General features: G+C 48.5%; 47 protein-coding genes and 2 tRNA genes (1 of these 49 running past the window's edge). 15 read left to right on the top strand and 34 right to left on the bottom strand.

Annotated elements, in window-relative coordinates:
* From MJZ25_07780 to pyrR, 9 genes are all read right to left on the bottom strand, one after another.
* On the bottom strand, positions 1–1,399 hold the 5' portion of the coding sequence (locus tag MJZ25_07780; protein ID MCQ2124069.1) for a type IV pilus secretin PilQ. 209 nt of this gene lie to the left of the window's left edge; only the first 1,399 of its 1,608 coding nucleotides appear in the window; the start codon lies at positions 1,397–1,399; the stop codon falls past the left edge of the window.
* On the bottom strand, positions 1,396–3,246 hold the full coding sequence (locus MJZ25_07775) for a pilus assembly protein PilP (protein ID MCQ2124068.1): 1,851 nt from the start codon (positions 3,244–3,246) through the stop codon (positions 1,396–1,398). Before MJZ25_07775 ends, MJZ25_07780 begins: the two co-directional genes overlap by 4 nt.
* Entirely contained in the window at positions 3,243–3,845 is a 603-nt protein-coding gene (locus MJZ25_07770) for a type 4a pilus biogenesis protein PilO (protein ID MCQ2124067.1), read from the bottom strand. The genes MJZ25_07775 and MJZ25_07770 overlap by 4 nt, the downstream gene beginning before the upstream one ends.
* Before the next feature lies 1 nt (position 3,846).
* The gene (locus tag MJZ25_07765; GenBank protein ID MCQ2124066.1) at positions 3,847–4,458 is read right to left on the bottom strand and encodes a PilN domain-containing protein; all 612 of its coding nucleotides are present in this window, start codon (positions 4,456–4,458) and stop codon (positions 3,847–3,849) included.
* Positions 4,458–5,603, bottom strand: coding sequence for a pilus assembly protein PilM (gene pilM / locus MJZ25_07760; protein ID MCQ2124065.1), 1,146 nt, complete (start codon positions 5,601–5,603; stop codon positions 4,458–4,460). The genes MJZ25_07765 and pilM overlap by 1 nt, the downstream gene beginning before the upstream one ends.
* A gap of 110 nt (positions 5,604–5,713) precedes the next feature.
* Complete coding sequence (locus MJZ25_07755) at positions 5,714–6,721, bottom strand: PilZ domain-containing protein (protein MCQ2124064.1); 1,008 nt, start codon at positions 6,719–6,721, stop codon at positions 5,714–5,716.
* Positions 6,722–6,734: 13 nt separating this feature from the next.
* On the bottom strand, positions 6,735–8,030 hold the full coding sequence (locus MJZ25_07750) for a dihydroorotase (protein ID MCQ2124063.1): 1,296 nt from the start codon (positions 8,028–8,030) through the stop codon (positions 6,735–6,737).
* On the bottom strand, positions 8,023–8,976 hold the full coding sequence (locus MJZ25_07745; GenBank protein ID MCQ2124062.1) for an aspartate carbamoyltransferase catalytic subunit: 954 nt from the start codon (positions 8,974–8,976) through the stop codon (positions 8,023–8,025). The genes MJZ25_07750 and MJZ25_07745 overlap by 8 nt, the downstream gene beginning before the upstream one ends.
* Position 8,977: 1 nt before the next feature.
* Positions 8,978–9,535 carry a bifunctional pyr operon transcriptional regulator/uracil phosphoribosyltransferase PyrR gene (gene pyrR / locus MJZ25_07740; GenBank protein MCQ2124061.1) on the bottom strand — a complete coding sequence of 186 codons (558 nt, stop codon included), beginning with the start codon at positions 9,533–9,535 and terminating at the stop codon, positions 8,978–8,980.
* A 337-nt stretch (positions 9,536–9,872) separates the two neighbouring features.
* Between pyrR and MJZ25_07735 the strand changes: the two genes are divergently transcribed.
* From MJZ25_07735 to MJZ25_07725, 3 genes are all read left to right on the top strand, one after another.
* Entirely contained in the window at positions 9,873–10,418 is a 546-nt protein-coding gene (locus MJZ25_07735; protein MCQ2124060.1) for a peptidylprolyl isomerase, read from the top strand.
* 236 nt (positions 10,419–10,654) lie between these two features.
* Positions 10,655–10,727 (top strand) — tRNA-Ala (locus MJZ25_07730).
* Between the two features lie 171 nt (positions 10,728–10,898).
* Positions 10,899–12,887 (top strand): M23 family metallopeptidase, encoded by a 1,989-nt coding sequence (locus MJZ25_07725; protein MCQ2124059.1) that lies wholly within the window; start codon positions 10,899–10,901, stop codon positions 12,885–12,887.
* Between the two features lie 115 nt (positions 12,888–13,002).
* Here MJZ25_07725 and htpG read toward each other — a convergent pair whose 3' ends face one another.
* Positions 13,003–14,886, bottom strand: a complete 1,884-nt coding sequence (gene htpG / locus MJZ25_07720) for a molecular chaperone HtpG (GenBank protein ID MCQ2124058.1) — start codon at positions 14,884–14,886, stop codon at positions 13,003–13,005.
* Between the two features lie 348 nt (positions 14,887–15,234).
* Here htpG and MJZ25_07715 point away from each other — a divergent pair, with 348 nt between their 5' ends.
* Complete coding sequence (locus MJZ25_07715; GenBank protein ID MCQ2124057.1) at positions 15,235–16,947, top strand: LTA synthase family protein; 1,713 nt, start codon at positions 15,235–15,237, stop codon at positions 16,945–16,947.
* Positions 16,948–16,981: 34 nt separating this feature from the next.
* Here MJZ25_07715 and MJZ25_07710 read toward each other — a convergent pair whose 3' ends face one another.
* From MJZ25_07710 to MJZ25_07700, 3 genes are all read right to left on the bottom strand, one after another.
* The gene (locus MJZ25_07710; GenBank protein ID MCQ2124056.1) at positions 16,982–18,454 is read right to left on the bottom strand and encodes a metallophosphoesterase; all 1,473 of its coding nucleotides are present in this window, start codon (positions 18,452–18,454) and stop codon (positions 16,982–16,984) included.
* A gap of 163 nt (positions 18,455–18,617) precedes the next feature.
* Positions 18,618–19,619 carry an acyltransferase gene (locus MJZ25_07705; GenBank protein ID MCQ2124055.1) on the bottom strand — a complete coding sequence of 334 codons (1,002 nt, stop codon included), beginning with the start codon at positions 19,617–19,619 and terminating at the stop codon, positions 18,618–18,620.
* Positions 19,620–19,655: 36 nt separating this feature from the next.
* Complete coding sequence (locus MJZ25_07700; GenBank protein ID MCQ2124054.1) at positions 19,656–20,507, bottom strand: undecaprenyl-diphosphate phosphatase; 852 nt, start codon at positions 20,505–20,507, stop codon at positions 19,656–19,658.
* Positions 20,508–20,587: 80 nt separating this feature from the next.
* On the opposite strand from MJZ25_07700, the gene MJZ25_07695 reads away from it, so the two are divergent.
* The gene (locus MJZ25_07695; protein MCQ2124053.1) at positions 20,588–21,322 is read left to right on the top strand and encodes a polysaccharide deacetylase family protein; all 735 of its coding nucleotides are present in this window, start codon (positions 20,588–20,590) and stop codon (positions 21,320–21,322) included.
* A 340-nt stretch (positions 21,323–21,662) separates the two neighbouring features.
* On the opposite strand, the gene MJZ25_07690 is transcribed toward MJZ25_07695, so the two are convergent.
* On the bottom strand, positions 21,663–22,526 hold the full coding sequence (locus MJZ25_07690; protein ID MCQ2124052.1) for a hypothetical protein: 864 nt from the start codon (positions 22,524–22,526) through the stop codon (positions 21,663–21,665).
* 57 nt (positions 22,527–22,583) lie between these two features.
* Positions 22,584–22,883 carry a type B 50S ribosomal protein L31 gene (locus MJZ25_07685; GenBank protein MCQ2124051.1) on the bottom strand — a complete coding sequence of 100 codons (300 nt, stop codon included), beginning with the start codon at positions 22,881–22,883 and terminating at the stop codon, positions 22,584–22,586.
* Between the two features lie 91 nt (positions 22,884–22,974).
* Between MJZ25_07685 and MJZ25_07680 the strand changes: the two genes are divergently transcribed.
* Positions 22,975–23,577, top strand: a complete 603-nt coding sequence (locus MJZ25_07680; protein MCQ2124050.1) for a hypothetical protein — start codon at positions 22,975–22,977, stop codon at positions 23,575–23,577.
* A 174-nt stretch (positions 23,578–23,751) separates the two neighbouring features.
* On the opposite strand, the gene hisB is transcribed toward MJZ25_07680, so the two are convergent.
* The 11 genes from hisB to MJZ25_07625 all read right to left on the bottom strand — a co-directional run bounded on the left by hisB (position 23,752) and on the right by MJZ25_07625 (position 36,447).
* Positions 23,752–24,336, bottom strand: coding sequence for an imidazoleglycerol-phosphate dehydratase HisB (gene hisB / locus MJZ25_07675; GenBank protein MCQ2124049.1), 585 nt, complete (start codon positions 24,334–24,336; stop codon positions 23,752–23,754).
* Between the two features lie 22 nt (positions 24,337–24,358).
* On the bottom strand, positions 24,359–25,333 hold the full coding sequence (locus MJZ25_07670) for a helix-turn-helix domain-containing protein (protein ID MCQ2124048.1): 975 nt from the start codon (positions 25,331–25,333) through the stop codon (positions 24,359–24,361).
* Between the two features lie 2 nt (positions 25,334–25,335).
* Positions 25,336–25,896: a Maf family protein gene (locus MJZ25_07665; protein ID MCQ2124047.1), complete on the bottom strand. Its 561-nt coding sequence runs from the start codon at positions 25,894–25,896 to the stop codon at positions 25,336–25,338.
* 26 nt (positions 25,897–25,922) lie between these two features.
* Entirely contained in the window at positions 25,923–28,400 is a 2,478-nt protein-coding gene (locus MJZ25_07660; protein MCQ2124046.1) for an LPS-assembly protein LptD, read from the bottom strand.
* 73 nt (positions 28,401–28,473) lie between these two features.
* Positions 28,474–29,355, bottom strand: a complete 882-nt coding sequence (locus tag MJZ25_07655) for a YicC family protein (GenBank protein MCQ2124045.1) — start codon at positions 29,353–29,355, stop codon at positions 28,474–28,476.
* Positions 29,356–29,369: 14 nt separating this feature from the next.
* Positions 29,370–31,166 carry a homoserine O-acetyltransferase gene (locus tag MJZ25_07650; protein MCQ2124044.1) on the bottom strand — a complete coding sequence of 599 codons (1,797 nt, stop codon included), beginning with the start codon at positions 31,164–31,166 and terminating at the stop codon, positions 29,370–29,372.
* A 60-nt stretch (positions 31,167–31,226) separates the two neighbouring features.
* Positions 31,227–32,099 carry an NAD(+)/NADH kinase gene (locus tag MJZ25_07645; GenBank protein MCQ2124043.1) on the bottom strand — a complete coding sequence of 291 codons (873 nt, stop codon included), beginning with the start codon at positions 32,097–32,099 and terminating at the stop codon, positions 31,227–31,229.
* 4 nt (positions 32,100–32,103) lie between these two features.
* Positions 32,104–33,468, bottom strand: a complete 1,365-nt coding sequence (locus tag MJZ25_07640; protein ID MCQ2124042.1) for a 3-phosphoshikimate 1-carboxyvinyltransferase — start codon at positions 33,466–33,468, stop codon at positions 32,104–32,106.
* A gap of 80 nt (positions 33,469–33,548) precedes the next feature.
* Positions 33,549–34,685 (bottom strand): prephenate dehydrogenase/arogenate dehydrogenase family protein, encoded by a 1,137-nt coding sequence (locus MJZ25_07635; protein ID MCQ2124041.1) that lies wholly within the window; start codon positions 34,683–34,685, stop codon positions 33,549–33,551.
* A 1-nt stretch (position 34,686) separates the two neighbouring features.
* A complete protein-coding gene (locus MJZ25_07630; GenBank protein MCQ2124040.1) occupies positions 34,687–34,941 on the bottom strand; it encodes a chorismate mutase in 255 nt (84 codons plus the stop codon).
* A 54-nt stretch (positions 34,942–34,995) separates the two neighbouring features.
* Entirely contained in the window at positions 34,996–36,447 is a 1,452-nt protein-coding gene (locus tag MJZ25_07625) for an arabinogalactan endo-1,4-beta-galactosidase (GenBank protein MCQ2124039.1), read from the bottom strand.
* Between the two features lie 96 nt (positions 36,448–36,543).
* On the opposite strand from MJZ25_07625, the gene MJZ25_07620 reads away from it, so the two are divergent.
* From MJZ25_07620 to MJZ25_07595, 6 genes are all read left to right on the top strand, one after another.
* Entirely contained in the window at positions 36,544–37,902 is a 1,359-nt protein-coding gene (locus tag MJZ25_07620; protein ID MCQ2124038.1) for a hypothetical protein, read from the top strand.
* Between the two features lie 31 nt (positions 37,903–37,933).
* Positions 37,934–38,458 (top strand): CAP domain-containing protein, encoded by a 525-nt coding sequence (locus MJZ25_07615; protein ID MCQ2124037.1) that lies wholly within the window; start codon positions 37,934–37,936, stop codon positions 38,456–38,458.
* A gap of 2 nt (positions 38,459–38,460) precedes the next feature.
* Positions 38,461–39,135 (top strand): uracil-DNA glycosylase, encoded by a 675-nt coding sequence (ung, locus tag MJZ25_07610; GenBank protein ID MCQ2124036.1) that lies wholly within the window; start codon positions 38,461–38,463, stop codon positions 39,133–39,135.
* Between the two features lie 139 nt (positions 39,136–39,274).
* The gene (locus MJZ25_07605) at positions 39,275–39,598 is read left to right on the top strand and encodes a DUF4321 domain-containing protein (GenBank protein ID MCQ2124035.1); all 324 of its coding nucleotides are present in this window, start codon (positions 39,275–39,277) and stop codon (positions 39,596–39,598) included.
* A gap of 3 nt (positions 39,599–39,601) precedes the next feature.
* A complete protein-coding gene (gene gatA / locus MJZ25_07600; protein MCQ2124034.1) occupies positions 39,602–41,020 on the top strand; it encodes an Asp-tRNA(Asn)/Glu-tRNA(Gln) amidotransferase subunit GatA in 1,419 nt (472 codons plus the stop codon).
* Positions 41,021–41,433: 413 nt separating this feature from the next.
* Positions 41,434–42,261: a hypothetical protein gene (locus tag MJZ25_07595; GenBank protein ID MCQ2124033.1), complete on the top strand. Its 828-nt coding sequence runs from the start codon at positions 41,434–41,436 to the stop codon at positions 42,259–42,261.
* A 56-nt stretch (positions 42,262–42,317) separates the two neighbouring features.
* On the opposite strand, the gene MJZ25_07590 is transcribed toward MJZ25_07595, so the two are convergent.
* Positions 42,318–42,983 carry a hypothetical protein gene (locus MJZ25_07590; GenBank protein MCQ2124032.1) on the bottom strand — a complete coding sequence of 222 codons (666 nt, stop codon included), beginning with the start codon at positions 42,981–42,983 and terminating at the stop codon, positions 42,318–42,320.
* 173 nt (positions 42,984–43,156) lie between these two features.
* Here MJZ25_07590 and MJZ25_07585 point away from each other — a divergent pair, with 173 nt between their 5' ends.
* Positions 43,157–43,594 carry a hypothetical protein gene (locus MJZ25_07585; protein MCQ2124031.1) on the top strand — a complete coding sequence of 146 codons (438 nt, stop codon included), beginning with the start codon at positions 43,157–43,159 and terminating at the stop codon, positions 43,592–43,594.
* 19 nt (positions 43,595–43,613) lie between these two features.
* Here MJZ25_07585 and MJZ25_07580 read toward each other — a convergent pair whose 3' ends face one another.
* Entirely contained in the window at positions 43,614–46,049 is a 2,436-nt protein-coding gene (locus MJZ25_07580) for a hypothetical protein (protein ID MCQ2124030.1), read from the bottom strand.
* Positions 46,050–46,378: 329 nt separating this feature from the next.
* Positions 46,379–47,836 carry an IMP dehydrogenase gene (guaB, locus tag MJZ25_07575; protein ID MCQ2124029.1) on the bottom strand — a complete coding sequence of 486 codons (1,458 nt, stop codon included), beginning with the start codon at positions 47,834–47,836 and terminating at the stop codon, positions 46,379–46,381.
* Positions 47,837–48,019: 183 nt separating this feature from the next.
* Between guaB and MJZ25_07570 the strand changes: the two genes are divergently transcribed.
* Positions 48,020–48,517, top strand: a complete 498-nt coding sequence (locus MJZ25_07570) for a DUF456 domain-containing protein (GenBank protein ID MCQ2124028.1) — start codon at positions 48,020–48,022, stop codon at positions 48,515–48,517.
* Between the two features lie 31 nt (positions 48,518–48,548).
* On the opposite strand, the gene pth is transcribed toward MJZ25_07570, so the two are convergent.
* The 5 genes from pth to MJZ25_07545 all read right to left on the bottom strand — a co-directional run bounded on the left by pth (position 48,549) and on the right by MJZ25_07545 (position 54,116).
* Positions 48,549–49,100: an aminoacyl-tRNA hydrolase gene (gene pth / locus MJZ25_07565; GenBank protein ID MCQ2124027.1), complete on the bottom strand. Its 552-nt coding sequence runs from the start codon at positions 49,098–49,100 to the stop codon at positions 48,549–48,551.
* 146 nt (positions 49,101–49,246) lie between these two features.
* Positions 49,247–49,825 (bottom strand): 50S ribosomal protein L25, encoded by a 579-nt coding sequence (locus MJZ25_07560; protein ID MCQ2124026.1) that lies wholly within the window; start codon positions 49,823–49,825, stop codon positions 49,247–49,249.
* Between the two features lie 38 nt (positions 49,826–49,863).
* Positions 49,864–49,935: transfer RNA gene (locus tag MJZ25_07555), tRNA-Gln, on the bottom strand.
* A 34-nt stretch (positions 49,936–49,969) separates the two neighbouring features.
* Positions 49,970–50,869, bottom strand: a complete 900-nt coding sequence (gene ispE / locus MJZ25_07550) for a 4-(cytidine 5'-diphospho)-2-C-methyl-D-erythritol kinase (GenBank protein ID MCQ2124025.1) — start codon at positions 50,867–50,869, stop codon at positions 49,970–49,972.
* Between the two features lie 169 nt (positions 50,870–51,038).
* Entirely contained in the window at positions 51,039–54,116 is a 3,078-nt protein-coding gene (locus tag MJZ25_07545) for a DNA translocase FtsK (GenBank protein MCQ2124024.1), read from the bottom strand.
* 86 nt (positions 54,117–54,202) lie between these two features.
* Here MJZ25_07545 and MJZ25_07540 point away from each other — a divergent pair, with 86 nt between their 5' ends.
* Positions 54,203–57,265: a CHASE2 domain-containing protein gene (locus MJZ25_07540; protein ID MCQ2124023.1), complete on the top strand. Its 3,063-nt coding sequence runs from the start codon at positions 54,203–54,205 to the stop codon at positions 57,263–57,265.
* Positions 57,266–57,671: the final 406 nt, after the last annotated feature.

The raw sequence follows: 57,671 nt of genomic DNA, 5'->3' as shown, positions 1-57,671 counted from the left end.
CAACCTTCTTGGCTTCAGGAGCGGACTTGCCTTCTTCCTTTTCATCCTTAGCGATGCGGATAGGAGCTTCGGAAATGTCAACGTTGCCAACGTAGTTGCGAATGATACGCGGAGTAACGAAGATAACCAGGTCCTTCTTCACAACAGACTTACGAGTGTACTTGAAGAGGTTACCGATAAGCGGAATGTCCTTCAAGAACGGAATACCGCTTTCAGATTCCTGGGTTTCGTTACGGGTAAGACCACCGATCACGATAGTTTCACCATCAGCCACAACGACCTTGGTCTTTGCTTCCTGCTTACTGATAACGATCTGACCCTTGGAGTCATAGTCGTAGGAGTTGTTCTGCGGATTCAAGTCAAGCAAGATGCGGTTGTCGCCAGAAACATGAGGAGTAACAGTCAGCTTGATACCAGTTTCAACCATCTGGTTGGAAGATTCACCACTATCGTCAATCACACGGATGGAGACCTGGTCACCCATGAAGACTTCTGCCTGAGTATTGTCGAGAGTAGAAACCTGGGGGCTAGCGAGAACTTCAGTAGAAGCGTCACCCATCAAGTTGCTGATAGCAATCTGAAGGTTGTTGTCCAAGAGGCTTGCGGTAATAGCAGTCGTTGCGCCTGCAACGGAAGGAGAAGCGCCACCATGGGGGAAAGACTGGATTGCAGCGCTGGTACGAGTATTTCCTGCAGCGGAACCAGTTCCTGCAACAGCGGTACCCGGAGTAAGAGCAACATTGCCAGCATTCATAGCCCAGTCAACACCAAGTTCACGAGCGCGTTCGCTGTTCACCACAACGAGCTTTGCGGTAATCATGATCTGCAAGGTTTCGATATCCAATTCAGTCATGGCATTTTCCATCTGCTCAATCTTAGCATCGGTATCGTAAACGATAATGGAATTGGTGCGTTCAACGGTGGTGATCTTACCACGGGGAGACTTCATGCTTTCGAGAACCTTCACGAGTTCGTCAGCCTTTGCATGATGCACCTGGAAGTTCTTACGAACCAGCGGAGCATTCTGTTCAGCCTGAGCTTCTTCGTCGGCAATCTTCTTCTGCTTTGCCTGGTAGGTGGCTTGGCGCTGGATGGTGATGTACTTATCCTGGATCACCCAAGTCAGGTCATTCAAGCTACAGAGAATGTCCAAAGTTTCCTGCCAGGTCTTCTTGGTGACGCGGAGGCTGGTTTTACCCTTGACATCGGGAGCCATAAGAATGTCAACGCCGGCAATCACAGAAATAGATCTGAAGACCGCTTCGTAATCCATATTCACGAAGTTAAAGTCATACAACTTTTTGTTCGGAGCAACGGTACCTGAGGCAGGAGCGGCCCAAGTCGTAGCGATGCCAGCGACCAAAAGAAGAACTGTTAAAATTTTCGTCAACTTTTTCACTTTTGACCTCCAAATTTATCAGGGAGACCCATGGAGTAGCGACGGCTCACACCAAATTCCTGGATAAGGAAGAGCACGTCAGTTTGTGTAATTTTCAAGACCTTTCCGTTGAGAATCTTATCGCCTTCCTTAACAGTGTAGGAAACAGACGGATTCTTGGTTTCAACCAAAATTGCCATGGGAACTTCAGATTCCCAAATAATACCGACAAGTTCAACCTGGTCAATGTTAATGCCTTCTTCGACAAGACCCTTAATTTCAACAAACGGATCACGGCGACCGAAAGAGCTATAGGTAACACGATCTTCATAAAGATCTTCAAGCTTGCTTGTGGGGCCTTCAATAGCATTCAGTTCTTCCCCACGTTCCTTATCCACCTGCTTCAAACGTTCTGCCTGAACAGAGGAAAGTTCATCACGGAAACTAACAGAGCGCTTGTTAACGTAACCAACGCGATTGCCAAACTGGACCTTACGATAAAGACCATTCAAGTCAATGCTGACAAGGCGGTCACCGAATACAAGACGATGCAAGACCTGAGCGTTTTCGTTAGGTGCTGCATAGAATTCAATTTCATCGGAAACCACAATCAGTTCACGAACAACCGGACGCAGGTGGAAAGTCTGAGAACCAGAAACAATCTTCTTGCTGTCCTTTTCAAATTTCTTCACAAACACATCAAAGCTCGGCTTTTCTTCAACAGCCTTCATCCAGTCTCTGATATAAATACCAGTGGGCTGAGCAGACCAGAAAACAAAGCCATCCTTCTTGACCTTGTTTTCTTGAATCTGAAGAATCAAAGCACCTTCCTGAACCATCATCACGGGATTCACACCAGTCTGGAGCTGAATCTTAAGACCATTAGCACCCCAGGTCACATACTTGATCATGGAGCCTGCACCAATCTTAAAGACCGGAGACTTCTGCGGACCAGACATACCAACAGTAATGATGGAAGCCTTATCCGGACCAGTAACGTTCTTGATTTCGATGGGAGAAGTAGCAACCAGTCGGAACTGTTCCATGCCGGAACCAATCAAGACGGTCATTTCCTTCAAGTTCGGGAGAAGGGCAGAAATAGCACCACCTTCCTTGATGGCCTTTTCCAACTGTTTCTGTTCTTCAGCGATACGTTTTTCTTCTTCCTTGGCAGCCTTTTCTGCAGCCTTCTTGTCAAGGAGAGCCTGCTTTTCAGCAGCCTTCTTTTCTGCAGCAAGGCGCTTCTTTTCTTCAAGAGCAGCCTTTTCTGCAGCCTTCTTTTCTGCAGCTAAGCGGAGCTTTTCTTCCTTGGCAGCCTTTTCTGCAGCTTTCTTTTCTGCAGCAAGACGAAGCTTTTCTTCCTTGGCGGCCTTGGCTGCAGCCTTCTTGTCAAGAACGGTCTGCTTTGCAGCTTCTGCTTCGGCAGCTTTCTTGCGGCTTGCGTACATCTTGGACAAAGTCCAATCCTTGCCGCCCTTGCCCTTGAATTTCACAAGGAAGTTAGCCTTATCCAAAGAAATTTCGTTCTTGTCAGAAGAAACGGCTTCACCAACTTCCATTTCAATCTTCAGGAAGTTTGTTCCGCGGAAGGTTTCCTTAAAGACCTTCATGCTCTTCACGAACTTGGACTTGCCATCCACATTGAAAGAGCCTTCGCCAAGAGCAAAGCTGGTTTCAGAGAAGCCCACAGTGAACTTCTTTGTAGCAGCATCATACTTCTGGAAGAATGTCGGCAAGTCCTTGTCAGATGCAAAGGAGAACACCAAACGGCAGCCCTTGTCGCAGACAAAGCGGACATCGTTGATCTGTGCCGCATAGGATGCGACAGCTGCCAACATGAACAAAATAAGGAACTTACATTTCATCATTGGCCCACCTTCTTGGATGTATAGGTGGTCAGATTGAAGGACACAGACATGGTAATCGGAGTCCAACCGTGAGTTTCAGCCTTCTGGATTTCAGCAGCAATGCCAGAATAGCGAGAAAGTCTAAGATTCGTGATTGCCGTGGGATAATTGAAGTTTGCAATTTCAGCAAACAGATAACCCAACATATGATAACCGGAATTCACAGCAATGGAGTAACGGTTTTCAATGTAGTGTTCACGAGCAACACCGCGACCTTCAGGATTAAACTTCTGAATCTGGACACCGGAGCTGCGAAGCACTGAATAGAGGTCCTGCAGGCGCAGAGGAACCTTTTCTTCTTCCGGGAACATTTCCTTCAGTTTTTCGAAATCCTTCTCGGCCTGGACAAGCTGCAATTCCAATTCAGCAACACGATGCTTCTTGGCATTGATCTTGTCAAGTTCACCCTGGGCGGACTGGAGTTCATTTTCCAGGCGTTCACGTTCCATCACAAACGGATTCCACATGTAGTCGTACACGTAGTATGCCGCACCCAGAATCAGGAGGATGATTGCAATGGCGTATATGTTCTTTTTGTCTTTAAAGTCAATATTACCCATATTAGCCCTCCTGTCCGATATCCTTATTCAGGACAACCTTGATGGTAAAGCTATAGGCTTCTTCTCCATCCACTTTTATGGTAGAGATTGTCACCAAAGACACGTTCTGTACACTAGGCTGTTTTTCCAGCTTGACCATGTATTCGGCAACTTCCGAGAAGTCAAAAGTAGTGCCCTTCATTTCCAGGTCATATTCACCCATCTGGTTGATGCTAGTCAACCACATGTTCGGCGGCAACACGGAAGAGATGTTTTCGAACAAAACAACCCAACGCTTCTTGCTCACCTGAATGGACTTCAGTGCATTAATTTTTGTATTCACGATACCCTGTTTCTGTTCAAGATCGCTGATCTTGGAAAGAAGGGGACGTTCACGTTCAACCTCGGCCTTGACGCGAGTCAATTCTTCGTTCAATGCACTGGTCGTTTCAGTCATAAAGGTGCTCAGCATGTAAATGCAAACTGCAGCTACGATAAGAGCAACGGTAGGCCAAATAGTGCGACGGTCGGTGGCCCAAGAGAAGTCTTTCTGCTTCTTTCGGAATTCCACCGGCATGAGGTTGATGGAAATGGCTAGAGCATTCCTAGGAGATTCTTTTTTCTTCGCTGCCATTAGAATTTCCTCATAGCCAGGCCCAAAGCCGGGGCGTAAATGTTGGACAGAGCAACGGAGATACCGCCTTCACCAAAGACCTTGGCATCGCATTCTGCAAGGCGGAACGGATTAACTGTATCCGTTTCAACACCAGTACGTTCAGCAATGTATTCCTTAAGGCCAGGAATTGCGGCGCCACCGCCTCCCAGCAGGATCTTGTTGAGGGTTTTGGAATCTTCGGAAGACGAGAAGTAGCGGATACCGAAATCGATCTGTGCCATCAAGTCTTCGTATGCAATCTTAAGAGCGGCTTCCACTTCTGCTTCAGAGAATCCATCAACGATGGACATGTCACCCTTGTCAAAAATTTCGTGACATTTTTCGGCATCAATGCCAAGATTCATGCAGGTCTTGTTGACCACCATATCCAGCGAACCACCAGTCATGGCACGCATGGAATGGAACTTGCCATCCTGCAAGAAAGCCACACTCATCTTCTTTTCGCCAATGTTGAAAACGGCTGTTGTATTTTCGAGTTCCTTGGAGTCTGCCGTTGCTACATAAGCATTGAGAAGACCAAAAATATCCACATCCATGGCAGAAATGCGAACATCGCGACGAGTAAAGAACTTGGCCCAGGAGTCGAGCAAGGCGTTCTTTGCGGCGACGACGTTCACCTTAAGTTCGTCGCCTTCGCGAGAATAAACTTCATAGTCGATGACGTTATCCTGGTCATCAAAGGGCGGACGGGACTGGGCGGTCTGAAGAATAATAGCCGCTTCGTTACCGTTCTTAGGCACCTTCACAGAGAGCTTATCCACGAGGATACCACCGGCACCAGCACCGCAATTTACAGAGACGACAACGTCGCTGGATTCATCCAAAGGATGACGCAGCAACAACTTAGCGAGAGCTTCGCCCAGCAGATCGCTGCCATCTTTTTCGCGCGGACCATCACCCTCGGTCGAGGCTTCACTATCACGCACCTGAATTTCACCGTTGACGATGGCTCCATCAGGAACGCGCTCTAAGTCCGCATCCACAACGATACGATCCCCGTTGGCGTTATGCAAAACCTTGACGTACTTGATGCTGTAATGACCAACATCAATACCGACCGTTTCGCGCACACCACGAATTTTCGCAATTAATCCTAAAGCCAAAATAAAACTCCAAGAGGAAACAATACAATGTAAATTCTACCTTTATAAACGACGAATGTCAAGCGAATTTTCCGCTAAGTCGTTGAAAATGAACAAGTTATGACCATTTTCTACGCCTTAACCCCCTGTTTTTTGTTCTTATTCACCTCAAAAATGTACTGAAGCACCCTTTCCTGAGTCCAACCGAACTCACCAGTGAAGGAGGCGGTCAGACAGAAGTAATCGGGGTAATTACTGTTTTTATGGCCAAGATTACGCAGAATTTCAATTTCCACGTTCTCTTCACCGAAACTCGGCAACTCAAATTCGATATGGAGATGCTGGCCGGAATGGCATTCCACAGGCAAACCGATCATAATACCGCCTGCGGAAAGGTCCAGCAAAGAGCCACTGCAGGACGATCCATCCGGGAATGTAGCCACCACCGGGAACGAAACAAGTTCACGAACCCAACGACGCAACTGTTTCTTATCAAGAATTGCCGTATGAGGAAGAATCAATTGCCCCGGCAAACAGGATCGAACTTGCAAACGTGCGGAATACACAGCGTCGTCAGGACGCGTCCAACGGACAAGAACAGTCTTGCCAACAAACGACAACGCAGGTCCATAGCTTTCATCGTAGGCAATGAACCATTCCTTCTCGGAGCGATGGATAATTTCCGAATGCTTAAAAACCTTCCCGTCGTCAAGGAACAAGTCTATGCGGTCTCCCACGCAGAACTGACGCGTAGAGCAAACCTGCGTCAAAGGATTCGCCGCAGTGAATCCCATCTTTTCGCGGATGCTCTCAACGGCATCAACGGTTTCGTCACGAATCGTGAAAACGTTACGATAGTCATAAAAATTTGTTACGGCCTGTTCGAACAAACCAGAAGAATTGATGACCGCATCCTTGTTTTCAAAGGACGACGTACGGACCATCTTCTCCAGAGTTCGTTTTTCCTTGGCAGTAAACGCAAAGTCCTTGACCTTTTCGTCAAAGGCTTCCGAGCCAAACATCTCCTCGTTGTCGCGACGGTAGTTGATTCGATGGATTTCCAACAAAATCAACAACAGCAAGAACAAGAAGATGATGAACGCGATCCAGACTAATTGTAACGGTTCAACAACGATCAACGACAACCTCTAGCTATGCGTTAGTCCAGACACCACCGATGTAGGAGCCAACGATTGTCGTAGAAAGTTCTGTACCCACCAGCGGAGAGTTGCAGACATGACCTGCAAAGTCAGATTCAGCAACAGTGTGAGGTTTGTCGGCAAGAACAACAATGTTCATGAGCTTTTCATCTGCTGTCACACCAGCAATCTTTGCCGGTGCGGTAGAGAGAAGTTCAATTGTCTTGGCTTCGCCGAAGCGTTCGCTGAGCAACTTCCAAAGAGCAGGCAAAGCAACTTCCAGGGAAACTGCACCTGGTACGGAATCTTCGAAATTAACTTGTTTGTCCTGACGGAGCACCGGAGTATGGTTCACGCTAATAGCGTTGATGGTTCCGTCTTCAAGGCCCTTCAACAAGGCTTCACGGTCTGCCGCGGCACGGAGGGGCGGAAGCAGATGGAATGCGGAATCCGTTGAGGTAAGGACGGAGTCGTCAAACAGCAAGTGGTACATGTCCACGTCGCAAGTGACGTCGATGCCCTTCTTGCGGGCGTCGCGGATCAAGTCCAGAGTTTCACCGCAGGTCACCTGCTTGAAGTGAACCGGCACCTGCAGGAAGCGAGCGTTTTCAAGAACGGTGTATGCCGCAATTGTTTCTGCAATACGTGGAATACCCTTCATACCCATCATGTCGGAGTAGGCACCTTCGTGAACGCAACCGCTCTTGCGGAGTGTCTTGTCCATGGGCTGGAAGAAGAAACGCTTGCCGGTCATCTTGCCGTATTCCATGGCAAGGCGGATGAAGCGGTTGTGCGGAATACTTGCATTGCCATCACCGAAGCCAGCAACACCCTTCACGTCCAGGTCTTCGTTGCCTTCTGCGAGTTCAAGCATTTCAGCCAAGCGGTCGCTACCGAATTCAACGCTGTAGGCGCCAAGTACGGCGAACTTCATGTTCTGGCCAGCCAAGCGATTTTCAAGAGCGGCAAGCTTTTCGCTGTCGTCCACCGGATTTGCAGAACTTTCGTAGAGAGCGCCGTAGAAGCCACCCTTACGCATAGCCTTGATACCATCCTTTGCTGTGTAGATATCGTCGCGAAGCGGTTCACGGAAATCAACACCAAGGGCGAATAGCGCAGGCATCACCATGGCGCCAGCGCAGTCAACTTCCCCATCCAGTTCGGCAGGATTCTTGGTGAAGTAGTCCGGTTCAACTTCATAACCGTTAGCAATTGCAATAGCGTCCTTCTGGACAAACTTTGCACCGTCCCAAACGCGGACGTTCTTCAAAACAACATTTTCAATTTTCTTTTCGCATGCCTTAGTCATTTGCACGACCTCCAGCCAAAAGGTAAAGCACAGCCATACGTACAGCCACGCCGTTGGTCACCTGGTCAAGGATTACAGAATGTTCGCCGTCGGCGATGTCGGAATCAAGTTCCACGCCGCGGTTGATGGGACCCGGGTGCATGATGATTACCTTGTCCTTGCAGCAAGCGAGAACTTCGTCGGTGATACCGAAGAAGTTGCGGTATTCGCGAGTGCTAGGCAAAAGCGCATCGTCCATACGTTCGTTCTGCAAACGAAGAGCGATGACGGCGTCAGCGTCGGCGACAGCCTTCTTCACATCGGTTTCCCAGCTGACGGAGCCAGCCAGTTCAGGATACTGCAGCAGTTCGGTATTGCGGGGAACCAGAGTGGACGGACCGCAGAGAGTGACATGAGCGCCCATGGTGGTCATGCCCCAGATGTTGGAGCGAGCCACGCGGCTGTGGCGGATGTCACCGATGATTGCCACCTTCTTGCCTTCCAGAGTGCCAAGTTTTTCTTCGATGGTGAGCATGTCCAGAAGACCCTGGGTCGGATGTTCATGAGCACCGTCGCCTGCGTTCACCACGATGGCGTTGCTGTGTTCGGCAAGGAACTTAGGAACGCCAGTTCCCTTGTGGCGGACCACCACGATATCAATCTTCATGGACTCAATGTTGCGGAGAGTGTCCACCAGAGTTTCGCCCTTCTTCACACTGGAGCTTGCGGTAGTGAAGTTCACGGTGTCAGCAGAGAGGCGCTTTTCAGCCAGTTCAAAACTGGTGCGGGTGCGGGTGCTGTTTTCAAAGAACAAGTTCACCACAGTGAGACCGCGAAGGCTCGGAACCTTCTTTACGGGACGTTCCAAAATTTCACGGAACTGTTTTGCGTTGTCGAGAATAGTGCGGATGTCCTGCTTGGACACGCCCTGGAGCCCGAACAAATGCTTGATTTGCAAAGCGCTCACTTTAAGCCTCCACTTCTACGAGATATACAGAATTTTCTTGATCAATAGGTTCGATTTGCACACGGACTTCCTGGTCCTGGGCGGTTTCCACAGAGAGACCGACGCAGTCGGGTGCAATGGGCAGTTCACGATGACCGCGGTCAACAAGAACGCAAAGGCGGATAGCAGCCGGACGACCAAGATCCAGAACTGCGCGCATGGCGGCCAGCACGGAGCGGCCGGTATAAAGAACATCGTCCACCAGGATCACGGTCTTGCCTTCTACGGAAGCGGGCATTTCAGTAATGCGCATTTCGGTAGAAACGTGCTTACGGTAGTGGAAGTCATCGCGGTAGAATGTGGCATCCAGGCTGCCGAAGGAAATGGACTTGCCGAACTTGGCTTCCAGACGTTCCTTCAACTTTTTTGCCAGAGGAATGCCGCGGCTAGCCATACCAAGGATTACCACGTCATCGGCTGTGGGGTGAATTTTTGCAATCTTAGCGGCCATTTCGTCCAAGGCGAATTCCATGGCCTGAGCACTTAGAAGCTCACGGATTTTTTTGCAGTTATCTTTCATATTCAATCTGACTTTTTTCGGTTTTCTAACTCCCGAATTTAGATTATTTGAATATTGGAAAACGGCCTAAAATGCAAGAAAAGACCGATTTTAGGCAGGTTCAAGAGTTCTTCGATGCACGGCAAAAATAAGGGAAAAGCGCCCATCAACCACTTCATCGAATCTAACTCATTGAATATCATAGAGTTATAAAAGGATTTCTCGTTTTTTTCATTACAACAGACTACAAAGTTTCTTTTTTATATATATTGCGTTCTAGAAACAATCAACTCAAGGTCCAGTTCCTCGCCTCTCGTGCCTGGAGCCTGGAGCCTGAAACATCACAGGAGATAATTCCATGGCATTTAATCAGCTGGATAAGCCCCAGGCAGGCGAAACTGTCGCCATCATGAAGACAAACTTCGGCGTTATGAAGCTCCGCCTCTTCCCGGAACGCGTTGGCGAATGCGCAACCAACTTCATTGAACTTGCAAAGCAGGGCAAGTACGACGGCGCCCCCTTCCACCGCATTATCTCTGGTTTCATGATCCAGGGCGGCGACTTTACCAACCGCAACGGTACCGGTGGCCACGCAGCTGGCGGCCCGGGCACCACCATCGACGACAAGTACGATCCTTGCCTCACCCACATGCGCGGTGCTCTTGCCTGGGCAAAGACCATGATGCCCCACTCCATCGGTTCCCAGTTCTACATTGTCCATGGCGACGACGTCCATTTCTTGGACCATCCGGCAAACGGCGGCAAGAACGAAGGCTACTCTGTTTTTGGCCAGCTCTATGAAGGTTTCGAAGTTCTCGACGAAATCGCAGGTGTCAAGACCGACCGTCGCGATGCACCGTTCGAAGACGTCACCATCGAATCCGTGACCATCGAAACCGTCTAATTCGTTAAAAAGCAACAAATTAACGATAAAAGCGCAGGGTAAAACCTGCGTTTTTTTTTGTTTTGAGCCAACGCAACTCAAAATGTTCCGTTCCAAACGATGCGACAAGCTCGCAATTCATAGTTCTCATTCCATAATTCATACTTCATAATTCATAACTGTGGAAAAATCTTCAGATTTTTCCACCCTCCCCCCTTGACAGATTACTAATAAATTTCAATATTTGAGTCACCCTCGGGGTTATAGCTCAGTTGGTAGAGCACCACGCTGGCAGCGTGGGGGTCAGGAGTTCGAATCTCCTTAGCTCCACTAAAAAAGACTCGCTTCAAAGCGGGTCTTTTTTGTTTTCCAAAACACGTCAATCGCAAGCCTCCACACCCAGCAGAAATTTTGTAGTTCTTACAACGCTAGTTTGTCTGTTGCCCCTTAACTCCAAAGTAAGAATTTTGTATCTTTTGCGACGGAATCAAGAGGATCATTATGACCAAGGTTTGGAACTCCTTTTCTAAGATTATTTTAGGAAGCGTCATTTCGTTCTCCGCCGCAGCATTCGCCGAAGAATGTAACGAAGAAACCATGGACGCATTCGCCTACGAAGACTGCATCAATGCACAGAAAGGTGCCGTCATCGATGAAACCAATTTCGGCAGCAACGCCCCCGAAACAAAAGTCCCTGTTGCTGAAGAAGAAAAATACTCTCCATTTGGCAGAGACGCCTACTTGACATCATCCTTTGGCGAAAACCGCGGTACCCGTTACCACGCCGGTTTGGATTACTCCACCCAAATGGAAGAAGGTTGGCCAATTTACGCACCTGAAAACGGCGTGGTCAAGGAAATTCGAGTCTCCCCCTTCGGCTACGGAAAGGTGATGTTCTTCCAAGGCAAGAGCGGAAAGACTTGGGTATTCGCCCATCAGAGCAGTTTCGGTGAATTGGATGACGCTGTCATACGTCAGCAATACGCTACAAAGAAAAACGATGTCACCTTGAAGCCGGGCAAAGCCTATAAGAAAGGCGACGTGCTCACATACTCCGGCAGCTCGGGCATCGGCAACCCCCATTTGCATCTGGAAGTCCGTCTGGACAACGACCGCGTCATCAATCCCCGCCTGATGAATACCGTGGTTTCTGATTCCATCGCCCCCCAAGTTTTCGGCGCCGCCGTCTGGCAGGACAACGAACTGGCCTTCACTTCCGCAGAAGCCATCAACAAGGGCTGCGTCGTCACCCCCGTCAAGAACGAATTTAAGCTGAACATGGCTGTAAAGATCGTGGATTACAGCCGCGAACCCAAGGATAACCCCATGTCGGTCCGTCGCATTTCCATGTGGCGTTACGACGAAAAGATTTACGACGAAACCTTGGACACCCTGCGTTTCAGCAAGATGCTCAATATCCGCGACCAGCTGCTTTGGGCAGAAGAAGCGGACACCGCCGGCGATTGGCACGTGATCAATACTAAGATCGCCCCGCTTTCCACCTACACTTTGGAAATCGAGGACTTCGCCGGTAACGTAACTTCCAAGAAGTTCAGTTTCCACCCCAAGTGCAAAGGCAATGTTGACCTTCAGATGACCAAGGTCCAGACCGCTCCTGTATTTACTTACTTGAGCCGCCCCATGCTGGACTTGTTCCGTTGCGAATCCGGAATGACCTTTACCGCCATGAAGAAGGACGAAGTTCTTTCCGAAAATCTTTGCAGCGTCTACAAGGACCACAAGCCGATGCTCATCGCAAAGATTCTTGAAACCTATCCTGAAATGACAGACATCCACTACACCGCCGATGCATCTTCTACAGGTGACGGCAAGGCCGTAGATGAAAATATTGCTGTATTGGGCTTCGGAAAATACCAGAGCAATGTGAACTGGAAGGTTTCCATGGGCGACATCGACATCACCCAGAAGTTCTCTGGAATCGCCGCCAGCAAGGATACCGCAATCCGCGTTCTTGCAGTAACCAAGACCCGCACCGACAGCCTCGACTATCTGGAATTCCATCCCAAGGGTTTGCAGTTGAAGAACTGGAACGTCTGCGTGGAAAATAAGTCCAATCCGGCTCCGCTTTACTGGCTTGGCGAAACCAGCCGCAACTGGTTCATCTTTAGCAAGCAGACCAAGGGCAAGAACCGCTGCGCCAGCGCAAACGAACTTCGCGACATCGCAAGCATCGACAACCAGGAACCGCCAACCCTCGGCTTCCCCTACTGGGACGCCATCATGATCGGCGGCGTAAGACAGCCGGCCTTGAAGATTCCTCTGATGTTCAAGTACGATGGCGTAGCTGACGGCAACGCAATCACCGTGAAGTACAAGAACAAGTGGCTTGCCGCTGAATACGATTCTGAACCTCGTGAAATCGCTATCGAAGGCGAAAAGCTTCCAGATGCCGGAGAAGACATTACCGTGCAAATCGTCGACGAAGCCGGCCACAAAGTCTCTTACGACGTAACCATTCCGGAGATGTAAGGCCCCCAAAGCAGCGCCGATGTAAGCACCCTACGTTGTCTTTAAAAAACAAAAAATCCTGCGAGTTCATCGCAGGATTTTTTCGTAGGAGCGACGCGATTCGCGCCACATAACCTTACTTTGCAGCGGCGGTCAGCAGCTTGGTAATGGCTGCAACGTATTCTGCCGGGTTGGGAAGCGGAGAACCTTCGGCAAGGAGAGCCTGGCCGTAGAGAGCCTTGGGCCAGTCACCCAGATCTTCCTTGGCTTCAGCCTTAGCCTTCAGCATGGCGCAGATGGGGTGCGTGGGGTTGATTTCCAGGATGCGCTTGGACTTAGGCACATTGGCCTGACCCATGGCCTTCATCATACGTTCCATCTGGGCGCTCATGGCGTCGTCGCTAGTCACGAGGCAGCAGGGGCTATCCTTCAGGCGGCTAGACACGCGGACTTCCTTGATGTCTTCGTCCAAAACCTTCTGCAAGTCTTCGCAAAGGCCCTTGAAGATGCCCTTGTTTTCTTCTTCAGCCTTCTTTTCGTCTTCAGTCTTTTCGAAGTCCACATCACCGCGGGAGATGTCGTGGAACTTCTTGTCGCCGAATTCGGTGAGAGAAGACATCATGAATTCGTCGATGCCATCGCTCATGAGAAGCACTTCGTAGCCCTTGGCCTTGAAAGCCTCCAGCATGGGGTTGGACTTCACGGCATTCTTGTCGCCAATGAGGTAGTAGATTTCCTTCTGGCCTTCCGGCATGCGTTCCACATACTGTTCCAGGCTTACCAACTTGCCTTCTTCAGTCTTGGTGCTTTCGAAGCGGATCAGCTTCTTCAGTTCATCAAGATGTTCCCAGTTCATGTAGAAGCCTTCCTTAAGAACCATGCCAAGTTCCTTCCACCAGGCTGTATACTTTTCTTCGTCCTTGGACATGTTCTGCAAGGCTTCCAGAGTCTTCTTGATGACATGCTTACGGATGTTGGTCACGATCTTGTTGGACTGCAGAATTTCGCGGCTCACGTTCAGGGGCAAGTCTTCGGATTCCACCACGCCGCGGACGAAGCGGAGCCAAGGCGGAAGCAGGTCCTTGCAATCGTCCATGATGAAGGTCTTCTTCACATAGAGTTTGAGGCCATGCAAGGCATCGTTCTGCCAAATGTTGTAAGGAGCCTTGGACGGAATGTACACTAGGTTCCAGAATTCCAAAGAGCCTTCAGCGTGGCTGTGGCTCCAGCAAGCGGGTTCGCCACCGTCGTGGCAAATGACGTTATAGAATTCCTTGTATTCTTCTTCCTTCACATCCTTTTCGGACTGGCGCCAGAGAGCGGTCTTGTCGTTCAGTTTTTCTTCTTCCTTGACTTCGATTTCGCCCTTGTCGTTGGTAGTCTGTTCCGGGTGGAAGTAAATGCCGTAGTTTACGAAACCGCTGTACTTCTTGACGATGTCCTTGATTTTCCATTCGCTGGTGAAGTCTTCGGCATCTTCGTCGTCCTTCAGGTACAAGGTAATCTTGGTACCCACTTCGTTGCGGGGGCATTCAGAAATTTCAAATTCGCCGGTACCTTCGGAGGTCCAGAGGTAGCCCTGGGATTCACCAGCCTTGAGGGTCAGGACTTCAACCTTCTTTGCCACCATGAAGATGGAGTAGAAACCCACACCGAACTGACCGATGAGATCGACGCTTGCCTTGTCGGCGTCCTTCAGGTTCTTGATAAAATTCTTGGTGCCGGAACGGGCGATGGTACCCAGGCAGTTGATCAAGTCTTCCTTGTTCATACCGATACCGTTATCGGTAATCATCAACTTCTTCTGGTCCTTGTTCACTTCGATATCGATACGAAGCTGGGTGCCGTTGGGCAAAAGATTGGAATCAGAGAGGGAAAGGAAACGACGCTTGTCCAGTGCGTCAGCAGCGTTGGAAACCAGTTCGCGTAGGAAGATTTCCTTGTTGCTATAAAGAGAGTTGATCATCAAGTTCAGCATGTCGCGAACTTCAGTTTGGAACTCCATTTTTTCAGTTGCCATTTTTATCTCCTATTAGGTTCGAGGTTCCAGGAGCGAGGCTCGAGGTTCTTAAACCTTCATTTTATTTTTAAACATTGCACGGGCCCGCAAGTTTCAAAATGAAACAAAAAGCCACTTTTCTTTTGTTTTCGCAGATATAATTGCAAGAACCGTGCCAACTAAGAGGAGTCATTTAAACTAAAAGCTATATTTCCCTGCTACATTGGGGAAGAGAGTTGAAATAGGCTTATGCAAATCAAGAAATTGCTCAATACTCTGCAAAAAAGACTTTTTGACGCAGCCAAGTCGATAAAGGAAAATCCGAATTTTCCCTTATTCGTCGTTTTCGCAACAATTGTTTTGTTTAAATTGTTCTGGTTCCAAGGAACGCTATTTTCCTTTGAAGAATACGCCTCCCCCAGCCGCGCTGCCAACAGAATCATTGCAAAGGCAACCTGCGCCGCATTCATAGCCGCTTTCATCTTCCTTTCAAAGAAAGGATGGTGGACAATTCTGTTGTCCCTTGCTTTGGATTATTGGATGGGTGCGAACGTCGTCTACTACCGCGCCAGCGGATTCCTGATTAACGCCGACGCATTGCAGATGGCTGACAACATGAACGGATTTTGGGACAGTATCCTCATTTACCTTTCATGGAAGGAATTTTTCCCCGTCTTCATATCTGTCATCTACGCCATTTTTGTCTTTAGATTAAACAAAAAAGAACGACAGAGAAGCTTTGGTTGCTTTATCATCATCGTATTGCTGGCATTCGTTTCAAGATCAGCGATTAACTACAGCAACCACAAGACGTCCATTAGACAAAACATCATTAAAGGCGACACCGCCGAAGCTGTACGAGTCATATTTGATTCCCAATACGACGCATATAGAGCCGCCAGGACATATTTTACCCACGGCACCTTTATGGATTGGGAAAAGAGCTATATAAGCAAATACTCCATCGCAGACTATTTCTTCGCCGACGTATCTTATTTCATCAGCAAAGTACATTTTGAAAGCAAGCTGAAGGAAATCAAGTATGAAGTTCCTATTTCTCCTTCCGACAAGGAACTTCTGGAAAGCTTGATTAAAAAAGAAAATACAGCCCCGGTTCCCCAAACCAATTTGGTCGTGATTCTATTTGAATCTTTGGAAGGTTGGATCTTTGAAGACTACGAAGGTGCAGAAGGCATCGCCCCAAATCTGAAGAAACTCATAGAAAAGGATAATACTTTGTTTGCGCCACGCGTCACAAGCCAAACAAAGCAGGGCAATTCCGGTGATGGTCAAATGATCGCCCTGACCGGTATTCTTCCTCTTAACACCGGTGCCGCATGCCGATTATACGGAAAGAACAGTTATCCTAACTACGCACATCTTTTCAGTACCTCTGCCACTATCAATCCCGCCCCCGGTTCCTGGAACCAGGTTGAAATCAACCCCAATTACGGCATCCAGCAGCTGCATGAATTTGAGGGGAATGACGAACAAATGGTAGATTCCCTTATTGCCGTTGGCGACAGCGCAAATGATCCATTTTTCCTGTTAGGCATTACTATCGCTTCTCATAGTCCGTTTAAATGCAACGAAAACACAGAAGCTCCGAAGCTCTCTAGCGGCATGCCCAAAACACTGCAGAATTACCTCACCTGCATCAACCATACAGACTTGGCCCTTGGAAAGCTAATTTCCAAAATCGAAACCGACCCCAAGTGGAAAAACACCACGTTGGTTATCGTCGGTGACCATATCGTATTCAAGGAACAGATGATTGAGGAATTTGTTGATTACGCCAACAAGGCAAACATATCCTTAAAGGACAAAAAGAACTACGTTCCGTTAATTGTTCACTCTCCATCTATCCCGGCTAAAATTGAAAAGAACGACATCTTCTTCCAATCCGACCTTTTCCCAACAATACTTGGTTTAATTGGAGACAGTTCCTACTACTGGAAGGGAGTCGGCAAGGACATTCTTTCTGAAGGAGCTACTGGTTTAGACGAAGAAACCGGATACAGAATATCCGGAGCTCTTATCAGGAACAATTATTTCGAAAAGTTCCGCGAATTTAACCGCTAAAGAAAAAGCCGCTGCATTGCAGCGGCAAGTTTACTTATTCTGCAGGATAAATAGCTTCTGCTGTAGCGTAATTGATGCTCATAGCATCTTTTACTCTTCCGTATCTATCCCTATCTGCACCAATTCGCACGAAGCGAATTACCTTTTCGAATCGATCTATACCTATTAGCGTAAAGCAATCCTGAGATTCTGTGCCAACTTCCCTCCAAGAATCATTCCAGCCAGTCCAATTCATACTGGACAAATCTCCCAGGAATACAATTTGCTTCGGATAATCCTGCAAGCGTCCCACAGCGTCCTGATGACCATGTCCACCAAGCCACACTACAAATTCACCACCTTTCTTCATAAACTCATCTACCGCAGCCTGAGCATCAGCCAGCTTTTCGGAAGAACCCATATGTTCCAGAGACGAGAAGGGATTGTTTTTTAACGGTACAGCATCAAAGCCTTCATGGCGGCAAATCACCACCGCAAAATCATTAACTCGGGCATCCTCTAGAGTTGCAACCAGCCAACTGGACTGGCTTTCATCCCAGTGGTATTCATCCAAAATAATCAGTCTTACTTTCGTAAGTTCTGTACCACTGCCTTTTACAACATCCTTATAATAATACATGAGGGATTTTGCCGCGGCATCATCCGGTTGTACGACGCCCCAAGACGTAATGAATGGAGCAAAAATTCTAACATAAGCCTCATTCTGGGGAACCATTCCATGTTCGCTTGTACCCCATTTATAATAGGCATCGTGATTTCCCAAAGTATTCAGAAATTCACCAGCATCGGCCTTGAACCAGTAATCAAAAGAATCATCCCAGTTTTCGTAGACATTGTCTCCAGTATGGACTCCTACATCAATATATTCGGAATAAGCATCCTTGAACTCTTTTATGCGGGCAAGATTTTCTCCATCCCCATGAATATCCGTAAAATGGAGAAGGACAACCTGCTGAGCCTGCAACTTATACCCATCGCCTCTCTTTTGATGTACAAGGTTTTCCATAATAGGAATAATTTCCGACTCAGGATTAAAGTCTAAAATTCCGGAGCCGGTAACTTCCGTTTTTTCCAAGTATAGAGTATCAGTATTGCTAACATACAACGTATCAACGTTTGTAACATACATTGTATCAGATTTTGTAACCAGAACCGAATCTACATTACTTACAAGTAAAGTGTCTAGTTTCGATACAACAACCGTGTCTGTCGAGGAAACCGTTACCGTATCTGAGCCGTTCATAGGTTGCCACTTACCATTGGCACAAAAGAAAACGGAAGAGGAATCTTCCACATAGACCATCTCCCCAAAGTTTTCAGTAGAACATCCCTGCAATCTCGCTCCTGCAGGAAGAGTTCTAACACCAACAACAGCATCCGTTCCGGAATCATCACCACAGGCAGAAAGTCCCGCAGCAACCACAACAACCGCACCAAGCGCAAATTGTTTAACTATATTCAAGGCAGACATCGTATCCCTCCGGTTGCTGCAGCAATACACCGCCACATGGCGATACAGATAACATAATTTCAAAAAAAGAAATCTTTCGTTCATACCCAAAAAATTATAGTCCACAGTGGAACAGTGAACTAGAAAAACAAGTCGTTTGGGAACAATGGTTCCAATTAATTATCCGACCTACGCGAATTAGGGTATAGCTTCTACGAAGCTAACCCGCAAGAATTAATTTGTTAGCCTTATGGAAAAGAACAGACAAGGCAACTATCAGCAACAGTGCAACCAGAAAGGCTGCATACGCAGGCAAAGATTTGTCCAAGCCAAAATACACCAACAGCTGAATTACCGGAAAATGGAACAGGTACATTTCATAGGAAACATTCCCCAGTTTCGATGTATGCTGGCTTACGGGCCGGCTTAAGCAAAATAGCAACGCACCAAAGACCCAGAGCATTTGGCAAAGAAAACTGACGTACGTAAAATCAATACCCAGGGGATTAATTTCTAGAAAGACGCAGAGCGAAGCAACAAGAGCCAAGGAATTCCACCATTTGCAATTGATCAAACGTTCGCGGAAATGGTATACCAGAACTCCTGTATAAAAATAAGCCAATTGTCCAACAAACTGATATGACAACTTGTAATATAACGGATTTCCAAGAGCATCAGAAATTTTCGTCATCACCAAAGAGTACAGAAACGAAAAAACGCTGATGACTATAACGGCGATAGGAACGTTCCACTTGTATTTTTTGACACCCCAAAAGAACACGGGAATGCTCAGGTACAAAGCCCATTCTACTTTTAGAGTCCACAAGGATCCGTTAACCGCATTGACCACACCATCCTCGAATACTCCGGGCAAGGAAGGTTGAACGAAATTAAGAAAGCAGGCGTTAGAAAGAAGATACTTCCAGAACTCTACGCTGAAGAAATACTCCCCCATTGAGCATTTCGAAATTGCGGCCAAGCCAAAGGCACACAAAAGTACGATAAACAAGTAAGGCGGCAGGATTCGCTTAGCCCTGGACTTGAGATAGCTCTTGAAATTCGGATACTTCAAGTAGCTTCCATAAACAAGAAAGCCACTTAAGCCGAAGAAAACACCAACCGCAGTTCCGGAACCAATGGGAAACAGGATATCAGCGTTCGTCAAAATGTTGAAATGAGTTACGATGACTGCCGTAGACAGCACATACCTCATTAAATCCATATTAAGGAATCGCTGTTTCTCCATAGGCGGATAAAGCTACTTAATAAAAATCAAGCCCAGAATGCCGGCCACCCACAGGTAGTAGCTGAAGTAGTGGAACTTGCCCTTCTGCACGAAAGCCATGAGCCACTTGAGGGCGATGATGCCAAAGATGAAGGCAACGACCATACCCACCAGAAGTTCCGGGGTGAAGCCGGAGGCATCGGCACAGGCCAGGGCCTTTTCAGGCTTTTCAATGGCGTAGCGAGCAACTGTATCGGGGTCCTGGCACTTGATCCACTTGATGCAATCCAGGAGGGCGGCGCCACCCACCGCAGGGATGCTCATGAGGAAGCTGAATTCGCCGGCATACTTGCGGTTCACGCCCAGGAAAATCATGCCACTGATGGTAGAACCGCTACGGCTGATACCCGGGATGCAGGCAATGCCCTGCACAACGCCAGTAACCAGGGCGCGCCACCAGTTCATCTTGACGCCTTCGCATTCGGGATGCTTGCTACCGGTCTTCCCCCACTGGGAGACGAAAAGCAAGGTGGCGGTAAAGAGCATGGCGCAGCAAACGGCCTTGGGATTTTCAAAGAGGCTTTCCAGCGGCTTCTTGAAACCAATACCGATGATAGCTGTGGGAATGGAAGCCAGCACAATGTAGCCAACTTCCTTCAGCTGAGCCGGATCACGATGGATGCAGCCCACAATCATGTCCACTATCTTCTTGCGGAACACGACGAAAATGGAAAGGAGGGTTCCTGCGTGGAGCATGATGTCGAAGAACATGCCCGCTTCTTTCATGTTCAGGAGCTTTTCGCCCAAAACAAGATGGCCGGAACTGGAAATGGGGAGAAATTCTGCCAGGCCCTGCAAGAGGCCCAAAATGATAGATTCGATCATGGTGTGAAAGATAGCAAAATCGGAATTATAAACAAAATAAAATTCTCCGCTTACGGAAAAAATTAATTATCTTCCAAACCATGAACCGCAACTATCTACTGTGCTTTCACGATTTTAGCGTATGGAACTTCGAGTCCGTTACGCCTATTTTGCGTGAACTCAGAGATCTGGCAGGTTGCCCCTTCAGCGTACTTGTCATTCCAGGCACCGAAGGAGCCAGCGACGAAGCCATTGAAGGTTTCCGCAAGACTTTGGCCGAGTTAAAGGACGAAGGCTTTGAGCTCGCCCTCCACGGCTACATGCACAAGGCAGAATTCAGTCAGGGTCGCAGCTACACAGGCCTAGCCGCAATGGTCCTTACCCATCGTGAAGCCGAATTTGCAGGGCTCTCCGAATACGAATCCAGCAGAGTTTTGCAACAGGCAATTAGCGCCTGGGACAAGCTTATGAATTGCGCCAGTGAGGAAAACGACGGAAGCGCCATACGCCCCTCCGCATTCATCCCGCCCACCTGGTACAGCAACAAGTTCCTCCCCCGTCAGGTCAAGGGCGCCAAAATGGCCTACGAAAGCCGTTTCACCCTGACAAGCACCCGCGGTAAAAAAATCATTTCGCCTGTGGCAAGTTTCGCAGGCATACCCAGGAAGACCGAAAAGGCAATGATGGCCTTGGCAAGAACTTTCTTGAAACTGCCGGTAGGAACGCCCCGAGTCGCCCTGCATCCTTGCGACTTCCCCCACCTGCGCGAGGAAATCCGCGACCTGATTCGTATTGGGCTTAGCACGCGTAAAATCATCCACTATAGCGACCTCTAGACCTTTCATTGCCTCACTAATCTTGTCATTCAAAACCATGAAAAAATCGCCCTTGAGGTGATTTTTTTTGACAAGGACACAAAAAAAATCCGGCAACCATCGGTTACCGGATTCTTAAAGATTTTAACTCAACGAGCTATTACTTGCTAACGCAGTAATCCTCGCCCCACCTAAAGGTGGCCATGAATCACATAAGTGCTAAAGCACTAAGTGACCAAAGGTCGGTCATGCGAACACAAGTGTTCGCGCGACACTCGGTTTTCGGTTACTTTGCTTGCAGCTTCGCTGCAGCTCCGCGCGGCTCGGTCATAGCCATGCAAGCATGGCAGCGACACTCACCTTACTTTGCTTCAAAGTAATAGGTCTGAACAGTCTTGCCGTCCTGAGACAACTGCATGATCTGCTTGCCAGACATGAGGCTACCCTTGATTTCGAACAGGTTTTCAGCCTTGTATTCGACTTCGAGAGTTGCGCTCTTAGACTTGTCTACGAAGAGACCGGTCTTTTCGTCGGCGCCAAAGCCCTTACAGTCAGCATGATCAGCAACCTTGCCTTCAACTGCAGCGTAAAGGGTTGCAACCAGCGGAGAAGTAACAGAGCTAGCATTGACGTAGAACACGTCGATTGCAGAACCCATTGCCAACGGAGCCGGGAGGTTGGAAACCTTGACAGCTTCCTTGGCACCCTTCTTCTTCTTCTTGTCAGCCTTCTTGCCCGGAACCTTAGCGGCGTCGGTGTTGATAGGCATGGTCAAACGGTAACCTGCAACGGATTCATTGCAGCTAGTGGAATAAACGACCCACTGGTTTTCAATCTTTTCAGGACCTTCGGTGGTGCCGCTCTTGTAGAGACCCGGCTTCACCTGATCGCTATATTCGTACAAAGTCACGCTCAAGTTCGGATTTTCATCGGTAGTGGCAATGCGGGACTGACCGAGAACATACTTGGAACGACGGGCCTTGATCAAATACTGACCAACAGGAACCTTTTCGAACTTGAACTTACCCTGCTGGAGTTCACCCTTGTACGGATACTTGGGGTTCTGGGTACCGTAGATGGTAGAGTCCATCCAAACGGTGGGCATTTCAATAGCCTTGCCAGTAAACGGATCAAGAACAACACCTTCGATGGTGCCGGTCTTTTCGCAGCCAGTCATTGCCATGGCGATGAGAGCTGCAGCGCACAAAGTAAGTTGCTTTTTCATATACATCCTTTAGAAAAGATAAAAGCCTCCCTTAATTGGGAGGCCTTTACGAATAAATTATTCAGCGTCAGCAGCCGGGCGTTCAGCCTTGCGGGTCTTACGCTTTGCACCAGTGATGTTGCCAGCGAAACGCTTGTTGAAGCGATCGATACGACCAGCGGTATCCACGCGATGCTGCTTACCTGTCCAGAACGGATGGGTGTCTGCAGTAATTTCGAGGGAGATCACACTGTATTCTACACCATCGATAGTCTTCTTTTCGGCGGAAGACTTCGTGGAGCGGGTGATATATTCTTTACCCGTATTCGCATCGACGAACACGACCGGTTGATAGTTAGGGTGGATACCATCTTTCATTTTTAAACTTCCTGTGAAGTAGTTGTTAAGAGAGCCTAAATTTAGCAGATTTTCGCAATTTTGGCAAGCCAAATATAGTATTTTTGGGAACATGAAGCGATTATTAATGGCAATTCCCTTGATGCTCATGGCCTGCGGCGACGAATCTCCCGTAGCAAAGATCATTGTTGTGAACCAAAAGATGCCCCTGACCGAATGGCCCGACAGCACCTACATAGCCAGTTTGGACTCCATTTTGGCATCCGAACCCGTCGTAGCCAAGAAGGAAGTGGACGCCAACCTCTCCATGAAGGGGTTTAACGCCCCCGGCTTCAAACTGCCGTCCTCAGTCACCGGCAAGCCTGATCCGAAAAAGACCGCCAAGGGCGGTTCAGGAAGCGCTTCCGCCCCCAAGAAATCCAACATGCTGGCGGACAAGTCCAACGGCAACGGTGCCGGAAATGCCGAGCAGTTCGCAAACAAGTTCTCCGAAGCCCTCTCCAGGTTGCAGTCCGACCCCAGCAATTCCAGCCTTTACAAGACCGTTGAAGCCAAAGATGGAGACGACCTGTTCAAGCTGCTAAGGCGAACCTACGGTGCCGGTGTACAGAACCTCCCCCGTTTCTACATCCTTTCTGCACTGCAGTCCGTGAACGCAGGCGTAGCCTTGGAACATCTGGAAGCTGGCGACAAAGTTCGCGTCCCGAAAATCTAGGATTTTTGAATTCGAACAAGAACCAATTACGAGTTATGAATTATGAGAGGTTCGCGGGGTGTGTTCCGCGGGCCTTTTTCAGTTATAAATTACGATGTACGAAATATGGGAAAAAAAAGGCTCGCCGAAGGCGAGCTCTTGTAATTCGTAATTTGCAATTTATAATTGGCGTTCTTACAGAACGCCCTTACTGCTGGGCACGCCCTTCACATTACGGGACGGAGCAACTGCCATAGCCACAGAACGAGCGAAAGCCTTAAAGATGCTTTCAAGGCAATGGTGGTTGTCGTTACCGTAGAACAGTTCAACATGCAAGTTCATGCGAGCGTTTTCAGCAAGGCTCTTGAAGAAATGTTCGAACATGCTAGATTCGATACCGCCAGCAGTTGCAGCAGGAAGCTTAACATTCCAAACAAAACCGATGCGATTGCTGAAGTCGATGCATACGCGGCTCAATGCTTCATCCATGGGAACGAAGTAGAATCCATAGCGTTCGATACCCTTCTTGTCGCCAAGGCATTCAACGAGAGCCTGACCAAGAACGATGGCGATGTCTTCCATGCTGTGGTGCATGTCCACTTCCACGTCACCCTTGCAGGTCAGATCCAAGTGGAAGCCACCGTGTACCTGAAACAAGTTGAGCATGTGATCCAGGAAGCCGGAACCAGAACTGATTTTGCCCGGAGTGCAATCATCCAGGTTCAAAGCAAGTTCGATATCGGTTTCACTTGTCTTTCTAGAAATCTTGGAGCTACGCATAGGTACGCCTTTTTAGAACAAATTATTTAACGATTTGGCCACCGTAAACGCGGAAGCGGGTTACACGGCCAAACTTCATTTCGGGAAGCGGAGTTTCCACACCGTTCAGGAGCATCTTGGAAACGGCCTTGGGTTCACCGATGGTTACACACAAAGTATCCATGGTATTGTAGACCATTCTTACGCCAGCTCTTGCGATGTTTGCTTCCTTGAGGAAAGAGTTGGAATCTTCGCGACGCTTGAGGCCAACCCAGGAAAGAGCTTCACCAGAACCAATCAGAACAAAGTTGGTCTTGTTGGTCACCGGAGCCACAACAGAGTCTGCAGTCTTCTTGGAGTCGGAAGAAATGAAGATTGTTGCAGAAGCCGGAAGATCGGATTTTTTAAGAGCTTCGTCGACAACGGCCTGGCTAACACCATCAACCTTCTTGGCGGAGGAATCCACAACAACAGAATCCTTCTGCAGGGAATCTGCAGGAACGACTTCTGCACCATCAGGAATTTCCTGCTGTTCGGTAGAATCTTCAACAGCAACAGGTTCTGCGGCAGGAGCCGGAGCAGCCTTCTGTTCAGCCAAAGCTTCCAAATCCAAGAATCGAGAAGCGACTAGGAATGCCAGTACGAGAATTACAAGAACAATAGGAACAGCCTTGCTCTTCTTCTTGGTTTCGTCTTCGGTCACCGGAGCAATCTTGCTATGGCTGGAGACATCATCAAATTCATGAGACTGGGCCAACCCCATTTCTGCAGAATAAGCCTGAAGAACCTGCTTCTGATCCAAGTTCAACTTAGCAGAAATGGAATTCAAGTAACCACGAACATAAGCAGCAACCGGGAAAGACTTCCAATCGGATGCTTCGATGGCCTTGACATTGGCGACTGTGAGTTTCGTCACACTGGAAAGCTCTTCAATAGACATGCCGCGGGCTTCGCGGACGCGTGCGATATACTCACCTAAACGTTCATCGGGTCTTTTTTCTTCAACCTGATTAGACACTATCAAACCTCAACATTCAAACTTTTAAGCAGCTCCAACGTCTTTGCCACAGGCAACCCGACCACGTTGTAGTAGCACCCCCTAATTTCCTTGATAAGCCGCGCTCCAGCAGTTTGGATTCCATATGCGCCAGCCTTATCCATCGGGTCTTTAGAATTTACATAATTTTCGATATCTTGTAAGGAGTTGTTTCTGAAAACAACCTCTGTTTCCTCTTCAGACGCGGCAAGCAGTTTGCCATCTTGAGCTACAGCCACTCCTGTAATTACCTTATGGCCGCGGCCGTTCAGGCTTTTTAGCATTTCCACAGCATCCGATTCACTTTTCGGCTTACCCAAGGGTTTTCCATCCAGGAACACCAAGGTATCAAAGCCAAGGACAATTCCTGACACAGTTTTAGAAACAGAAAGAGCCTTGATGGAAGCATTTTCACGTGGAAAATCCAACGGGTTCGTAGAAGAAGGCTTTTCTTCTTCACCAGAAACAACTACTCGAAAATCAACACCGATCAGCTTCAAAATTTCAGAGCGTCTCGGAGAACCACTAGCAAGAATAATTTGCATACAAATTAACTCTCAAAAAAAATCAATTAATTAACAGTCGCAGTTTCCGTACTACCTGCGTTCAACTTAATATCAGGCAGGTCTCGCACGTAAATGGAGAAGCTCCAACCTGCAGCGGGGCCCGTGGGGGTCCAACTGAAATCAAGTTGCCAGCAATGCAGAATACGATTGAAAGTAAAGCTGTGGGTAACGAATTTTCCTTCGTTGTAGTTATAGCGGGTGCTGTAGGTCATTTCCCAGTTCTTGGTAGGCTGCAATGTTGCGCTAATGCCGGTGGAATGGGTAATCTTGTCCTGGAACAAATCCCTACCCACTCGAGAACTTCCAAAGCTATAGCTATAGTCAAGGCTAAAGGTCCACTTCAGCATTTCGTACTTGCTCATCTGGGAAGGAAGGCCTGCATTGATTTCACCACTCCAACTAAAGCGCTTGCTAAAATCATAGCCATAGTATGTAAGTTCCGGCACGCGAAGCTTGTTAGGCTCTTCCGTAAACTTATGATAGAAGCTATGGCGGGTATTAATGGTAAACAAGTAATCCGGAAGAATCTGGAAACCGAAGGAAGAATTAATGTCGGAAAATCTTAAGGAGTCTGCGGCAAAGTTGTAGGACAAACTATGCCTTGTGGTGAACAAGCGACGTGTACCATACTGATCTTCAACAGCCTTTGACGTATCGCCCTTCGATGTATCGGCTGCATGTCCCACCACCTTGAGATACTTGATATCAAAGTCATTGCTTAGGTTAAGACCAATTGTTTTCTGCTTGCTCTGGTAAGAAGACTGGCCAAGCAAAGGATGGGGCGCAAAATTCTTAACAGTATCGATTTCCGGAGCGTAGGTATAGGAAAGGCTGGGAGAAAGTACATGTCGAACACCTGTGAATCGGCCAATTTCAGGAACCCAGATTCCATAAAGTTTCGTATCGGCAGTAATGCTGTAATTATGGTTATAGGCAACAGAACCGTAGCCGCCATTTTCAGGATCAAGATTCATTTGATATTTACGATACTGCAGGGAATCATAGGGATTGATCCAGCCCGTACCAGTCCAATAACCCGTAAAATTAGCGCGCGGAGTAATATTGATTACATCAAACAAAGATCCTGAATAGTCCAAGGAGAAATTGCCAGTATAGCCCACATATTCCGCAGTAGTGTCGGCATTGATGGTCGAGTCGATAGCAGTTCGAGTAAAGTAGTTGAAGCGATTGGTAAAACTATAGTTCAACTTTTCCAGATAACTTTTTATAGAGCCATCTTCGTCGGCTACTTCATCTTCGTCCAATTCGAAATCAAACAGCTGACCACTCATACGGTATTGAATATCGGGAATCTGACGTTCCACAAGACCCGTAACCAAGTTGTGGTTCTGGCTAGCCTTCACCGTCAAGCTCTTGTTTGTGCCAAACCTACCGGAATAGGTTAACTGGGCGTTTGCCTGCTGGTTCAAGACGGATTCCGCATCCAATGCGTTTTCCTTACGGATACTCTGACTACTTACGAACGTACCGGAACCGCTCAAGGTGTGCTTGCCATCGGGAGTCAAGTTCTGGTTGTGGCTAAAGGAAATATCATAGCCGCTGTTTCCAAAATCAAATTCTTCCAAGTAAGCAGAATAAGAAATGCTACCATCAAGAACATAACGTTTGCGATAGCGCAATTCACCCGTCAACTTGGAACGTTCGAACCGGGCTTCCTCACCTTCAATAATATCGCCCTTGATGGTGGCATCCCAGTAATCATTGGCGGCATAATAGAAGCCCAAGTTGTTCATGTAGTAACCCTGCTTCTGGTCACCACCGAACTTAGGAGTCAAAAGACCAGACTTTCGACCACTCTTAAGAGGAGCCACCGCCATGGGAAGAACCGCCACCGGCACATCTGCAATATTCAGCACCACAGGACGAGCCGTAATGGTTTCCTTTGGCTTCACCACCATACGGCGGCCATAGAAATAGAAATGCTGATGGGCTGAATCGTTACAGGTACTAAAGTCACCGCGGGCAATTTGAATTCGCTGGTCCGGAAGTCGGCGAACCTCCATACCATTCAACTGCTGGTTATCCTGATAGGTTGTGGCGTAATAAATCTCGCCAATGCGGGATTTCATATTGTACTTGAGTCGCATGCCCGACAAGGAAGGATTCTTCGTTTCCTTAAGGACCGGGTCTCCACTTGCAGCAAGAACACTGTTTCGCTGGTCAAACCAAATGGTATCTGCATCAAGGGTTGCCGTGCGGTACTTCAACTGAGCGCTATTATTCAAATTGAAGGATTCGCTTTCCACATCGTATTCCAGGTCCACCGCCCTATACTCAATGGTATCTGTACCCGTGGTATCATTCATCCAGTCCACTTCGACAGTATCTTCTTCCACCACGTCTTCTCGTTCTTCCAACTCAAAGCGAGTCATCTCCTGGCCGAATACGGCAGGAGTAAAGAGGGCTGAGAGCAACACAGCAAAAACAGCCCACAGAAGACTATGGGATTTTTGATTTAACACAGTATGGATTAAAATAGAAAATTCGCCCCACACTGTGAGGCGAATCACTATAAGCTATGTAGGATTGCTTGAATTAGGCAATGTTGAGAGACTGTTCGCGAATACACTCAACTTCGTTCTTGAGTTCAATGGCGAGGGCTGCAATTTCTGCGCTCTGGCACTTGGTTCCCAAGGTGTTGGCTTCGCGGCCCATTTCCTGGAGGATGAAACCAAGGTTCTTACCCTGGGCACCACCTTCCTTGAGAGCGTTGAGGAACAACTTGTTGTGACTCTTGAAGCGGGTAATTTCTTCGTGAATATCTAGCTTGTCGGCCATGATGCAAGCTTCCTGCAAAAGGCGGACTTCATCAATTTCTGTATCAGCCAGAAGAACCTTGAGGCGGTCGCGGAACTTGACCTTCCAGTTTTCAATGCGCTGAGGATCAAGAACTTCCACCTTGGCAAGGACTTCATTCAGATGATTAACACGAGCGGTCAGGTCGGCAGCAAGATTTGCACCTTCCTTGGCGCGCATTTCGGTAACCTGATCCAGGGCCTTATCCAATTCTGTAGCCAAATGCTTTTCCAGAGCTTCGTTGTCGGAGCCGCTATCAGAGAACTGCAGCACTTCGGGCAAGGCAAGGATGTTTTCCAGTTTGATGTCGCCAGCAATACCGAACTTCGTCTGCATGGACTTGGTGATTTCCACAAACTTTTCAATGGCAGCTTCGTTGTAGGATACCGGAATGTTGCCAGCGGTACCTGCGCCAAGTGTGACACTGAAAATGACGGAACCACGAACTAATTTGTCCTTAATCTGGTTCTTGAAACTGTTTTCCAGGTAAGCCAAGTTCTTCGGAAGTTTGCAGGAAATGTCCAAGAAACGATTATTGACGCTGCGAACTTCAATTACACAAGAGATTCCATTGAACATGGATTCACTCTTGCCAAAACCTGTCATCGATAAAATAGCCATAATAAAACCTTCAACTAAACTTTCTTGCTGACCACAGCTACAACGTGTTCGGCACCAAAGTTCTTCAGACCAATTGCGGTAAGGAACTTGCTCAAAGCCTGTTCGTTCTGGAAAGCCATCTTTTCAATGACCAAGCCTTCCTTTTCGCACAAAGTATAGAAGTCCTTAACAGTGAGCAAGCGAATGTTCGGTGTATCGTACCATTCGTAAGGCAGTTCCTTGGACTTAGGCATACGTCCATGAAGCATCAAGGAACCACGGGCAGACCAGTGACCGAAATTGGGGAACGTAACAATGACGCGCTTTGCCACACGAAGAATTTCATTGAGCAAAGCCACCGGGTCACGGATTTCCTGGATGGTACGGTTGATGATGGCGTAGTCGTAGCTATCGCTCTGAATGTCGGAAATACCGCGTTCATCCAAGTCGCGCTGGATTACAGGAACATCATTTTCAAGACAACCTAAAATATCCTTCAGGTTCTTTTCAATGCCCGTGCCGCTAACGTTCTTGGTGCGGTGCAGGTAGTCGATAAGTTCACCACTACCGCAACCCAAATCCAAGACGCGGGCGCCGTCGGAAACCATAGAACCCAGCAGTTCAAAGTCCTGTTCGTTATGGAACACCGGAATAGACTGGGTACCGTTGGATTCAACAATCTTGCTATCCAGGAAACGGCCTACAGCCTTACCCAACTCACCCACTTCAATGAGGAAGCCGTCATGGCCAAACTGGGTATCCATTTCAAGGCTAGTCACCTGCTTGCCGGCAGCAATCAAAGCACTGGTGATGCGGCGGGATTCATGAGGCGGGAACAGCCAGTCCGTAGAAAGGTTCACGTTCAGCACTTCGGCCTTGATAGCCTTGAAAGCGTTTTCCAAGGAACCATATTCCGTTTCAAGGTCGAAGCAGTCGGTAGCGTGAGCAATATGCAGATAGCTGTTAGCATCGAAACGATCCACGAACTTTGCGCCCTGATAGCGGAGGTAGCTTTCCAGCGGAAGCTGCAAATCAAAAGGTGTGCTGTAGGTAATCGCATGGTTGCGATTTTCCTGATCCTGGGCACGCTTAAACTTCTTTTCCATACCTACGGCACTGAGGTAGGTAATATGAGCCAACTTACGAGCGTTAGCAAGACCCACATCCGGTTTTACCGGCTGGTCGTAATAGTCGCCATTGTTGTAGTTGGGATCCTGAGTGATAATATCACGAGCCACCACTTCGAAGCCGAGAGCCTGGCTGCTGAAGCGAGGAGATGTTGCAATGATGATGCAACGCTTTACAAGTTCCGGATAGTAGATAGCCCACTTCATGGCCTGGAAACCACCCATGGAACCGCCTACGACGCAGAACATTCCCTTGCAGCCGAGACCGTCAAAAAGTTCCTTCTGGGCATGGACCATGTCACCGATAGTGATGGTGGGGAAAGAACCACCGTAGGGCTTGCCGGTACGGGGATTGATGCTTGCAGGACCAGTAGAGCCCTTGCAGCCACCCAAGATGTTGCTACAGACAACAAAGAACTTATCAGTATCAATAGCCTTACCCGGACCGATCAGAGCGTCCCACCAACCAGGTTTCTTGTCTTCGGTGGAATAGTAACCAGCAACATGGGCATCAGCAGTCAACGGAGAACAAACCCAAATAACGTTATCCTTGGCGTCATTGAGTTTGCCGTAAGTTTCGTAACAAATTTCCAAAGCAGGAAGAGTCTTGCCATTTTCAAGCAAAAAACCTTCATCCCCAAAATCCTTATTGAAGGTCTGGGAAACAACAGGGCAAAGACTACCATTATGCAAAGATTCACTCATATGCATAAATATAGTAATATGCTAAAAATGATTTCGATAAATCAGCGATGCTGACTAAAATTAATCGCGTTTGCCTGTCCAGCCAAGTTTTTCGCGAAGCGCACCAACGAAACCCGTATGGCGCATGCGAAGGAAAGTGGTAAAGGACTTGCTCTGAGTAAGAACTACGTGATCTTCAGGTTCCAGGGCAACGCAGGAACGACCATCAAAAACCAAGTCTAAAGTCTTTCCAGCTGCAGGTCTCAACACCAGAGTCTTTTCAGTAAGGGACATGACCAGAGGGCGCACAGAAAGGCTTCCGGGAGCCACGGGAGTCAGCACCACGGCATAAGTTGCGGGATGAATAATGGGGCCGCCGGCAGCCAAGTTGTAAGCGGTAGAACCCGTCGGCGTAGACACCAGAAGGGAATCTGCCCAGTATTCCGTGTAGTCGGTTCCGTTGTATTCCACCTTCACGTTCACCATACGTTCGGGAGCGTGGGCGCGGACGTGAACTTCGTTAAGCACAGTCTGCTTGGCGATGCATTTTTTTCCGTGGTAGACTGCGGCGTCGATCATCATGCGATCGCGGGTGGAGAAATTTCCTGCAAGGAGGTCGTCCAAAGTCTGGGAGAGAGCCTTCACACGAGTTTCCGCAAGGAAGCCCACGCGGCCCGCATTCACACCAAGAATAGGAATGTTATGACCGAGAGAAATATGGGCTGCAGAAAGTACAGTGCCGTCACCACCAATAGCGAGAAGCAGGTCAGCCTTCTTGATGGTTGCTTCTTTCACAATCTTGATAGGAGCCTTCACCAGTTCCTTCAAGTTTTCCATGGCAACAAACTTCACCTGAGGATGAGCACTACCCCACTGGGAAATTGTCTCCAAGGCTAAAGCCAGTTCCGGACTCTTGTCCTTCCAGCCAATAATGCCGATAGTTTTGAAAGTCATAAAACTACTCTCCCTTCTCCACCACAATGGAATTTGCCTGATCCAACTTTTCAAGCATGCCAGGATAAGTCTTCTCTACAAGTTCACTGTTGACCACAGTTTCTGAATTCTGCAGAGCCGTGGAAAGGACTGCTAAAGCAAGGCCCATGGCGGCAGAATCACCACCGTCGAAATCACTTCCGTTCACGATTGTTTCAAGACCTCGAATCACCAAGCCGTCATCATAGACACCTACTTCGGCACCAGTCTTACGAAGGTTTTCTGCCAATTTTTCATTCAACGGGCGCATAGCCTTGCGGGTTTCCTTAGGCAAGCGAAGAATGGTTTCGCCTTCGGCAAAGCAAGCAGCCACTGCGAGGAAGGTATATTCCTCGAAGCCCGTTGCAATCACATCTTCAGAGAAACGGCGGCCCTGCAAACGCTTGCCAGAAGCCATGGGGAAAGCTTCAATATCACCATAGACATCGCCAAAACGTTCACGACGGCTCACCGTTTCAAAGTTTGCACCCATACGCTTTAGGCAGGTCAATGCGCCTGCGCGGCTGGAATTCAAATCCACGTTCTTAATGCAGATGGAGGCATTCTTAGGAATATTACCGATGGTTGCCAAAAGCACCAAAGCCATGGCTTCCGTAGTATCCCCAGGAACAAAGTATTCACGGGCGGTAATCACCTTGGTTTCTGCCAGTTCAGTAAACTGGGTGCGTTCAATTTTCTGACCGCGGGCCATCATCATACGGCGTTCCAGTTCCGTGAGCTGTTCCATGCCGCGGCCTTCGTACTTCACATTCACGCCAAAGTACATGAGCATCTTTGTAAGCTGGTCATGAACGGTGGACTTTTCTTCGAAGGAACTGTAACCGTAGCGGATCAAATTGCGGAGCAACACGCGGTTGCGCATGACGTAAGCAACGTTGCCTAGGGAATCCTTCTTTAGGGCAGGTTCTTCTACAGCGAAGGTAAAGGTAAACTTGGCCGGTTCATCAGAAACGGGCTTCACCTTGAAGTATGCCAAAAGGGTTTCCTTGGCGGCAGCCACCTGGGCGATACCGGTTTCGTCAGCTTCAGCAGCGAAGGTATAAATCTGTTCGGAGTCCTTGGAAGCAAGGGTCCACAAAAGAACGTTGCGGAATTCGTTAAAGTCCATTCGGAGCATGGAAGGCAACTGGTACTGGAAGCCTTTTCCAGTAAGAACCAACTGGTGCCCCTGAACTTCGTATTCAAGGCCAAATTCCTTAAGAGCCTCGGCAAAGGGTTCAGCGTCGGCGGCCCAGGCAAAATCTTCAAGAACGGTACGGCCATTAACCAAGAGCGCCATTACCAGCGCCAAGTCCATACGTTCACGGTCCGGGTTCAGCAAAAAATCCATCGGCGTTTATCCTTTTAAATTCGTCGCAGTTTATTCTCTGTTTCGCAGGTTTGTCAGTTGCGGTTCGTCGCGGCTTTCAGTTAGCGTTCCTTAACTTCGTAATCCAAAAGGCCAAGAATCTGGACCGCGCGGCGAGCTTCTTCCGGCGTCTTGAAGGCTAGCAGAAGCGTTCCGGCAATGTTTTCGCGAACTTTCATCAGTTCGATGTCGCGGATGTTCAGACCTGCGTCGGCGAGAGGCTGAAGAACATGGAGCAATGCGCCCGGCACATCCTTCAGAGGAACCGTAATTTCAGAGAATGCGGCGGCGGCATTGCGGCCCGGTACAAACAAGCTTGCACGGCCATCGTTGCCAGCCTTGAAAACCCTTTCCAACTTTGCAGAACTGTCATCTGCAGCAGGCTTACCGTCGGCAACCACCACCAAGCTATCCATGGCGGCAATAGTTTCGTCGATACCTTCACGAACTTCACGGAGGGCACGGACCGTTTCACTGCGGTTCGTCACAGCAATATCATGCCACATGTTCCAGCCGGAAGCAGCAATACGGGTCATATCCCTAAAGGCACGGCCGGCATAATGCTGGTAGTTCTTGTCCACCAAGCGTTCCGGCAGGCTTGCTGCCAAAGTGGAACTGAGCATCTGGGGCATATGGCTTACCCAAGCCATAGTCATATCGTGATGTTCCGGCGGGAAAACCACGGCATTTGCACCCAGGAAGGAAATCAACTGAAGCAAAGGCTTGTAGGCAGATTCTTCAGTACCTTCAGGCGGGCAAACGAACCAGTAGGCGTTTTCAAAAATGGAGGGGTCGTTGTATTCCAAGGTGCGCTTTTCGGAACCAGCCATTGGGTGACTTCCCACAAAGCAGAAGGGAGCCGGAAGCTTGGAACCAGCCTTGCAGATTTCAACCTTGGTACTGCCGATATCGCTAACGAGAATCGGCTTGTCTGCAGAAATCTTCACCTGGGAAAGAGCGTCAATAGTCTTGAGGATATGAAGAATGGGAGAGCAAAGTAAAATAATGTCGGAACCTTCAGCCCACTTTTCCGTTTCGTCGTAGCTGAAGAACTCATCGGCAATACCCATTTCCTTGGCACGGTCCAGGGTAGAAGCGGAACTGACCGCACGGATCACCGTGGGCAACTTAGCCTGCTTAACGGCTGCGGCAATGGAACTAGCCAAAAGGCCAAAACCAACCAAAGTAATACGCTGCATTTTAATCCTCCACCTTGCGGGTTTCTTCCATTATCGTCTGGAAGATTTTCTTGATGGAATCAGAAGAGAGAGGGCCATTTGTCATGGAACCCACACGGTCCAAAACAGCCTGTTCTCGGGATGCGTCCAAAACAGGCAAGCCCAATTCCTTCTTCAGCTTACCGATTTCGGTTGCATAGGTTGCACGCTTATTCAGGAGAGCTATCAGTTCCCCATTCAATTCGTCAATACGATTACGCCAATCTTCAATCTTCATGGTTTTGAAAATAGAAAAAAGCGAGGGAAACCACCCCCGCTCTGCGCCAAATAACTAGTAGAACAAGACCTTATATTCGTCGAAAGCCTTGGCAATGGCTTTCAAATTGTTGCCTTGCCACTCAAACATGGCGGGGCCCCATTCCCCAGAACGTTCCGGTTCCCAGAAAAAGGCTCCGAGGCCACGAGGAACTTCATCCATAATTTGGTGGGTTTTTGCTCGTGATCCGTCGTAGGCATAGTGTTCCCAATCTGTGCCACCGTTGTATTCGGCAATCATAAATTCAAGATTAGTATAGGTCTTTCCCAAGTCAATCATTAAAGCTTTCCAGGAATCAGGATCACCATGGTTATAGGCCTTGTAGCCAGAGAAAGCCATGATATCCGGAGAAACCTCGGAATCCTGGATAATAGATTTCATCCACCAATTCACGGTTTCAAGTTTCTGAGGGCTGGAAATATGGAACGCAACCTTTATGTTGTTCGAAATTTCCTTGACAGCATCGTAACCTGCAGCCAGGTATTTTGCAGTATTAGCAATACCATTGGGATTCGTTTTATTGTTCATCAAGCCATTTACGGCACCATCAGCCGGATCTCCGTTATCACCCCAGCAATTTGTTTTACCATTGGGAACGATACTAAGCATACCATTGGTGATTTCGTTACCTACCTGCACCATATCCGGCAAGGCACCTGCAGCTTCCAAAGCCTTCAGGACATCCTTGGTATAGGCCTTGACAGAATCAGCCATTTCATCGGAAGTCTTTACATGGCGCCAACGTGCCGGAATCATCTGCTTGCCGGGATCAGCCCAGTTGTCACTATAATGGAAATCAAGAAGAAGTTTGAAGCCCAACGCCTTGGCACGCTTAGCATAGGCGACCACATGTTCCTTGTCACCAAAAGCTTCTACGTTCTGGGGAAATTCTCCAAAGCCCTGATTACAGCCATCCGAAGCATAGCCGAACTCTGCCTTGGGATCAACAAAAGTCTTTAGACGAATGTAGTTGAAACCGTGATCTCGGAGGATTACAAAAAGATCCTTCTCGGTTCCATCTACATCAAAGAATTTTACACCCTTGGCTTCAAGTTCCTGAGCCTGGGAAACATCGGCACCAAGAATCTTATCGTACTTGGGATAAACCTTTTCGCTGGAACTGGAAGTCGTCTCCGATGCTGAACTTTCTGGAGCTTCCTTAGAAGACGAACTTAACAGCAAATCAGTGCCGCTAGAAACACTTGTCGTGTCACCAACATAGGAACTGTCAAAAGCTACGCTGTCAGACAACGAAGAACTTGAAATTTCTGAAATCAGGTCCGAGGAGCTCGATTCCTCCACTGCAGAATCCAAAGAGCTGGAGGACAGCAAATCTCCAATGACTTGAGAATCACTGGACTGTTGTTTATCATTTTCGTTTGCTCCCGTGGAATTATCACCACAAGCAGCGAACACCAAACCAAAGCACCCAATAGCAAAAGCAATTTTATTCTTTATCATTCCCATGCCCTAAAAAATACCATATTTCACGGCAAATAAGGTGTTAAACATTGGTAAAATCAGTCCTAACTCAAATTATAACTTATCTTTATTCCAAGAATTATGCTTTTCAAGGACTTGCTTACATCTGCCCCGGTGCAGGAATTCATTCAGAACGCTTTAAAGCGCAAAATGGATGCGCTGCAGGTGTCTTCTGCATTAAACAAGGCGGGCTACAGCAACGAAGACCGCGCCGCCATTATGGATTACATGGCTTTGGTTCCTAAGTTCCGCGAAAAGTTTTTTGGCAAGGATGAAGCAAGCTTGATGGCCTCGGGCAAATCAAATGCGGCATTTCTCCTTTGCGACCGTCTAGCTCTGGAACAAAGTACCGCCCAGGATATCGGAAGGTACAAGGCGAACCTGTGGGACGTTACCCCCGGTACTGTACACGACTTATGCTGTGGAATGGGCGGTGACAGCTATTTTATTCCGGCGGATTTTAATGTAACCGGAGTGGACCTAGACGAAGATCGCCAGGCCATGTACCTTCACAATGCGCAGGTAATGCGGGATTCCGAAGCCCTCACCGATGGTGCAGACCGCACCATTCTAGCGGACGTCCGCGAAATTGCAAAACAGGCCGATGCTTGCGGAAGTGAGCATCCCGCAGACTATTTCACAATAGATCCGGCCCGTCGCGCGGTGGAAGGCGAGAACCAGCGGGACCTTCGCAACCTTACGCCCACCTTTGAAGAAGTGCTGGAAATTTCACGCCACTACAAGGGCGGCATGGCAAAGCTGCCTCCCGGTTACCCCACCGACGAAATGCCCGCTGATGCAGAACTGGTCTATTTGGGCAGCCATTCCGACTGCCGCGAACTTCTGGTTCTGTTCGGCGCATTGGCAAAGAACCCCGGCAAGGTCCGCGCCATCATGGTGGACAAGGACGGTGAAGTGGTCAAGACTGCAGAAGGCGAGCCCGCCATCTGGCACGGCACTCTTTCTGAAATTCAGGCCAGTTCCAACAAGGATGCTGAACACGACCTGCCCGGCTGCGAACGCAGTTTCCGCAACGCCACCAGCGAAAGCGATTTGCCCGTGAGCGAAGTTTCGGAATACTTGGCGGAACCTACCGCGCTTCTGATTCGTAGCCACCTTTTCGGTACAGTGGCTTTGGCTGCAGCCCCCGACGCCCACCTGATTTCCGAAGGCATCGCCTACGTAGCTAGCTCAGCGCAACTGCCCGCGCCAGCTTTCGCAAACTTCAAAGTTCTGGACAAGTGCGAAATTGCCACCAGCGCCGTTCGCGATATGCTGAAGCGCCACAACGTCGGCAAGCTGACCATGAAACTTCGCGGCGTCAAGCTGGACCCAGATGAGGAAATCAAACGTTTAAAACCCAAGGGAAAGGAATCCGCCATTCTGTTCTACACTCGAGTGGCAGGCGAAAAGACCGCCATCCTTGCAGAACGCTTGTAACTCAGGAACGCAACTTTCAAAGGACGAATTTATGTTGAAGAAATTTTCTGTATTAATGTTGTCCATGGCCGCGGCAGCGCTCGTGGCCTGCGGTGATGATTCCTCCAGCGGTCCTAGCGCCAGCGGCACTAACGAATGGCGTGAATACTGTCTAGACGTAATCAACAAATATCGAGCTACCGAAGATATCGCCCCGCTGACTTTGGCCGACGAATCCAAGCAGAACTGCGCCGACAAGCAGTCCGCCAACGATATGGCTTCCAACAAGGCCCATGGCCACTTTAAGGACTGCGGAGAATTCGCCCAGAATTCCGGTCCCAACATTTCCCTTTCCTGGGTCGGTTCCGACAGCGCCATCGTGGACACTTATCTCGAAATGATGTGGGATGAAAAGAAACTGATTGAAAGCGGCGAGCGCGATCCGAACAAGGACAGTGACTTTTCCTACATCGGCCATTACCTGAACATGAGCCGAAAGAGTGCAAAATCGGTAGCCTGCGGACTGGCAAAATCTGCCGACGGAACAAAGGCCTGGTTCAACGTTAATTTCTACTAATCATGACAGTGAAACTTGAAGAATCTTGGTTGAAACTGCTGGAAGACCAGTTCGAGCAGCCCTATTTTAAACAAATTAAGGAAAAACTTCTGCAGGAACGTGCAGCAGGCCACGTGGTGTACCCTCCGGGATCCAAGATTTTTGCAGCCCTGGATTTCTGCCCTGTAGATAAAGTGAAGGCTGTGATTATCGGTCAGGACCCCTACCACAATCCGGGACAGGCCCACGGCTTGTGCTTTTCTGTGCCGCAAGGTATTGAACCACCGCCCTCCCTCGTCAATATTTTCCAGGAACTACGCGACGACTTGGGCATCGACCCGCCTCCCCACGGAAACTTGGAAAGCTGGGCCCAGCAGGGAATTTTACTGCTGAACGCCTCCCTGACGGTTCGTGCCCACATGGCGGCAAGCCACGCCGGATTCGGTTGGCAGCAGTTCACCGACACCATCATTCAGCGTCTTTCCCAGACTCGTGAGAACTTGGTGTTCCTGCTTTGGGGCAGCTTCGCCATCAAAAAGCAGGAACTTGTGGCTAAAGGCCGCGGTCACCTGATTCTTACAGCACCCCACCCCAGCCCTCTTTCTGCCTACCGCGGTTTCTTCGGCTGCAAACACTTCAGCAAGGCCAACGCCTACCTGCAAAGCAAGGGACTGGAACCTATCGACTGGAGCATTTGAGGCGCGAGGTTCGAGGTACGAGGCTCGAGGTGCGAGGTACGAGACTCGAGGTTCGAACTTTGATTTTTTGAGGAAAAACCGAGCTGCGAAAGCTACCCCCGCGTGGGCACCAAAAACAAAAATTTCTATTATTTGAACTATGAATTCGAAGAATACTTTTGCACGTCTCGTGCTTTTCATTGTACTGGGCCTGGTTATCGGCGGTGTCCTGGGTGAATGCCTGGGTGTTCTGTTCGGCCAGCTCGGCGAATTGATGAACGCCGGTGGATACAACAACATCGTCCACAATTTCTTTGTTTCATCTTTTAATTTCAACGTCGGTTTCCCCGACAAGCCGGAACCTCTTGTACTTGACCTGTACCTGATCAAGCTCGCCATCGGCTGCAGCTTCAAGATCAACGTGGTCAGCGTCATCGGCATGGTTGTCGGCATCTACATTATGAAATGGTCCGGAGGAAGGTAATTTATGCTTACTATTGATGAACTCCAAGCTCAGTTGGCCAGCGGCGCCACCACTTCCGTGAAGCTCACGGAAGAAGCTCTCGCTAAGGTCGAAGCTACTAAGAACTTGAACGCCTACATTTCCGTTCTCAACGAACGAGCATTGGCTAAGGCTGCTGAATCCGACAAGCGTCGTGCAGAAGGCAAGACCCTGGGTGCCTTGGACGGTATTCCCGTCGCTATCAAGGACAATATGTGCCTTGAAGGAACCCGCACCACTGCCGCTTCCAAGATTCTTGAAAACTTTGTGGCACCCTACACCGCTACCGCTGTTGAAAAGTTGGAAGCTGCAGGCGCCATCGTCATCGGTAAGACCAACATGGACGAATTCGCCATGGGTTCTTCCAATGAAACTTCTTATTTCGGCCCGGTGAAGAATCCGCTGGACGAATCCCGCGTTCCGGGCGGTTCCTCCGGTGGTTCTGCTGTAGCTGTTGCCAGCGGCACCGTTGCCATTGCACTTGGCTCCGACACTGGTGGATCTATCCGTCAGCCCGCCGCCTGCACTGGCGTTGTTGGTCTGAAGCCCACCTACGGTCGTGTTTCCCGTTACGGTTTGCTGGCCTACGCTAGCTCCTTGGACCAGATCGGTCCCTTCGGTACTACCGTAAAGGACGCAGCACTTTTGCTGAACGCTATCGTCGGTGAAGACGCCCACGATAACACCACCAGCACCCGCCCCGCAGAAGACTTCACCGCAAAGCTTGACGCAGGCGTGAAGGGCAAGGTCATCGGCGTTCCTAAGGAATACTTCGGTGACGGTCTGGATCCGGAATGCAAGGCTGCAATCGAAGCCATGCTGAAGAAGCTTGAAGCTGAAGGCGCAACCATCAAGGAAGTCAGCCTCCCCAACATCGGTCACGCTGTTTCCAGCTACTACATCATTGCAACTGCAGAAGCTAGCTCCAACCTCTCCCGCTACGACGGTGTCCGTTACGGCTACCGCAGCAAGGACGCTCGCAAGTTGATCGATCTGTACTCCATGAGCCGCAGCGAAGCCTTCGGTAAGGAAGTCCAGCGCCGTATCCTCCTTGGCAGCTATGTGCTTTCCGCAGGTTTCTATGACGCTTACTACGTCCAGGCCCAGAAGGTCCGTCGCTTGATTACCGACGACTTCAATAAGGCCTTCGAAGAATGCGACGTGATCGCCAGCCCCACCATGCCGGGTCTCCCGCTGAAGTGCGGCATGAACGAAAGCGATCCGATGGCAGTTTACTTGAGCGACATCTACACCGTTAGCTTGAACCTGGCCGGCCTCCCCGGCGTTAGCGTTCCTTGCGGTAAGGCTGGCGGTCTCCCCGTTGGCCTGCAGTGGATCGGCAAGCCCTTCCAGGAAGCAGACCTCCTCTCCGTCGCAGCCGCTACTGAGAAGCTTGCAAAGTGAGCCTGCACGAGGAAGCGTAGCTTACTCGTATTGGCGAACTGCAGCAGCGGACGCCGAAGGCCAACAAGTAATTCGGTTCATCGCGCTGCACACATAATTTATTAGATAAGGATTCGCCCTTAAGGGGGCGGATCCTTTTTACTTAGAGAATTGAGCGGAGCAAACACGAAATTACCAATAAACCTAACATTACAACGTGACATATGGGTAATTTCACAAATAAATTAACATCAAAACGATTTAGTTAGCCGACCAGTCTCCATTCTATACCCATAAGCCGATTTAATACGGTTTGTTTATAGGTAATTATATCAAGCCCCTGAAAAACAGAAACAAGAAACACCACCATTTTACCCATAAATTTTATTAAAACATTTGATTTATAGGTAAAAAAACAACCCACTTACGCCATTATGTTCAACATCAAAGAAAATTTAGACTCAATCAACAACCAGATTACCAAACTTTTGCAGCACATCCCCAAAGTAGAGCCCGAGCCTGGGACGCTAAGAGTAGCCATCAATAAAGGCTGCCCGCAGTTTTACCACATGACCCAAAAAGGGGACACAAACGGGAAATACATCCCCAAATCAAATGTGGAACTCATTAAGTCCTTAGCGCAGAAAGACTACAATGAAAAGTGCCAGAGAATCCTCAAAAATTTGCAGAAGCAAATCAACGCTTTTTTAAGGAAATTCCATCCCGAGGAAATCTCCGCATTACATACAAAACTTGGGGTTCACCGTGATTTCATTACCCCGCTGATTTTTACGGACGACGAATTTGCAGTACAATGGCAGGCAACCCCTTACGCAGGGAAATCTATTTCAGGCAGTACGCAACTCATTACCTCACGGGGAGAACATGTGCGATCTAAATCCGAGTGCATCATTGCAGATACGTTGACTCGCCGAAACATTCCCTTTCGCTACGAAGCCCCGCTTAAAATCAACATCAGTGATAGTCCGGATACCAAAAGCAAGCGCAATACCGCAAAACACGCAGTCACTTTTCATCCAGACTTCACTTGCCTAAACAAGCGTACCCGCCAAGAATTCATCTGGGAACATTTTGGCATGATGGACAAACCTGACTACGCCCACAACGCGGTAGAGAAAGAACGTATATATACAAGTGCAGGATTCATTCCCGGCGTAAATTTCATTGCCACCACCGAGACAAACGACATTCCGCTGAACAGTAAGTACGTTGAGCAACTAGCAAAACAACTTCTTCTATAAGGAAGTTGTTTGCATAAAAACGTTTATTTCTGGCAAAAAAAAGTTACCGAATGCTTTTAATTAGAAGAAATAAATTCAGTCAATTCTTCGTTAAACTTTTTCAAGGCATCATTGACGTGAGAGAATATATACCAGCAGTAAGCATCAATGGGATATTCTTCACTGTACACTCTTTTAAAGTCCCCATATTTTTTGACGACTTTCCTTTCTTTATCGACTATTCTTAAATTTTTGATTTCAATGGTTATCACACCAGGAGTGGTATTACCAGAACTAAACAAGGCACCAATAAGTCCAAAATTAGCTGCGATGGCAGTTCCCCAGGAAAAATCCTGGTAACCGAAAAACGTACTCAACTTGCCCTTAAGCGAGAATTCATAATCATCATCCAAACCGACATCTTCAAACAAACGAGCTCGTTTAAAATGAGACACAAGCGAACTATTAATTTTTTCAATAACAATATCAGCATATTCATTTTCTGCGTTCAAGCAGCGACGTGTATCATCAAATACATCCTCGCGATCTAAGCGGAGGGGCAACGTACTTAAGGAGTCTCCATTGCTGCGATCATCCATAATATCAATGTTTATGGAATAGGGCAATGTTTGATCCATCGGCAGAATCTCTGAATCGTCGTAGATAATTCTTCGAGTAGGTCCACAGCCCGTCAAAACAAAACCCAAAACAACAAGCACCATCAAATTGGCAACAATCTTCATTTGTTCCTCCTTAAAAAGGAATATAGAAATACAGAATCTACTCTCTTGCTTTTTCTCGAAAACTTTTGTTTACAAAAAAAAACATCTTTTGTCATTCCACAGACAAACTTTTCATCAATAAGGAGCGCGTGCATTCAGCGAATATCTGCTGGTCTTTGACTACATTTGAGTTCGTGAAATTCGAAAAGGACATTCTCTACATCTGGGTAGGCGGAAGCTGCGATTACGGCCACAAGGAACGGGCCGGTGGCGGCGCCTATATTGCACAAATTTTCAAGGAAGATTCTCGCGACGGTTCCTGCGCAACAACAATCGACACCTACACCTGTGCCGAATTTGACACCACCGAATTCAAGATGATTTTCAAGGCAATGAATCACGCCCTGGAAAAATTTGGTTTCGCAAGCAACTCCAATTGCGAACCTGTCGCGACCCTCCCCACCACCTTTTCGAAAATCGTTTTTCTTTCAAACGTCCAGTACATTCTAAACTTTGAAAAGCCAAACAATGTGGAAGTTAAAATCCTTCCCTACCACAAGTTCGACCAACAAAAAGAAGTTCACGAAATGGCCAGCAATGCCATGCGTGAACTTCGAAAGAATCCCAACTAGGGTTCGACCTCTAATTCAATTATTTCAGCAGAGTCTTTTTCATGGACTCGCCGTCCAGAGAAAGAACCGCAATCAAGCGCTCTTGTGTCAAGCCATTCAAATCAATGGGGCTCACGTGGGAACCAGCAGACAAACGCCCCACATCCTTCTGAAGAATGTCGTGACCATCTCCATCTACAATGCTAAAGGATACATCGCCGTCGCGAGGGATGTCAAACATCAGGATTGCAACATCACCATTACGAAGCGCGGTCATCTTGCCATCCTCAACAACTTCATCGACTGCAGTTTCGGACGACGCCACACTAGACATATCCAAATCTACTTTTTCGTCCATGGCACCAGGCAGCACAGGATCCATACCCTTCAAGTAAGGATAAGACACTCCTTCCTGGATTTCCCATACAAAGCTGAAATCAAAACCTTCAAAGGAAGACTTCAAAACCATTTCATTGGTGGAGAGGCCTGAAATATTTTCGTCCTTGACCAAGTCTCTATTAAAGTAGCACAAGGAATCCCTAGATTCGTCTTCGTAGCCAATGATGCCACGTTCATTGTCGGCTTCCACAGTTCCTGCAAAATAGGATGTTTGAACATTGATCCACTGGGAATATCCATTGTTCACGCCAAACAAACCGCCCACATTTTTCACACCCTTTACGGCACTAATAGCAAAGGCATTTTGCAAGTCTACGAAAGTAATATTTCCAGCAATGCCGCCAACGCTGTTTCTGCCAGAAACTTTTCCAGTTGAAGCAATCTGATATACAAGGCCATCATCTTCACCAGACCAGCCCAAGACACCGGCCAAGCCACCAACGGAATCAACGCCTGACACGAAGCCATCGATAGACATCACGTCATGAATTTTGGAATCTTTCGCAATACCAGCCAAGGTTCCAACAGCAGAAGCACCATTTACATTTGCCTTATAAAGTTTCAAGTTCTCAATGGTTCCGTAATTAACAACCCCGAACAATCCAACAAAACTTTGTTTCGGTTCATCAATTTTCAAGTTGCTGATGGTATGACCATTGCCATTAAAAGTTCCCATGAAAGGTTCAAGGCTATCGCCAATGGGAGCGAACGCAGAATCCATTCCATCAATATCAGCAGTCAATTCGTAACTGGCAGACAAAGGATAGGCGTCATCGTGGCCAATCTTTTTCAAGTCTTCAAAGGAAGAAATTTCAATCTTGTTGGGAACAGCCATGTAGCTCGAGGGGCCCCAGATTGTATCGGATTCAAGCACATAGCCAGCACGGTACGGAAAGTAAATGGAATCACGGTCTTTATTATAGACAGCCCAGTTCAACCATTGTCCAATCAGTTCATGGTCACCACCGGCAACAACATTTACCACAGGACTTTCCGGACGCTTTTCTGCAGCCGTGGGAGCCGCAACGGGAGGCATGTTAAAGGACTGGCCCAAAATTTCTTCCGGTTGGTTTACAACGGACTTGCCATTGACACTACCCATAAAATAAGAGTAAGCCAAATCGCCTGAGTTGCTTCCAACAAGTCCATCAACAGTTTCACGACCATTGACATTTCCCTGGGCAAAGGAGAAGTAAACTTCACTGCTATCAGAGATTCCAATGAGGCCACCAATGTTGCTGTTCATGGGATAATGATTCAAAGGATCAACCACAGCAAAATCTACGTCGGCATTATCCTGTCGCAGTGTACACTTTTCCGCATGGCCAGCAATACCGCCAACATTATCAATATTCCAATCCAAGGCATGGAATACAACTCTTGAACGGCTTTGATTAACAGAACAGGAACTTCCGCGAGAAGCAACCATTCTACCGACAATGCCACCAGCGTTGTCCATCTTCACGTACAAATTCACATTGGAAACAGCATTCTTTGCGTTACCTCTCAAAAATCCAACAACACCGCCAACATCTCTTTTCCCAACAACCTTTCCCTGGTATGAAACATTGTCGAGAGAGTGATCCACGGAATCTTCAGCAGTAGAGGAAACAAGGCCAGCGACACCACCAACATAACGGAATCCATGTACAAAACCATTAGTCACATGAACATTGGAAATGCGTCCCTTTCCTGAAATACGACCAGCCACACCGCCAACATGATCGGAATATTGCAGGCTACCCATCACTTTCAAATCATCAAATTTCAAATTGGAAACAGAGCCATTTAAATTGGAGATAAATCCAACATAGCCCTTTGACGGTTCCCAAATATATAGATGATTAATGGAATAATTTTGTCCGTCCAAGGAACCTGTGAAATTTTCATTCACAGCCCAAGGAACAAATCCCCTGCAACCATCATCGGCACAATTTTCTTGAGCAGAAGACGACGCGTCAATATCTGCGACCAAGACGTAATGGCAAGAAAAAAGGTACGCACCAGAGCCCACCGCTTTCAAATCCTCATAATCGGCAATCTGCCAAGGATTCTCTACGGTGCCTTTGCCCGACAATTTTCCCCCAGAGGCAAATCCGGCAACTACAAATAAGAGAACAGAGAAAAGAACTCTCCTCAACAACATAATCTAACCCTATTGTTCAACCCACGCCTAATCTATATCCATTTGTCTTTAATACAAATGAATTATTTTTTTACAATTGACTTGAGTTTGTTAGAATAGTTTGTTCGCAGGGCTAGTCACCGGTTCTAACGAAAATTTTTGAAAACAAAAAAATCCCGCGGCAGCGATTACTGCAGCGGGAATTTTAAATCTTGGGTCCTATCGCCTCACGGCTCCAGGATGACTATTTGTCGCACAGGTCAATTCCTGTACAACGAACCTTAGCTTTCAGAACGGTAGTTCGGAGCTTCCTTGGTGATGGTCACATCGTGGGGATGAGATTCGCGGAGACCTGCACCAGTGATGCGAACGAAGGTAGCCTTGTCGTAGAGTTCCTTCAGGTTTGCAGCACCTGCGTAACCCATAGCGGAATGGATACCACCGATGATCTGGTAAATGGTATCGCGGAGCGGTCCCTTGTAAGGAACGCGGCCTTCGATGCCTTCCGGAACAAACTTGCGGGGTTCCTTAATGCCCCCCTGGAAGTAACGGTCTGCAGAACCAGCAGCCATAGCGCCCAGAGAGCCCATACCGCGGTAGCTCTTGAAGGAACGGCCATCAGCGAGGATGACTTCGCCCGGAGCTTCTTCGGTACCAGCGAACATAGAACCGATCATCACAGCGTGACCGCCAGCAGCGAGAGCCTTGACGATGTCGCCAGAGAACTTGAGGCCACCATCAGCGATAATCTTGACGCCAGCCTTGCGAGCAGCCTTACCGCATTCAACGACGGCGGAGAACTGCGGATAGCCAACACCAGCAACAATACGAGTGGTGCAGATAGAGCCAGGACCGATACCAACCTTAACAATGTTAGCACCGCACTTGGCAAGTTCAGTAACAGCTTCCGGAGTGCAAACGTTACCACCGCAGATGGTGAGCTTCGGATACTTCTTGCGAACGGTCTTCACCATGTTACGGACGCCAATGTGGTGACCGTGAGCGGTGTCGATAACCAACAGGTCAACGCCAGCTTCAACGAGAGCAGCAACACGTTCCAAAGTGTTTGCGGAAGTACCAACAGCAGCACCAACCAGCAACTGGCCATTCTTGTCCAGGCTTGCGGAGGGGTTGTTTTCGCGCTTCAAAATGTCGGTCATGGTAATGAGGCCCTTGAGGTTGCCAGCATTGTCCACGAGGGGAAGCTTTTCAATACGCTTTTCAGCCAAAAGTTCCTTAGCCTTTGCGAGGCTGATCTTCGGGCTTGCGGTGACCGGGTTCTTGGTCATCACCTTTTCAATCTTCACACTGAAGTCAGAGATGGTGCGGAGGTCACGGCTTGTGAGCATACCCACCAACTTGCCATTCTTGAGAATGGGGAAACCGCTAATCTTGTGAATAGCGCGCATTTCAAATGCAACGGAAACCGGCTGGTCAGCTTCCAGGGTCACCGGATTGCTAACGATACCGGACTGCCAGCGCTTGACCTTGCGAACTTCTTCTGCCTGTTCTTCGATGCTCATGTTCTTGTGGATGATACCGAGACCACCCTGGAGAGCGATAGAAATGGCGAGAGGAGCGGTAGTGACAGTATCCATAGCGGCACTGATTACCGGAATGTTGAGCTTAATGTTCGGGGCAAGCTGGGTGCTCACGTCTGTCTGAGCGGGCAAAACGGAGGAAGCTGCGGGAACGAGAAGAACGTCATCAAACGTCAAAGCTTCAGGCAAAATTTTCATAAATGAACCTCTTTTTCAAGAAAAGGTACTCGGCTCAGCAATAAAAAATAACAAGTTATTTTTTGCAGCATTCGCCTCGTTCTTTTTGCGTAGCAAATATAGCAAAAGGTGAATAACGCGTCATTTTCTTACGTGTAAAAAATAGGGTATTTTTACAGGTTTTTGAATTTGTATATTAGAGCCATGGACATCGTTATTCTTATCATCGCAATTATTCTTGCAATTGTCGGTTTTGTTGGTTCCGTGACCCCAGGCATTCCTGGCCCACCCATCAGCTGGGCAGCCCTTCTGTTACTGAGTTTTTATCCGTCCGTCACATTGGGAGCAACCCTCTTGATCGCCATGGCTATTGTGGCTGCAATCATTACCGTGCTGGATTACGTCATCCCCTCCATCAGCACCAAGAAGTTCGGTGGAAGCAAGGCCGGCGTTTGGGGCTGTAACATCGGCCTCATCGTTTCTTTCATCGGCCTTCCCTTCGGTCCCCAAGGCTTGCTGGGCGTTATCATCTGGCCCTTCCTGGGAGCACTGATCGGCGAACTGATTATGAGCAAGGACCTGAAGGTTTCTGCCCGTTCAGCAACAGGCGCCTTCATTGGATTCTTATGCGGCACTGGCTTTAAGCTGATTTACGCAGCCATCGTCGCATTCATGATGGTCTATCAATTACTTATAAAGTAACGGTAGATTATCGCACAGAACGCAGCGGCAGCTACTTGCCGTTATAGCGTTCCATGCACTTTTCAATGCCAAGCTTAAAGTAGCATTCCACAAGTGCCGGAACCTTGGCCAAGGCTTCATCAAAAGCCGGGCGATCTTCCGGCGGGAACTTTGCCAGAACCCAGTTGGATAAGTCAAACTTGGGAGGGCACTTGCCCACACCAAAACGGAAACGAGGGAACTTGTCTCCGATTTTTTCAATGATGTTACGAAGGCCGTTCTGACCACCATGGCTACCATTGGCTCGGCAACGGATACGGCCAACATCCAAGTTAATGTCATCGCTGAAAACAAGGAGCTGTTCCGGCTTAACCTTGTACCAGGTCATCAAGGCCTGCACGGCTTCACCAGACAAGTTCATATAGGTCTGAGGTTTCACCAACAAAACATCCTGACCGGCAATGTTCACCTTCTGGGTCAGAGCCTTGTGCTCAGACTTCCAGTCGTCAGAAGAAGCCAGCTTATCCACAGCCATAAAACCCGCATTGTGGTGGGTGTTTGCATACTGAGAGCCCGGATTTCCAAGACCAACGATCATGTACATATAAACCTGCTTATTCTTGCGGCAAAGCCATTAATTCCTTTACATTACAAATATAAAAAGAGACGGCAGCTAATGTTGCCCATAAAAAAAGACCGCATCGCAAATGCAATGCAGTCTTTTTCAAATCGAATTTCGATTCAGAAGAATTATGCTTCTTCAGCCTTTGCGCCACGCTTAGCGGTGATGTTGAAGATAACAACACGCGGAGTGCAAGCCAGTTCCACACCTTCGGGGAGCTTGAGGTCCTTGGCGTAGAAAGTGGTCGGAGCCGGGAAGTCGGAGATGTCCATTTCGATTGCGGTCGGAATGGCAGTCGGGACTGCGGCGAGGTTGATGTAGCGGTTCTGCTGAGCATAGGTACCGCCCTGGGTCTTAACGCCAACCGGGAGACCGGAGAGCTTGACCGGAACGCGAACCTTAACCTTGGTGGAGTCGTCGATCTTCAGGAAGTCGATGTGGGTGATTTCCTGAGTGAGGGCGTCCTTCTGGTAGTTGTAAATTACGGCGGCGTTGCCTTCCTTGCCATCGATAACGAGGTCGAGAAGCGTATAACGCTTACCCGGGGCGAGGACCTTGCGAACGTCGGCAGCGCTAACGCTGACATTCACTGCTTCCTGACCCTTACCATAATAGACAGCCGGAATCTGGCCGGCCTTGCGGAGACGCTTAGCGTCTGCGCTCTTGCCCTGTACTCTCAAGGTTGCTGCGAGCTTAGTGAGTTCCATAATTACTCCATTTGAGTTTATGATTAAAGAAAAATTCATTGGGGTAGCTGGACTCGAACCAACGAATAACGGAATCAAAATCCGTTGTCTTACCACTTGACGATACCCCAATGGTGGCGCAAATATAGCATTTACGGCCAAATTTTAAAGGGTCGGCACCCAAAAGCGGGTTACTTTTTGGTAGCGGGAGATGGATTTCATAGCATCTGCAGCGCTTTCAGCCTGCTCTTTTGATGCAAAAACGCCAAATACCGATGCGCCAGAACCTGACATCAGGGCACATTTTGCTCCCAAGCGCAGGAATTCATCTTTCATTTGTTCTACCAAGGGGTGCTTCGGGTAAACAGAGATTTCAAAAGAATTAAACAGGTTCTTCTGCCAGAATTCGTTCACCGCACTAGGACCTGTGGACTGGGCAGAAGCCCATTCAGACTTGTAGCCTTCCCAACGGTCGGGGCCAGATTTGGGAACTCCGGCATAGGCATCCTTGGTAGGAACAGCGTCTAGCGGGGTACAAATCAGCAGGTATTCACCTTCGGCAAGCTGGAGAGGCTTCATGAAAGTCAGCTTTTCACCAATGCCTTCGGCAAAGGCGGAACCACCACGAACCAGGAACGGCACATCGGCACCTAGCTTTGCACCGATACCTTCCAGCACTTCGGCAGCAAAATTCAAGTTCCACAACTTGTTCAAGAGGCGGAGGGTTGCTGCGGCATCTGCACTACCGCCACCAAGACCGGCGCCAAGGGGCATTACCTTTTCCAGGTAAATATCTGCACCAAGATTTTCAGCACCGGCAACACCCTGTTCAACAGCATAAGCCTTAAGTGCAACTGCAGACTTGAAAACCAAGTCGGACTGTACCGGATATTCCTGGGGATTGTTGTAGGTTAAAACAATTTCGCCGTCGCTACGAAGATCAGCAGAAACAGTATCGCCAGCATCCACAGTCTGGAAAACGGTACCAAGATCGTGGTAGCCATCTTCACGCTTGCGGATTACATCTAGAAACAAATTGATTTTCGAAGGAGCATATTCGCGCATAATTATGAGGTTCGAGGTATGAGGTTCGAGGTTCGAGGTTCGGTGGCCGAGGTATGAATTATGAGTTACGAATTACGAGATTTTTTTCGCGGCTTCGCCGCCCTCTTATTTTGCGGGCAAAGCTCGCCATTTGTCTTCTCGTAATTCATAAATCGCACTTTGTAACTATCTATCTAAAGGTTCCGGAGCGTTCCATCTGCATCAGTTCATCCATGCCCACAAGCATTGCTCGCGGTTTGGAATTACCCTTGCTGGGGCCACAAACTCCAAGGCCATAAAGCTGGTCAACAATCTTGCCGGCACGGCTATAGCCCACGCTAAAGTGACGCTGCACAGCAGAAGTGGACAGACCGCTGACTTCAATAGCCCAGCAGGCCACATCGAACAGAAGAGGATCCAGCTTGCCAAGGTTCTTTCCGCCTTCCCCATCTTCATCACCTTCGGCGCCTTCAGACACATCAAAGGATTCCACCTGCGGGTAAAAGACGTTCTGGTTGGAGCAGGCATCAGCCAAGCGTTCCGCTTCTTCATCGCTAAGGAATGCACCATGAACACGAACCGGATCCGGATCGTTCACAGCCTTGAATAGCATGTCGCCACGGCCCAAAAGCTTTTCTGCACCCGCGTGATCCATCACGGTACGGGCGTCAATCTGGGATGCTACCTTAAAGCTGATACGAGTAGGCAAGTTGGCCTTGATAATACCCGTAATCACCTTCACAGAAGGACGCTGAGTTGCAAGCACCAAGTGGATACCCACGGCTCGAGCCTTTGCTGCCAAGCGGGCTACGGACTTTTCAATTTCCTTACCAGCAACCATCATAAGGTCAGCCATCTCATCGATAATCACAACGATGAAGGGCATACGGTGGCCCTTGTCTTCTTCCGGAATATCGTCAGGCAATTCGCCAGCTTCATACTTGGCGTTGAAGCCACCGATGTTACGAACCTTTGCCGTTGCAAGAACTTCGGTACGACGGTCCATTTCGTAGCACAGCCACTGCAGAGCCTGAATTGCAATTTCGGGTTTGGTAATCACAGGAGCAAGCAGGTGCGGGATGCTTTCGTACATCTTAAGTTCCACTGCCTTCGGGTCCACAAGAATCATGCGGAGTTCATCCGGAGTCTTGCTGAACAGCATACTTGCCATAAGAGCATTAATACAGACAGACTTACCAGAGCCAGTCTGACCAGCAATCAGCAAGTGCGGAGCCTTTGCCAAATCCATGGAGAAGGCTTCGCCGGTAATGTCCTTACCCAAGGCAACCACAATCTTCTCGGGAGACGGGTTGAACTTTTCGCTTTCAAAGACATCCTTGCTGAACACCGTCTGGAACTTACGATTGGGAATTTCGATACCCACCGCAGCCTTACCCGGAATAGGAGCAAGAATTCGCACAGAGGAAACCTTCAACGGAAGAGCCAAGTCTTCCTGCAAAGCGGAGAATCGGCTAACCTTTACGCCAGGACCCGGTTCCACTTCAAAGCGGGTAATCATGGGACCGGTTTCGCAACCAATGACACGGCCCTTCACCTTGAAGTTTTCAAGTTTTTCTTCAAGCATCTTGCCGATGGCATTCAGTTCTTCTTCGGTATAGTCCGCAGTCTGGGCTTCGTGATCAGACAAGATGTCGGAAATAGCGGGCACCTTGTATTCGTCGTAATGTTCCGTAGGATCGGGTTGCGGAATAGCTGCAGCCTGAGCCCCGGAATTTCCTCTAGGAATCACAGTACCGATATCGCCACCCATGGTAGATTCTGCATCCAAAGCAGGTTCCATATCGGAAGTGTCGTCGGCACCATAAACTACAGGAGTAAAGGTATCGTCAGTTGCGGCACCGTCACCTCCCAGTAAACTTTCAGGATCAATTTCACTTGCAGAAGCGGTTTCATTACGGCCGTATGCGATGGTAGGCTCGTCGGATGCATCCAAGGAGTCTGTACCCATGGTGGATTCGGCGGCATTGAAAGAGCGAACCCTTGCGGTAACGGCAGCACCTCGGGCAGCAATCGTCCTGTCTGCAGAATTTCCACCAGCAGCAATAGTTCTTTCATCAACAGGACTATTCGCTGCAGGAGCGCTTTCCACAGTTTCCACGTTATCGCGACGGACATCGCCCTTTACCTGCAAGCGACCCTTGTGGCCCTTTTCCCAGTCAATCATATCGCGGGCTCTGCGCAAGGCAGCAATCTTTTCGCGAACTTCCATGATTTCAAGGGCATTCATCTTACGTTCATTCAAACGCAAGTATTCCTGCAAGCGTGCAATTTCTGGATCTTCACCGCCCACGGCACCAGCCCCCCCCATTGTTGCAGCAAGAGTTTGTTCCGCAGCAGCCATCGTGGGTGCCATAGTCTTTTCTGCGGCAAACGGGATTTCACCAGGCGCTTCAGAAACGTTTCGACCATCAAGCTCATTATCGAGCCAGTTGTTACGGCCATTAAAGGGAACCACCCTACCCTTGCGACGAATCTTGAAGGCATCCGGTTCCAGCATTACCGTTTCATCATCCATCATGACACCACGGCGAAGCTTTGCTGGCTGAGCAATGGACTGGTCGTCCTTTTCAGATCGGCCACCACGAACTGTTCGATCGGAATTGTCAAGTTCAACGACTTCAGCTTCCAGCACAGGCTTTTTGCCAAAGACCTTCTTGAGCCAATCGGAAGTCTGCACCAGGAAATGGAAATGGCGGGGACGAAGTCCAAAAGAAAGAACGAGAATCAGGATAAAGCACACAACCAAAATAATCAGCGGAGCCATGCAGGATTCCTGTCCAAAAATAGGAATGGCAATATTCTGGGTAAAGAATTGGCCCAAAATACCACCGTTCAACATCAACACATCCTTGGAAACCTGACCCAGGCCATAAACCTTCAGAGCCAAAAGGAAGGACAAATCCAGAGAAAGAAGCGTAAGGCCCAAGGCATAGCGGAGAATCTTTGTTCTCAGGCTATCAAATGCAAGGCACAACCCCCAAAGCACCAGGGAGCTTGTAAAGAACAGCACGGAGACTTTGCCAAAAAGCATCATCACCGCATTAGGAATCAACTTTCCAAGATAAGGGCCGAGCCAGTTGCCGTGACTTCCGCTATAAACGGAGCTTACACAACCAAGCAAGAGGATGACACCTAAAGCCAGCAGGAACCATCCTGCCAAAACAAGTCCAAAGCCCTGTTCGTTTTCTGTACCGCTATTTTTCTTCTTAACAGGCTTTTTTGCCGATTTCTTCTTTTGAGTAGCCAAGACTCCTCCAAAATTTTCCATATAAATATAGTCTAATATTTTGTCAGCAAAATGACAAATCCCGGCAACTTGTTATCTTTAATTCCATGCAAGTAAAACTTTCTAAAAAGACGAAGAAAGTCGGAGCCGGTTTTTTCATCTCCGCCATCATCGTTGTATTGATTCTTATTTTCGGTAGTACCCAGAACGAGATTACCGGCAACACGAGAAACAGTGCCGAATCTCTTGAAAATCTTTTCTACGACCTTTTCTTTAAAGCCGCAACCAGTATCGAAGAAGACTTCGGTGGAAACGACAAAATCAAGACCTCGGGTAATTACGACCCCAGCATCTTGATTGTGGATATCGACGAACCCGCCCTTGCAAAATTGGGCAACTATAACGAATGGGACCGTTCCATCCACGCAGACGTGGTTAAGCATCTGAGCGAAGGCGGCGCAGCAGCGATTGGCTTCGATATTCTCTTTAAGAATGCTGACTTCGGCAAACAGAAAGCCGGCCAGGTCATGAGCCTCTTGACCGAAGTGGAACCAGAAAAATCCTGGGACTCCCTCTATCCTGAAATTTTGTCTACTTACAACTACGACTCTATGCTTGTCGCAGCCGTCAAGGAAAGCGGAAACGTCATCGTCTGCGATATGTTTGATGACGCAAAGTCCTACAAGCACGAATCCCAATGGCGCCCCCTCAGTAGCGAAAAGCGCGCCCAGGAAGTAGGTTTCCAGTCCGTTATCAACAACAATCAGGTAGACAGCCTTAAGAACATCGAACCCAAGGACCTCCTGGACAACGTGTTCCCGGAACTCGCCCAGGCCGGCCAATTCGTAGGTTCCGTCAACGCCTACCCGGACCAGGATGGTGTCGTCCGTCGCGTCTCCCTGCTGTACCGGTTCCCCAACCCGGAACTGGAACCCACGCTGGACCCGTCTCTTGAAGAAGTAGGCAAGATTGATTCCTCTAGAATCTACTCCACCATGTCCTTGATGACCATCCTCCACCTTTTCCACCAGAAGCCGGAGAACGTGGAAATCAAGATGGGCAAGTACATCAACGTTGGCAAGGCTTTCGGCATTTACAGGGATAGCACCGGCGGTTACCACACAACCTACCCGTACTTCAGCTACCCCATGTTCCTCTCCCTCCGCGACAAGCTGAAAGAAAAGAAATTCCAGAAAAAGGCAACATCAGACTTTATCGACATTTCTTCCAAGATTATCGCCACAAAGGGCAAGGACAGTTCCATTACCTTTGAAATCTTCGAAGGACAACTCCTTACTCCAAGACTTTCCGATGCCATCCGCAAAATGGATCCCGCCGTTCTGGACAAGGTGGAAAAGGGCTCTAGCCTGGACTTGGGTGACGGAATCTCTATCAAGTTCGATGAAGAAGAATTCACCGGCGACCGCTTTGTTATTGAAGACGAAGAAGACGAAGAGGAAGCAACCATCACCACTTACGTGGTCAAGGCAGTTCATTTCTTCGAAGATTCCCTCAAGAATATTCCTGTAGGAAAGCCTGCGCTTCTGTCCTTGGATCTCGACGTACGTTATGACAAGCCCACAAAGAAATGGCACGCCACCCAGGTCATCCTCTCCGACGCAGTTATCCGCGATATCGAAGCAACAGACGATTTGGCAATTCAAAACCTCGCCCCCGGCGAAGAATTGCGTTTCGGTCCGGAAAAACACATTCCTATTGACCGCTACGGACGTTACCAGGTTCGTTATAAAGGCCGCTACAATACCGCAGAAGCTTTGCGAACCTTCCAGCATCTTTCCTATTACGACGTTTACAAGCACCGTGTGGATCCCATTTTCTATCAAGGAAAAATTTTCATCTTGGGTTCTGCAGCAGCGGCCCTATTCGACTTTGTGCCGGGTCCTCACGAAGAAAACTACCCGGCGGTCTTGATTCACGCAACCATCATCAAGAACATTCTTGAAGACGAATACATCGTCACCTTGGGAGAACGTTACCAGCAGCTGATTGTTATTTTGTTGGCTCTCCTTTGCGTTATCCTTGGCTTGTTCCTAAAGAGCTACTTCTCTATTTCTATTTCCATCGTGTTAATGGCGGTCTACACTTTCATTGCCTTCCGCTACTTCGAAGCAGGCATCTATATCGGCGTATCCAAGCAAGTTCTCGCCATCTTGCTAACGAACATCACAGCCCTTGTGGTCCAGTTCTATTTCGAAAATAAGGAAAAAAGCTTCATCAACAATGCGTTCAAACAGTACATTTCTCCTGAACTGATCGACGCCATGGTGAACAATGAAATTATGCCGACGTTGGGCGGAGAAAAGTCCAACATTACCGCATACTTCACCGACATTGCAAGCTTCTCCACCTTCTCCGAAAAGATTGGCGACCCGAGTAAACTGGTTGAACTTTTGAACGAATACCTTACCGCCATGACCGACACCTTGCTAACAAACAAGGGTACGTTGGACAAATACGAAGGCGACGCAATCATCGCGTTCTTCGGCGCGCCCATGCCCCTAGAAAACCACGCCCAAAGTGCTTGCTACTCCGCCGTTGGCATGCAACGCAAGCTTATGGAACTCCGTAGAAAGTGGGCTAGCGAAGGTAACAAGTGGCCTAAGGTTGTTCACGACATGCATATGAGAATCGGAATCAACTCCGGTGACATCGTGACGGGAAACATGGGTTCTACCATGCGTAAGAACTACACCATGATGGGTGACGCCGTGAACTTGGCCGCACGATTGGAAAGTGCAGCCAAGCAGTACGGTGCCTACATCCAAATTAGCGAAGACACCCAGAAGAATCTTGAAGAAGGACGATTCATTTACCGCTCCCTGGACACCGTCCGCGTGGTGGGTAAGAGCCAGCCGGTCAAGACCTTTGAACTTTTGGAAAAGAGCAAGTGCGATAACGCAGAACAGCTCCGCAAGCTTGTTGAAATTTGGGAAAAGGCTCGTCTGTGCTACTTGGCTATGGATTGGGACAACGCAATCGACTTGTTCACTCAATGTCTCGACTTGGAACCTCACCATCCCGACCGTGATCCGGGCAGCAAGACTACACCTAGCCACGTCTACATCAAGCGCTGCGAAGCTTACAAGCTGCATCCGCCTGTTGCCGACGGCGAAGAGTGGGACGGCGTGTTCACCGCAACTGAGAAATAATGATGCAAGGGGGAATCTCCCCCCTGGAACCCCCAGCCTGAAACTTACCTTGTAAGTTTCTAGGGTGCAGGGGGCGAGTGACCTTTTCACGAACGGGACTCGCCGAGGATACACTCAACACGAAAATTTTGTAAACGGGACTCGTCAATGGTTCACTCAAGATGAACTTTTCTCGAACGGGACTCGCCGAGGATACACTCAACACGAAAATTTTGTAAACGGGACTCGTCAAAGGTTCACTCAAGATGAACTTTTCTCGAACGGGATTCGCCGAGGATACACTCAACACGAAAATTTTGTAAACGGGACTCGTCAATGGTTCACTCAAGATGAACTTTTCTCGAACGGGACTCGCCGAGGATACACTCAACACGAAAATTTTGTAAACGGGACTCGTCAAAGGTTC

The organism is Fibrobacter sp., assembly GCA_024399065.1.
In the GTDB taxonomy this organism is placed as follows: Bacteria; Fibrobacterota; Fibrobacteria; order Fibrobacterales; family Fibrobacteraceae; genus Fibrobacter.
Note: the sequence above shows the minus strand (reverse complement) of the source record. Positions and strands in the feature narration are given on the sequence as shown.

Coding starts and splice junctions, on each gene's coding strand:
- MJZ25_07680 (MCQ2124050.1), top strand. CDS start 22,975: ATGAAGCGATTATTAATGGCAATTCCCTTGATGCTCATGGCCTGCGGC.
- hisB (MCQ2124049.1), bottom strand. CDS start 24,336: ATGCGTAGCTCCAAGATTTCTAGAAAGACAAGTGAAACCGATATCGAA.
- MJZ25_07590 (MCQ2124032.1), bottom strand. CDS start 42,983: ATGAAGATTGTTGCCAATTTGATGGTGCTTGTTGTTTTGGGTTTTGTT.
- MJZ25_07595 (MCQ2124033.1), top strand. CDS start 41,434: ATGTTCAACATCAAAGAAAATTTAGACTCAATCAACAACCAGATTACC.
- MJZ25_07560 (MCQ2124026.1), bottom strand. CDS start 49,825: ATGGAACTCACTAAGCTCGCAGCAACCTTGAGAGTACAGGGCAAGAGC.
- gatA (MCQ2124034.1), top strand. CDS start 39,602: ATGCTTACTATTGATGAACTCCAAGCTCAGTTGGCCAGCGGCGCCACC.
- pth (MCQ2124027.1), bottom strand. CDS start 49,100: ATGTACATGATCGTTGGTCTTGGAAATCCGGGCTCTCAGTATGCAAAC.
- MJZ25_07605 (MCQ2124035.1), top strand. CDS start 39,275: ATGAATTCGAAGAATACTTTTGCACGTCTCGTGCTTTTCATTGTACTG.
- MJZ25_07700 (MCQ2124054.1), bottom strand. CDS start 20,507: ATGATCGAATCTATCATTTTGGGCCTCTTGCAGGGCCTGGCAGAATTT.
- MJZ25_07620 (MCQ2124038.1), top strand. CDS start 36,544: ATGCTTTTCAAGGACTTGCTTACATCTGCCCCGGTGCAGGAATTCATT.
- MJZ25_07645 (MCQ2124043.1), bottom strand. CDS start 32,099: ATGACTTTCAAAACTATCGGCATTATTGGCTGGAAGGACAAGAGTCCG.
- htpG (MCQ2124058.1), bottom strand. CDS start 14,886: ATGGCAACTGAAAAAATGGAGTTCCAAACTGAAGTTCGCGACATGCTG.
- MJZ25_07630 (MCQ2124040.1), bottom strand. CDS start 34,941: ATGAAGATTGAAGATTGGCGTAATCGTATTGACGAATTGAATGGGGAA.
- MJZ25_07650 (MCQ2124044.1), bottom strand. CDS start 31,166: ATGAGTGAATCTTTGCATAATGGTAGTCTTTGCCCTGTTGTTTCCCAG.
- MJZ25_07690 (MCQ2124052.1), bottom strand. CDS start 22,526: ATGAAAAAGCAACTTACTTTGTGCGCTGCAGCTCTCATCGCCATGGCA.
- MJZ25_07635 (MCQ2124041.1), bottom strand. CDS start 34,685: ATGCAGCGTATTACTTTGGTTGGTTTTGGCCTTTTGGCTAGTTCCATT.
- MJZ25_07685 (MCQ2124051.1), bottom strand. CDS start 22,883: ATGAAAGATGGTATCCACCCTAACTATCAACCGGTCGTGTTCGTCGAT.
- MJZ25_07625 (MCQ2124039.1), bottom strand. CDS start 36,447: ATGGGAATGATAAAGAATAAAATTGCTTTTGCTATTGGGTGCTTTGGT.
- ung (MCQ2124036.1), top strand. CDS start 38,461: ATGACAGTGAAACTTGAAGAATCTTGGTTGAAACTGCTGGAAGACCAG.
- MJZ25_07570 (MCQ2124028.1), top strand. CDS start 48,020: ATGGACATCGTTATTCTTATCATCGCAATTATTCTTGCAATTGTCGGT.
- MJZ25_07615 (MCQ2124037.1), top strand. CDS start 37,934: ATGTTGAAGAAATTTTCTGTATTAATGTTGTCCATGGCCGCGGCAGCG.
- ispE (MCQ2124025.1), bottom strand. CDS start 50,869: ATGCGCGAATATGCTCCTTCGAAAATCAATTTGTTTCTAGATGTAATC.
- guaB (MCQ2124029.1), bottom strand. CDS start 47,836: ATGAAAATTTTGCCTGAAGCTTTGACGTTTGATGACGTTCTTCTCGTT.
- MJZ25_07640 (MCQ2124042.1), bottom strand. CDS start 33,468: ATGGATTTTTTGCTGAACCCGGACCGTGAACGTATGGACTTGGCGCTG.
- pyrR (MCQ2124061.1), bottom strand. CDS start 9,535: ATGAAAGATAACTGCAAAAAAATCCGTGAGCTTCTAAGTGCTCAGGCC.
- MJZ25_07665 (MCQ2124047.1), bottom strand. CDS start 25,896: ATGCAAATTATTCTTGCTAGTGGTTCTCCGAGACGCTCTGAAATTTTG.
- MJZ25_07775 (MCQ2124068.1), bottom strand. CDS start 3,246: ATGATGAAATGTAAGTTCCTTATTTTGTTCATGTTGGCAGCTGTCGCA.
- MJZ25_07765 (MCQ2124066.1), bottom strand. CDS start 4,458: ATGGCAGCGAAGAAAAAAGAATCTCCTAGGAATGCTCTAGCCATTTCC.
- MJZ25_07705 (MCQ2124055.1), bottom strand. CDS start 19,619: ATGGATTTAATGAGGTATGTGCTGTCTACGGCAGTCATCGTAACTCAT.
- MJZ25_07540 (MCQ2124023.1), top strand. CDS start 54,203: ATGCAAGTAAAACTTTCTAAAAAGACGAAGAAAGTCGGAGCCGGTTTT.
- MJZ25_07725 (MCQ2124059.1), top strand. CDS start 10,899: ATGACCAAGGTTTGGAACTCCTTTTCTAAGATTATTTTAGGAAGCGTC.
- MJZ25_07750 (MCQ2124063.1), bottom strand. CDS start 8,030: ATGACTAAGGCATGCGAAAAGAAAATTGAAAATGTTGTTTTGAAGAAC.
- MJZ25_07770 (MCQ2124067.1), bottom strand. CDS start 3,845: ATGGGTAATATTGACTTTAAAGACAAAAAGAACATATACGCCATTGCA.
- MJZ25_07695 (MCQ2124053.1), top strand. CDS start 20,588: ATGAACCGCAACTATCTACTGTGCTTTCACGATTTTAGCGTATGGAAC.
- MJZ25_07655 (MCQ2124045.1), bottom strand. CDS start 29,355: ATGGCTATTTTATCGATGACAGGTTTTGGCAAGAGTGAATCCATGTTC.
- MJZ25_07735 (MCQ2124060.1), top strand. CDS start 9,873: ATGGCATTTAATCAGCTGGATAAGCCCCAGGCAGGCGAAACTGTCGCC.